Origin of the sequence: Actinopolyspora xinjiangensis, from assembly GCF_900104475.1 — a bacterium.
GTDB lineage: Bacteria > Actinomycetota > Actinomycetes > Mycobacteriales > Pseudonocardiaceae > Actinopolyspora > Actinopolyspora xinjiangensis.
The window spans coordinates 40,917-96,697 of the sequence record NZ_FNJR01000003.1 but is presented as its reverse complement, the minus strand read 5'-3'; the positions used below and the strand labels follow the sequence as shown (position 1 = coordinate 96,697).

The 55,781-nt window shown below is 68.1% G+C and carries 57 protein-coding genes and 1 pseudogene (1 of these 58 only partly in view); 32 read left to right on the top strand and 26 right to left on the bottom strand.

What is annotated here, in order from left to right; all coding sequences use genetic code 11:
* The 5 genes from BLQ75_RS05365 to BLQ75_RS05345 form a co-directional block, all read left to right on the top strand.
* Positions 1 to 773 carry the 3' portion of a 4Fe-4S dicluster domain-containing protein gene (locus BLQ75_RS05365; RefSeq protein WP_092599611.1) on the top strand. It extends 187 nt beyond the left edge of the window, so 773 of the gene's 960 nt are visible here — the last part of the coding sequence; the start codon falls outside the window, past its left edge; its stop codon occupies positions 771 to 773.
* Positions 770 to 1,705, top strand: coding sequence for an NrfD/PsrC family molybdoenzyme membrane anchor subunit (gene nrfD, locus BLQ75_RS05360; RefSeq protein ID WP_244515252.1), 936 nt, complete (start codon positions 770 to 772; stop codon positions 1,703 to 1,705). Before BLQ75_RS05365 ends, nrfD begins: the two co-directional genes overlap by 4 nt.
* A 136-nt stretch (positions 1,706 to 1,841) precedes the next feature.
* On the top strand, positions 1,842 to 2,834 hold the full coding sequence (locus tag BLQ75_RS05355) for a ring-cleaving dioxygenase (RefSeq protein WP_092599608.1): 993 nt from the start codon (positions 1,842 to 1,844) through the stop codon (positions 2,832 to 2,834).
* A 44-nt stretch (positions 2,835 to 2,878) separates the two neighbouring features.
* Entirely contained in the window at positions 2,879 to 3,823 is a 945-nt protein-coding gene (locus BLQ75_RS05350; RefSeq protein WP_092598698.1) for a DUF5996 family protein, read from the top strand.
* Positions 3,824 to 3,878: 55 nt separating this feature from the next.
* Positions 3,879 to 4,325, top strand: a complete 447-nt coding sequence (locus BLQ75_RS05345; RefSeq protein WP_092599605.1) for a VOC family protein — start codon at positions 3,879 to 3,881, stop codon at positions 4,323 to 4,325.
* 514 nt (positions 4,326 to 4,839) lie between these two features.
* Here BLQ75_RS05345 and BLQ75_RS22970 read toward each other — a convergent pair.
* Complete coding sequence (locus tag BLQ75_RS22970; protein WP_139182917.1) at positions 4,840 to 5,136, bottom strand: hypothetical protein; 297 nt, start codon at positions 5,134 to 5,136, stop codon at positions 4,840 to 4,842.
* 33 nt (positions 5,137 to 5,169) lie between these two features.
* Here BLQ75_RS22970 and BLQ75_RS05340 point away from each other — a divergent pair, with 33 nt between their 5' ends.
* Together BLQ75_RS05340 and BLQ75_RS05335 are read left to right on the top strand one after the other, a co-directional pair.
* A complete protein-coding gene (locus tag BLQ75_RS05340; protein WP_092598695.1) occupies positions 5,170 to 6,528 on the top strand; it encodes a MurT ligase domain-containing protein in 1,359 nt (452 codons plus the stop codon).
* Entirely contained in the window at positions 6,525 to 7,241 is a 717-nt protein-coding gene (locus BLQ75_RS05335) for a type 1 glutamine amidotransferase (protein ID WP_170837344.1), read from the top strand. The genes BLQ75_RS05340 and BLQ75_RS05335 overlap by 4 nt, the downstream gene beginning before the upstream one ends.
* Positions 7,242 to 7,316: 75 nt before the next feature.
* Here the strand turns inward: BLQ75_RS05335 and BLQ75_RS05330 are convergent, their stop codons facing one another.
* Positions 7,317 to 8,573, bottom strand: a complete 1,257-nt coding sequence (locus tag BLQ75_RS05330; RefSeq protein ID WP_092598692.1) for a multidrug effflux MFS transporter — start codon at positions 8,571 to 8,573, stop codon at positions 7,317 to 7,319.
* 67 nt (positions 8,574 to 8,640) lie between these two features.
* Between BLQ75_RS05330 and BLQ75_RS05325 the strand changes: the two genes are divergently transcribed.
* From BLQ75_RS05325 to BLQ75_RS05305, 6 genes are all read left to right on the top strand, one after another.
* Positions 8,641 to 9,132, top strand: a complete 492-nt coding sequence (locus tag BLQ75_RS05325) for a MarR family winged helix-turn-helix transcriptional regulator (RefSeq protein WP_211481180.1) — start codon at positions 8,641 to 8,643, stop codon at positions 9,130 to 9,132.
* 179 nt (positions 9,133 to 9,311) lie between these two features.
* A complete protein-coding gene (locus tag BLQ75_RS05320; RefSeq protein ID WP_092599599.1) occupies positions 9,312 to 9,830 on the top strand; it encodes a DUF6789 family protein in 519 nt (172 codons plus the stop codon).
* Positions 9,827 to 10,294 carry a hypothetical protein gene (locus BLQ75_RS23765; protein ID WP_211481179.1) on the top strand — a complete coding sequence of 156 codons (468 nt, stop codon included), beginning with the start codon at positions 9,827 to 9,829 and terminating at the stop codon, positions 10,292 to 10,294. The genes BLQ75_RS05320 and BLQ75_RS23765 overlap by 4 nt, the downstream gene beginning before the upstream one ends.
* A complete protein-coding gene (locus BLQ75_RS05310; protein ID WP_170837343.1) occupies positions 10,291 to 10,743 on the top strand; it encodes a MerR family transcriptional regulator in 453 nt (150 codons plus the stop codon). The genes BLQ75_RS23765 and BLQ75_RS05310 overlap by 4 nt, the downstream gene beginning before the upstream one ends.
* Positions 10,724 to 11,062, top strand: coding sequence for a hypothetical protein (locus tag BLQ75_RS22965; RefSeq protein ID WP_139182916.1), 339 nt, complete (start codon positions 10,724 to 10,726; stop codon positions 11,060 to 11,062). Before BLQ75_RS05310 ends, BLQ75_RS22965 begins: the two co-directional genes overlap by 20 nt.
* Entirely contained in the window at positions 11,059 to 11,391 is a 333-nt protein-coding gene (locus BLQ75_RS05305; RefSeq protein WP_092598686.1) for a YnfA family protein, read from the top strand. The genes BLQ75_RS22965 and BLQ75_RS05305 overlap by 4 nt, the downstream gene beginning before the upstream one ends.
* Before the next feature lie 238 nt (positions 11,392 to 11,629).
* Here BLQ75_RS05305 and murJ read toward each other — a convergent pair whose 3' ends face one another.
* On the bottom strand, positions 11,630 to 13,258 hold the full coding sequence (gene murJ, locus BLQ75_RS05300; protein WP_092598683.1) for a murein biosynthesis integral membrane protein MurJ: 1,629 nt from the start codon (positions 13,256 to 13,258) through the stop codon (positions 11,630 to 11,632).
* A gap of 203 nt (positions 13,259 to 13,461) precedes the next feature.
* On the opposite strand from murJ, the gene BLQ75_RS05295 reads away from it, so the two are divergent.
* On the top strand, positions 13,462 to 13,857 hold the full coding sequence (locus tag BLQ75_RS05295; protein WP_092598679.1) for a hypothetical protein: 396 nt from the start codon (positions 13,462 to 13,464) through the stop codon (positions 13,855 to 13,857).
* A gap of 371 nt (positions 13,858 to 14,228) precedes the next feature.
* On the opposite strand, the gene BLQ75_RS05290 is transcribed toward BLQ75_RS05295, so the two are convergent.
* Entirely contained in the window at positions 14,229 to 15,383 is a 1,155-nt protein-coding gene (locus BLQ75_RS05290; protein ID WP_092598676.1) for an acyl-CoA dehydrogenase, read from the bottom strand.
* A gap of 157 nt (positions 15,384 to 15,540) precedes the next feature.
* Here BLQ75_RS05290 and BLQ75_RS05285 point away from each other — a divergent pair, with 157 nt between their 5' ends.
* Positions 15,541 to 16,290 (top strand): TetR family transcriptional regulator, encoded by a 750-nt coding sequence (locus BLQ75_RS05285; protein ID WP_092598673.1) that lies wholly within the window; start codon positions 15,541 to 15,543, stop codon positions 16,288 to 16,290.
* Positions 16,291 to 16,439: 149 nt separating this feature from the next.
* Here BLQ75_RS05285 and BLQ75_RS05280 read toward each other — a convergent pair whose 3' ends face one another.
* The 3 genes from BLQ75_RS05280 to BLQ75_RS05270 all read right to left on the bottom strand — a co-directional run bounded on the left by BLQ75_RS05280 (position 16,440) and on the right by BLQ75_RS05270 (position 18,126).
* Complete coding sequence (locus BLQ75_RS05280) at positions 16,440 to 17,015, bottom strand: dihydrofolate reductase family protein (RefSeq protein WP_092598670.1); 576 nt, start codon at positions 17,013 to 17,015, stop codon at positions 16,440 to 16,442.
* Between the two features lie 131 nt (positions 17,016 to 17,146).
* Entirely contained in the window at positions 17,147 to 17,611 is a 465-nt protein-coding gene (locus BLQ75_RS05275) for a GNAT family N-acetyltransferase (protein ID WP_092598668.1), read from the bottom strand.
* 158 nt (positions 17,612 to 17,769) lie between these two features.
* Positions 17,770 to 18,126 (bottom strand): GntR family transcriptional regulator, encoded by a 357-nt coding sequence (locus BLQ75_RS05270; protein ID WP_244515251.1) that lies wholly within the window; start codon positions 18,124 to 18,126, stop codon positions 17,770 to 17,772.
* A gap of 48 nt (positions 18,127 to 18,174) precedes the next feature.
* On the opposite strand from BLQ75_RS05270, the gene BLQ75_RS23355 reads away from it, so the two are divergent.
* The 4 genes from BLQ75_RS23355 (at position 18,175) to lplAB (ending at position 22,713) form a co-directional block, all read left to right on the top strand.
* A complete protein-coding gene (locus BLQ75_RS23355; RefSeq protein ID WP_154670709.1) occupies positions 18,175 to 18,327 on the top strand; it encodes a hypothetical protein in 153 nt (50 codons plus the stop codon).
* A 232-nt stretch (positions 18,328 to 18,559) separates the two neighbouring features.
* Positions 18,560 to 19,339, top strand: a complete 780-nt coding sequence (locus BLQ75_RS05265) for an alpha/beta fold hydrolase (RefSeq protein ID WP_092598662.1) — start codon at positions 18,560 to 18,562, stop codon at positions 19,337 to 19,339.
* Positions 19,340 to 19,535: 196 nt separating this feature from the next.
* A complete protein-coding gene (locus BLQ75_RS05260) occupies positions 19,536 to 21,065 on the top strand; it encodes an AMP-binding protein (RefSeq protein WP_092598659.1) in 1,530 nt (509 codons plus the stop codon).
* A gap of 598 nt (positions 21,066 to 21,663) precedes the next feature.
* Positions 21,664 to 22,713, top strand: a complete 1,050-nt coding sequence (gene lplAB / locus BLQ75_RS05255; protein WP_092598656.1) for a lipoate-protein ligase LplAB — start codon at positions 21,664 to 21,666, stop codon at positions 22,711 to 22,713.
* Positions 22,714 to 22,815: 102 nt separating this feature from the next.
* Here the strand turns inward: lplAB and BLQ75_RS05250 are convergent, their stop codons facing one another.
* Both BLQ75_RS05250 and BLQ75_RS05245 read right to left on the bottom strand, forming a co-directional pair.
* Positions 22,816 to 23,037 (bottom strand): DUF5703 family protein, encoded by a 222-nt coding sequence (locus tag BLQ75_RS05250; protein WP_092598653.1) that lies wholly within the window; start codon positions 23,035 to 23,037, stop codon positions 22,816 to 22,818.
* Positions 23,034 to 24,035 carry a YncE family protein gene (locus BLQ75_RS05245; protein ID WP_092598650.1) on the bottom strand — a complete coding sequence of 334 codons (1,002 nt, stop codon included), beginning with the start codon at positions 24,033 to 24,035 and terminating at the stop codon, positions 23,034 to 23,036. Before BLQ75_RS05245 ends, BLQ75_RS05250 begins: the two co-directional genes overlap by 4 nt.
* 325 nt (positions 24,036 to 24,360) lie before the next feature.
* Between BLQ75_RS05245 and BLQ75_RS05240 the strand changes: the two genes are divergently transcribed.
* The gene (locus BLQ75_RS05240; protein WP_092598647.1) at positions 24,361 to 24,957 is read left to right on the top strand and encodes a GNAT family N-acetyltransferase; all 597 of its coding nucleotides are present in this window, start codon (positions 24,361 to 24,363) and stop codon (positions 24,955 to 24,957) included.
* A 191-nt stretch (positions 24,958 to 25,148) separates the two neighbouring features.
* On the opposite strand, the gene BLQ75_RS05235 is transcribed toward BLQ75_RS05240, so the two are convergent.
* Positions 25,149 to 26,111: a DMT family transporter gene (locus BLQ75_RS05235; RefSeq protein ID WP_244515250.1), complete on the bottom strand. Its 963-nt coding sequence runs from the start codon at positions 26,109 to 26,111 to the stop codon at positions 25,149 to 25,151.
* 258 nt (positions 26,112 to 26,369) lie between these two features.
* Positions 26,370 to 27,314: an aldo/keto reductase gene (locus BLQ75_RS05230; protein ID WP_092599590.1), complete on the bottom strand. Its 945-nt coding sequence runs from the start codon at positions 27,312 to 27,314 to the stop codon at positions 26,370 to 26,372.
* Between the two features lie 248 nt (positions 27,315 to 27,562).
* Between BLQ75_RS05230 and BLQ75_RS05225 the strand changes: the two genes are divergently transcribed.
* Genes BLQ75_RS05225 through BLQ75_RS05210 form a run of 4 tightly spaced genes read left to right on the top strand, consistent with a single transcriptional unit; the run spans position 27,563 to position 30,369 of the window.
* Positions 27,563 to 28,435 carry an undecaprenyl-diphosphate phosphatase gene (locus tag BLQ75_RS05225; RefSeq protein WP_092598641.1) on the top strand — a complete coding sequence of 291 codons (873 nt, stop codon included), beginning with the start codon at positions 27,563 to 27,565 and terminating at the stop codon, positions 28,433 to 28,435.
* Between the two features lie 35 nt (positions 28,436 to 28,470).
* A complete protein-coding gene (locus BLQ75_RS05220; protein WP_092598638.1) occupies positions 28,471 to 29,154 on the top strand; it encodes a histidine phosphatase family protein in 684 nt (227 codons plus the stop codon).
* Positions 29,151 to 29,612 (top strand): DUF6314 family protein, encoded by a 462-nt coding sequence (locus BLQ75_RS05215; RefSeq protein WP_092598636.1) that lies wholly within the window; start codon positions 29,151 to 29,153, stop codon positions 29,610 to 29,612. The genes BLQ75_RS05220 and BLQ75_RS05215 overlap by 4 nt, the downstream gene beginning before the upstream one ends.
* 4 nt (positions 29,613 to 29,616) lie before the next feature.
* Positions 29,617 to 30,369: a M24 family metallopeptidase gene (locus BLQ75_RS05210; protein WP_092598634.1), complete on the top strand. Its 753-nt coding sequence runs from the start codon at positions 29,617 to 29,619 to the stop codon at positions 30,367 to 30,369.
* 285 nt (positions 30,370 to 30,654) lie between these two features.
* Here the strand turns inward: BLQ75_RS05210 and BLQ75_RS05205 are convergent, their stop codons facing one another.
* The 3 genes from BLQ75_RS05205 to BLQ75_RS05195 form a co-directional block, all read right to left on the bottom strand.
* Positions 30,655 to 31,326 (bottom strand): recombinase family protein, encoded by a 672-nt coding sequence (locus tag BLQ75_RS05205; RefSeq protein WP_092598631.1) that lies wholly within the window; start codon positions 31,324 to 31,326, stop codon positions 30,655 to 30,657.
* A gap of 208 nt (positions 31,327 to 31,534) precedes the next feature.
* Positions 31,535 to 32,821 (bottom strand): MFS transporter, encoded by a 1,287-nt coding sequence (locus BLQ75_RS05200; RefSeq protein WP_092598628.1) that lies wholly within the window; start codon positions 32,819 to 32,821, stop codon positions 31,535 to 31,537.
* A 158-nt stretch (positions 32,822 to 32,979) separates the two neighbouring features.
* The gene (locus BLQ75_RS05195; protein ID WP_092598625.1) at positions 32,980 to 33,639 is read right to left on the bottom strand and encodes an ArsR/SmtB family transcription factor; all 660 of its coding nucleotides are present in this window, start codon (positions 33,637 to 33,639) and stop codon (positions 32,980 to 32,982) included.
* Between the two features lie 77 nt (positions 33,640 to 33,716).
* Between BLQ75_RS05195 and BLQ75_RS05190 the strand changes: the two genes are divergently transcribed.
* On the top strand, positions 33,717 to 35,078 hold the full coding sequence (locus BLQ75_RS05190) for an MBL fold metallo-hydrolase (RefSeq protein WP_092598622.1): 1,362 nt from the start codon (positions 33,717 to 33,719) through the stop codon (positions 35,076 to 35,078).
* Positions 35,075 to 36,343 carry an MFS transporter gene (locus BLQ75_RS05185; RefSeq protein WP_092598619.1) on the top strand — a complete coding sequence of 423 codons (1,269 nt, stop codon included), beginning with the start codon at positions 35,075 to 35,077 and terminating at the stop codon, positions 36,341 to 36,343. The genes BLQ75_RS05190 and BLQ75_RS05185 overlap by 4 nt, the downstream gene beginning before the upstream one ends.
* A gap of 174 nt (positions 36,344 to 36,517) precedes the next feature.
* On the opposite strand, the gene BLQ75_RS05180 is transcribed toward BLQ75_RS05185, so the two are convergent.
* The 3 genes from BLQ75_RS05180 to BLQ75_RS05170 all read right to left on the bottom strand — a co-directional run bounded on the left by BLQ75_RS05180 (position 36,518) and on the right by BLQ75_RS05170 (position 40,774).
* Entirely contained in the window at positions 36,518 to 39,370 is a 2,853-nt protein-coding gene (locus BLQ75_RS05180) for a Tn3 family transposase (RefSeq protein ID WP_092598616.1), read from the bottom strand.
* Positions 39,371 to 39,874: 504 nt separating this feature from the next.
* Entirely contained in the window at positions 39,875 to 40,198 is a 324-nt protein-coding gene (locus BLQ75_RS05175) for a hypothetical protein (protein ID WP_139182915.1), read from the bottom strand.
* A gap of 36 nt (positions 40,199 to 40,234) precedes the next feature.
* Entirely contained in the window at positions 40,235 to 40,774 is a 540-nt protein-coding gene (locus tag BLQ75_RS05170) for a pyridoxamine 5'-phosphate oxidase family protein (RefSeq protein ID WP_092598610.1), read from the bottom strand.
* A 45-nt stretch (positions 40,775 to 40,819) separates the two neighbouring features.
* Here BLQ75_RS05170 and BLQ75_RS05165 point away from each other — a divergent pair.
* Positions 40,820 to 41,400: pseudogene (locus BLQ75_RS05165) on the top strand (recombinase family protein).
* A 222-nt stretch (positions 41,401 to 41,622) separates the two neighbouring features.
* Entirely contained in the window at positions 41,623 to 42,810 is a 1,188-nt protein-coding gene (locus tag BLQ75_RS05160; RefSeq protein ID WP_092598607.1) for a macrolide family glycosyltransferase, read from the top strand.
* A gap of 297 nt (positions 42,811 to 43,107) precedes the next feature.
* On the opposite strand, the gene BLQ75_RS05155 is transcribed toward BLQ75_RS05160, so the two are convergent.
* Both BLQ75_RS05155 and BLQ75_RS05150 read right to left on the bottom strand, forming a co-directional pair.
* Positions 43,108 to 43,734: a ScbR family autoregulator-binding transcription factor gene (locus tag BLQ75_RS05155; RefSeq protein ID WP_092598604.1), complete on the bottom strand. Its 627-nt coding sequence runs from the start codon at positions 43,732 to 43,734 to the stop codon at positions 43,108 to 43,110.
* A 243-nt stretch (positions 43,735 to 43,977) separates the two neighbouring features.
* Positions 43,978 to 44,547 carry a TetR/AcrR family transcriptional regulator gene (locus BLQ75_RS05150; RefSeq protein ID WP_139182914.1) on the bottom strand — a complete coding sequence of 190 codons (570 nt, stop codon included), beginning with the start codon at positions 44,545 to 44,547 and terminating at the stop codon, positions 43,978 to 43,980.
* Positions 44,548 to 44,769: 222 nt separating this feature from the next.
* Between BLQ75_RS05150 and BLQ75_RS05145 the strand changes: the two genes are divergently transcribed.
* The 4 genes from BLQ75_RS05145 to BLQ75_RS05125 all read left to right on the top strand — a co-directional run bounded on the left by BLQ75_RS05145 (position 44,770) and on the right by BLQ75_RS05125 (position 48,714).
* A complete protein-coding gene (locus tag BLQ75_RS05145; RefSeq protein WP_092598598.1) occupies positions 44,770 to 45,930 on the top strand; it encodes an IS701 family transposase in 1,161 nt (386 codons plus the stop codon).
* A gap of 711 nt (positions 45,931 to 46,641) precedes the next feature.
* Entirely contained in the window at positions 46,642 to 46,926 is a 285-nt protein-coding gene (locus BLQ75_RS05140; protein ID WP_092598595.1) for an LLM class flavin-dependent oxidoreductase, read from the top strand.
* Between the two features lie 3 nt (positions 46,927 to 46,929).
* Complete coding sequence (locus BLQ75_RS05135; RefSeq protein WP_092598592.1) at positions 46,930 to 47,403, top strand: flavin reductase family protein; 474 nt, start codon at positions 46,930 to 46,932, stop codon at positions 47,401 to 47,403.
* 660 nt (positions 47,404 to 48,063) lie between these two features.
* Positions 48,064 to 48,714, top strand: a complete 651-nt coding sequence (locus tag BLQ75_RS05125; protein WP_092598586.1) for a 3,4-dihydroxy-2-butanone-4-phosphate synthase — start codon at positions 48,064 to 48,066, stop codon at positions 48,712 to 48,714.
* Positions 48,715 to 48,773: 59 nt separating this feature from the next.
* Here BLQ75_RS05125 and BLQ75_RS05120 read toward each other — a convergent pair whose 3' ends face one another.
* The 7 genes from BLQ75_RS05120 to BLQ75_RS24660 form a co-directional block, all read right to left on the bottom strand.
* Positions 48,774 to 50,189, bottom strand: coding sequence for a nucleoside recognition domain-containing protein (locus tag BLQ75_RS05120; protein ID WP_092598583.1), 1,416 nt, complete (start codon positions 50,187 to 50,189; stop codon positions 48,774 to 48,776).
* Complete coding sequence (locus BLQ75_RS05115) at positions 50,186 to 51,049, bottom strand: FeoB small GTPase domain-containing protein (protein ID WP_244515248.1); 864 nt, start codon at positions 51,047 to 51,049, stop codon at positions 50,186 to 50,188. Before BLQ75_RS05115 ends, BLQ75_RS05120 begins: the two co-directional genes overlap by 4 nt.
* Before the next feature lie 5 nt (positions 51,050 to 51,054).
* Complete coding sequence (locus BLQ75_RS05110; RefSeq protein WP_092598580.1) at positions 51,055 to 51,291, bottom strand: FeoA family protein; 237 nt, start codon at positions 51,289 to 51,291, stop codon at positions 51,055 to 51,057.
* A 320-nt stretch (positions 51,292 to 51,611) separates the two neighbouring features.
* On the bottom strand, positions 51,612 to 53,180 hold the full coding sequence (locus tag BLQ75_RS05105) for a glycosyltransferase family 39 protein (RefSeq protein WP_244515247.1): 1,569 nt from the start codon (positions 53,178 to 53,180) through the stop codon (positions 51,612 to 51,614).
* 81 nt (positions 53,181 to 53,261) lie between these two features.
* On the bottom strand, positions 53,262 to 53,699 hold the full coding sequence (locus BLQ75_RS05100; protein WP_244515246.1) for a hypothetical protein: 438 nt from the start codon (positions 53,697 to 53,699) through the stop codon (positions 53,262 to 53,264).
* 785 nt (positions 53,700 to 54,484) lie between these two features.
* Positions 54,485 to 55,525: a family 2 encapsulin nanocompartment cargo protein polyprenyl transferase gene (locus tag BLQ75_RS05095; protein ID WP_092598574.1), complete on the bottom strand. Its 1,041-nt coding sequence runs from the start codon at positions 55,523 to 55,525 to the stop codon at positions 54,485 to 54,487.
* 153 nt (positions 55,526 to 55,678) lie between these two features.
* Positions 55,679 to 55,781 (bottom strand): hypothetical protein (locus BLQ75_RS24660; protein ID WP_425286439.1); only part of this gene is annotated, 103 nt, incomplete at its 5' end.

Here is a 55,781-nt window from a genome sequence, read left to right as displayed (position 1 = left end):
AGTGGAACCTCCTCGACGAGGACGGGCTGGATCTGACCGGGATGTCCTACGACAACACCATCGACCTCGGAGCCACCACCTGGCGCCACGTGGCGTTCGTCGAGCAGCGCATCGACCCCTCGACCCGTTCCAGGGTGGATCTCGGCATGCCGGGCGTGGGAGCACCGCAGGAGTCCACGGAGGGCGCGGACGGGGCCGGGGCGACCGAGGTGCGCTGGCTGATGTCCTCCGACGTCTGCAAGCACTGCACGCACGCCGCCTGCCTGGACGTGTGCCCGACGGGAGCGTTGATCCGCACCGAGCACGGCACGGTGGTGGTCCAGGACGAGGTGTGCAACGGGTGCGGCTACTGCGTCCCGGCCTGCCCCTACGGGGTGATCGACATCCATCCCCGGAACGGTGGAGCGTTCAAGTGCACGCTGTGCCAGGACCGGCTCGGCTCGGGACTGGCCCCGGCGTGCGCCACCGCCTGCCCCACCGAGTCCATCCAGTACGGGCCGCTCGACCAGCTGCGGCAGCGGGCCGAACAGCGCCTCGACCAGCTGCACGAGCAGGGGATCACCGAAGCCAGGCTCTACGGGCACGATCCCACCGACGGCGTGGGAGGTGACGGTGCGTTCTTCCTGCTGCTGGACGAGCCCGAGGTCTACGGGCTGCCACCCGATCCGGTGGTCACCACCAGGGACCTGCCCGCGATGGCCGCCTACGCCCTGGCCGCGGCGACGACGGCGGCGGTGACCATCGCCTCCTGCTTCCTGGGAGGTCGCCGTTGACCGCGAACGCGCCGACCGGCGGCCCTTCCGGCGACGCCCCCGAGGGGCGCGAGTCGTTCCGGTCGTACTACGGCAGGCCGATCATCAAGGAACCGACCTGGAAGGTTCCCGACGTGCCCGCCTACCTCTACCTGGGAGGTATGGCGGGGGGGTCGGCGGTGATGGCGGTTCTCGCCCAGCTCCGGGGCCAGCCCCGGTTGTGCCGGGTCGGGCGACTCTGCGCGGCGGGCGGTTCGAGTGCCAGCGTGCTGGCGCTCGTTCACGACCTCGGCCGTCCCCGGCGGTTCCTGAACATGCTGCGCGTGTTCAAACCCACCTCGCCGCTGAGCGTGGGGTCCTGGATACTCGCCCCGTTCTCCGCACTCAGCGGTGCCGTCGCGGTTTCCGAACTCACCGGTTTCGCCCGCCCGATCGCCAACGTGGCGGCCGGGTGCGCCGGGGTGCTGGGGCCGGCGATGACGACCTACACCGCCGTGCTGCTCGCCGACACGGCGGTGCCCGGTTGGCACGAGACGCGCCGTGAGCTCCCCTTCGTGTTCGCCTTCAGCTCGGTGGGGGCGGCCGGAAGCGCGGGGACGATGCTGGCACCACGCGCGGAGGCCGGACCGGCGCGGCGCATGGCCGTGGTGGGCTCGCTCGGCGAGCTCGTGGCGAGCCGGGCGCTGGAACACCGGGCGGGCAGGATCGCCGAGGTCTACCGGACGGGCAGGGCGGGAACCGTGCTACGCGCGGCCAGGGTGCTGGCCGCCGGGTGCGCCGTCGGCGCGTTGTTGGCCCGCCGCAGCGGGAGCGTGGCCGTCCTGGCGGGGCTCTGCGGCACGGCCGCCTCTGCTGCCACCCGCTACGGTGTGTTCGAGGCCGGACGGGAGTCCGCCCGGGATCCCTACTACACGGTGGTGCCGCAGCGGGAGGCCCGGCAGTCGGGGCGGTGACGCGGCGCGGCTTCGGAACCCCCGGCGTGCGCTGCGAGACGGGCGGAGATACCGGAGGATGGGACTGGCAGTCACAGCCACCCCGCCGCTGGAGTCCGACGGCCGCGGCGGGCCTCCAGCGAGGGAGGCGGAAACCATGCCGAGTACGCCCAGCGGATTGCACCACGTGACCGCGATCGCCACGGATCCGCAGCGTAACGTGGACTTCTACCGCACCGCACTGGGGCTGCGCCTGGTCAAGCGAACCGTCAACTTCGACGCCCCGGACACCTACCACCTGTACTTCGGTGGGGAGTCGGGGCAGCCGGGTACGCTGATCACCTTCTTCCCGTGGCCGGGGGCGCCGCGTGGCCGGCGCGGCGCGGGGCAGACCACCACCGTCGCCTTCTCCGTGCCGCAGCACTCGCTGGGATGGTGGCAGCGGCATCTCGACGGTATCGAGGTCAACGTCGGCACCCCCACCACCCGGTCAAGTGAGGAGACCCTGACGGTCGCCGATCCGGACGGGTTGCTGGTCGAGCTGGTCGGCCATCCCGAGGCCGACTCCCGTGCTCCCTGGGAGGACGGTCCCATTCCGCCGGACTACGCCATCAGAGGACTTCACTCCGTCACCGTGACGGAAATAGGGCATGAGCACACCGCCGAACTGTTGACCGAGACCATGGGTTTTCGGCTCGTCGAGGAGTCCGGGGCGCGGTTCCGGTTCGCCACGGGAGACGGCGGTTCCGGGGCCATGGTGGACGTGCTGTGCAGCCCGGAAGCACCACTGGGAATGGTCGCCGCCGGAACGGTCCACCACATCGCATGGCGTGCCCACGACGACGCCGAGCAGGTCGACTGGCGCAACACCCTGCTGGACCAGGGTCTGGACGTCACCCCGGTGCTGGACCGCAGGTACTTCCACTCCATCTATTTCCGCGAGCCCGGTGGGGTGCTGTTCGAGATCGCCACCGACCCCCCGGGTTTCACGGTCGACGAGCCGTTGATGGAGCTGGGAAGGGCGTTGAAGCTGCCCCCTTGGCTGGAGCCGTCCCGCGCCGAGATCGAGCAGGTGCTGCCCACGCTCCGGGTGCCCTCGCCGGACGAGGAGATCACCTTCACGCCGCCTCCGGCGGAACGCACCAGCTGAACGACGAATCGCACCGCGCCGAGGATCCGTTCTCAGGGGAGTCGATGACGGGCACGAACACGCCGACGGACCGGAAGCTGCGATGGCCCGCGCTGCGGGTCGAGGACTGGAGCGACACCAGGGACACGCTGCACATGTGGCTGCAGCTGGTCGGCAAGATCAAACTCGCCTGCGACCCGATGATCAACCACTGGTGGCAGGTACCGCTCTACCTCTCGGCTCGGGGCCTGACCACCGCCGCGATCCCCTACCAGGGGGATCTCTTCGACATCGAGTTCGACTTCCAGGACCACCGGTTGTTGATTCGCTCCAGTGACGGTGGGCGGCGCGAGGTCGTGCTGGAGCCCAAGACGGTCGCCGACTTCTATAGCGAGACGATGGCGGCGCTGGACGAGTTGGGGATACGTCCCTCGGTGAGCAAGACCCCGAACGAGGTGGTGCGCGCCGTCCCGTTCGACACCGACACCGAGCACGCCTCCTACGAGCCGGACAAGGTGTGGCTGTTCTGGCGGCAGTTGCTGTGCGCGCACCGGGTGTTCGGCGACTTCCGATCCCGCTTCATCGGCAAGGTCAGTCCGGTGCACCTGTTCTGGGGAGCCATGGACCTGGCCGTGACCAGGTTCTCCGGACGCGAGGCACCCCGGCATCCCGGTGGTGCTCCCAACTGCGGGGACTGGGTCATGGTCGAGGGCTACTCGCACGAGCTCAGCAGCTGTGGTTTCTGGCCGGGTGGCGGTCGCGAGGGTGCCTTCTACTCCTACGCGTACCCGGAACCACCGGGCTTCGCCGGGTATCCGGTGCTTCCGGAAGCGGCCTACTACGAGCACGGGGAGTTCCTGCTCGCCTACGAACACGTCCGGACCGCGCGTGACCCCGAACGGACGCTGGCTGATTTCCTGCGTACGACCTACGAAGCGGCCGCCGAGCTGGGCGGCTGGGACCGCGCGGCGCTGGAGGACGATCCCGCGCGTCGGGCGTCCCCGCGGTGAGCGCTTTCGCGCGACGACCTAGCTCGACCGAGTTCGCGAAACGAATGAGGTGGTCATGAGCCTGTCGGACTTCCCGGCGCCCGACGAGGGGATACTGCTGAGTTTCTTTCTCACGGTCGGCGACGTGAGCCGTTCCCGCGCTTTCTACCGGGACGTGATCGGCGGTCGAGTCGTCCTGGAGGAGAATCCGTGCACGCTGCGGGTCGCCAACAGCTGGTTGATCATGAATCCCGGCGGAGGTCCCACGCCCGACAAACCCGCGACGACGCTGCGTCCACCGGAGCCGGGGGACCCGGTCTCGTGTTTTCTGAACATACGCGTCGCCGACATCTGGTCGGTCTACCGCGAGTGGAGCGAGAAGGGTGCGGAGTTCCTGACCCCTCCGCTTGACCGCGAGGCCGAGCTGCGCTGTTACCTGCGTGATCCGGACGGATACCTCATCGAGGTCGGTCAGGCGACCGGGATGCTGCGGGGGAGGTTCGCCGATCCACCCCCGAAGTGACCCGCGTCCGGGGTGTGGACTATCTTCGCTTCCTGCGCCGGTCGACGTGGATGTCCCAGACCGTCCACATGATCCCGAGCAGCACGAAACCGGACAGCAGGAACAGCACGATCATTTCCATCGGTACCTCTCGGGGGCGCGGATGCGCTCGTGATGAGCACAGCGGTTCTCCGGTGGTTTCGCTCGGTGACGGTTTCAGCGTGTTGCAGCCCTTCGGCCTCGTCAAGTGGTTACCATTCGGATGATCGGATGCGTTGCCGATCGATTCCTCGTTTCCGTTACCGGGTGTGAGTGTGGTGTTTTCCGTGTACGTCAGCGGTCGCGTGCCAACTCGTCGAATACGAACAAATTTTCGTTGGTTTTTCGTTTTTGGTCACGTGAAGTGACTTCGCGTCGAAGTATCACTCTTTCGTGGAGAAGTGTGGAAGGAAAGCGTCCGGATTCCGGTTCCGAAAGCACCGCGTAACCTGTGGCCAGGGGGTTCGGCGATGATCGAGAAGAATCACGGGGCGGATCAGGTGCGGGCGATCGCCGCTCCGATTCCCGTCAACCGGGTGAGGACGCTGAAGTGTGCTGAACGGACGCGATGAACCATGCTCGCAGAGCAGCTGCCTTTCGCCGTCGCGACAGCACGAATGGTTGTCGTGTTGTCACGGGAATGGGTCGGAATCGCCGCCGTGGCGATCGGAACGACCTTGGCGGGGGTCTCCGCCGTACGCAGGTTCGTCACGCGATCAGTGGCGAACGACCGGGATGACGACGACAGTGAGAGAAAGTCACGAAGTCCGCCGCGCAGGTCGAACCACCGCACCACAGTCCGCCGCGTCGAGGAAAGGACCGGTCGATGACGAACACGACCCGCCGGGATGAACTGACGAGGTCCGGGCAGGAGAGCACCTCGTCCCCACCGGTTCCCGGGCAACGGTGGCGCGTGGTGGCGGCACGCCGCACCGACACGGAACGCCTCCTCTCCCGGCTGCGCACCGGTGTGGCTCTCACGGCGGGAAGGCTGGCCACCACGACCTCGAAACGGTTGCGGCTGGGAAGCGGCGGCATCATCGGTGGCAGGGTGGCCATGGCGCTGCGGCCGGATCTGCTGGACCGGCTGGTGGCGGACAGGCGGATCGTGGTCGTCACCGGAACCAACGGCAAGACCACCACCACGCATATGGTCGCCCAGGCGCTGCGCGCGGGAGGCGACTCGGTCAGCAACGCCACCGGTGCCAACATGCTCGACGGGCACGTCGCGGCGTTGATGTCCGAACCCGACGCGCCGTACGCGGCATTGGAGGTCGACGAGCTGCACCTGGCGCAGCTGACCGACCGGTTCCAGCCCTCGGTGATCCTGCTGCTGAACCTGAGCCGGGACCAGCTCGACCGGGTCGGTGAGATCCGCAGCGTCGAGGCGAGTCTGCGCCGCGCGTTGCGGCAAGCCCCCGCGGCGAAGGTGGTCGCCAACGCCGACGACCCCAACATCGTCTCGGCGGCGATCGACCACCCCCATGTGACCTGGGTTTCCGGCGGATGCCGCTGGAAGCACGACGCGCTCAACTGCCCCAGGTGCGGCGCCTTCCTCGGCGAGCTGGAGGGGGATTGGGAGTGTGCGTGCGGACTGCGAAGACCAGTCGCCGACTGGACGGTCGACTCGAACGGTCTGATCGCCCCGGACGGCGGGGTCGAACGGCTGTCCCTGCCGTTGCCGGGGCAGGTCAACCGGGTCAACGCCACCTTCGCGCTCGCCGCATCCACCGAGCTGGACCTGCCCCGGAGTGAGTCGCTCGAACGCATCCAGCGGTTGCGGGACGCCAGCGGGCGGTACGGACACACCACCATGGCCGGGCGCGAGGTGCGCCTGCTGCTGGCCAAGAACCCCGCCAGCTGGCTCGAGATGCTCGACCTGGTCGCCGAGAACGAGCGCCCGCTGATCTTCGTCGTCAACAGCAGGCAGGCCGACGGTCACGACGTCTCCTGGTTGTGGGACATCGAGTTCGAGCGGCTGGCGGGCCGAACCGTGCTGGTCACCGGCGAACGAGCGCTGGACCTGGCGGTGCGGCTGCGCTACGCCGAGGTGAACTGCGAAACCGCTTCCAGCGTGCAGCAGGCGCTGCACAGTGCCATCATCGAGCACTCGGCCGGACCGGTCGAGATCATCGCAAACTACACCGCTTTCCGGGATCTGTTCGCGAAGAGGCAACAACATTGACTGACGATTCGGCGATCCGCATCGCGCTCGTGGTTCCCGACCTGCTGGGGACCTACGGGGACCGGGGCAATGCGCTGGTGCTGGCGCAACGGCTGCGCTGGCGGGGCCATCGCGCCGAGATCGTCACCGTGCTCTCCTCGGCGGAGACCCTGCCGGACTCCTGCGACATATACCTACTGGGCGGGGGAGAGGACGTCGCCCAGCAGGCGGCGGTGAACTTCCTGGCACGCGGTGACGGGTTGCGGCGCGCCGTGGACGCCGGCGCGGTCGTGCTCGGCGTCTGCGGCGGGCTGCAGGTGCTGGGAACCAGCTTCACCACCGGCGACGGGGTCACCCACCGCGGTCTGGGGCTCATCGACATCTCCACCGAGCCCGGCGAGCGGCGGGCCATCGGGGAACTCAGCACCCGCTCGGAAGAACACGAGCTCGGGCTGCTCACCGGCTTCGAGAACCATCTCGGCAGGAGCAGGGTGGGGCCTGCCGCCCGCCCTCTGGGGCGGGTGCTGCACGGGGTCGGCAACGGAGCCGACGCGACCGAGGGGGCCGTCAGCGGGCGAATCGTGTGCACCTACCTGCACGGTCCGGCCCTGGCGCGCAACCCGCTGCTGGCCGACACGATGCTGTCCTGGGTGGTGGGGGAGCCGTTGAGCGAACTCCCCCCTTTCCCCGAGCTCACCGAGCTGCGCAGCGAACGCGTCAAAGCCGCTGGATGAGGACCCCGTGCCTCCGCCACGGCGGGCGGCGCGGACACGTACCCGCACCGTCGGGTGGAGCCGGGAGGCTGCGGGTCAGCCGACACCGGCGGTCTCGTGTTCGGCGCCCGCGTTCCGCGACACCGGGTCTCCGCTGGTGAGGAGACTGAAGGCGAGCAAGGCCAGCACGATCGAGACGATCATGGTCACCCCCATAGGTGCGGCCGTGTCCTCACCCATGATCCCGACCAGCGGTGAGACCGCGGCGGCGAGGACGAACTGCAGGCAGCCCAGGAACGCCGATCCCGTGCCCGCGTGGCCGCCGGCCTCCGCCAGAGCCAGGACAGTGGTGTTGGACAGGACGAATCCCAGTGATCCCTGGAAACAGGCGAACGACACGAGTACGGGAATCGTGGGCACCCCGCTGAACACGGCCCCCACCAGTACCGCACCGGCCAGTACGGCTGCCGTCAGGCCGGCCGTGATCATGCTGCGGTAGGCGACACGCCCCGCCAGGGCCGAAGCCACACTGCTGGTGATCAGCACGAGCAGCGCGTTGAGGCTGAACACGAGGGTGTAGGCGCTGGTCGACATCCCCATCACATTCTGGATCACGAACGGAGAGGCGGATATGTAGGCGAACAGCCCGGCGAACGAGAAGCAGAACGTGAGCAGGTATCCCGCGTAGCCGCGGTTGGTCAACACCGCGCGAGCTCCGCCGAGCAGCGCGGTCAGTCCGCTTCCGGTGCGAGCGGACGCGGGGAGTGTCTCCCTGACGTGAGTCAGTGTGCCGAGGACCATGACCAGGGTCAGCGCAGCCAGGACCCAGAACACCGGCCGCCATCCGAAGTTGGCGATGATCGTGCCACCGGCCAGGGGAGCGGCCACCGGGGCGATGACGCTGATGATGATCAGTGCTCCTTGGAGCTTGGCGGCGATGGCCCCCTTCGCGGAGTCGGAGATGATGGCCCTGGCGAGTACGACTCCGGCCGCGCCGCTCAGGCCCTGTATGAAGCGGGCCACCATGAGTACTCCGACGTTCGGAGCCAGCGCGCAGCCGATGCTGGCCCCCAGGCATACGAGCGAGCCGACGAGGATCGGTCTCCGTCGTCCCACGGTGTCCGAGAGAGCTCCGATGAACAACTGGCCGAGACCGAGGCCGAGCAGGAAGGCGGTCAGGGTCAGTTGGACACCGGTGGCCGTGGTGCCCAGCTCACCGGCCATGGCCGGAAAGGCCGGGAGGTACATGTCGGTCGCCAGTGGGGCCACGGCGGTGAGCAGTGCCAGGACCACGACCAGGAATCCGCTGAGAGCGCGGGGGGAGCGCGTGGCGCCTCCGGGGGAGTCGGACATCCAGATCCTCTTTCCGGGGAAGTGAGTTCAAATTTACTTATAGATATATATATAGTAGTATATGTGAATGTTGCTTCGGGCGAACCGGGAGGGTGGTACTTCGATGGGACAGCGCGAGTTGGCGGACGTGCTGCGGGACCTGGCCTGGACGATCCACCGGCTGGTCCCCGATGTGGCCGGCATCGAGCCGTTGCCGACCAGCGAGCTCGCCGTGATCAAACATATCCAGGCCTCGCCGAACATCACGGTCACCGAGCTGGCCAGGCAGCTGGGCATGCAGCAGAGCAACGCCAGCGCGGCGGTGCGCAACCTGGTCGAACGCGGGCTCGTCGCCCGCGAGCGCGATCCGGGTGACCGACGCGTGACCAGGCTGACCCCGACCCAGAAGTCGCTGGCGGAGAAGGACTCCATCGACACCGTGTGGTCCGGAACCGTCCAAACGGCGATGACCCGGCTCACACCTGAGCAGAGCGCGGCCCTGGAAGCGGCCTCCGGCGCTCTCGAAGCCCTCGATCAGGCCCTGCACACCGAATACCCCGGGCCGGGAGTGGCGCAGTGATTCCCGGAGCCGTGGTGGTCAGGCAGGACCGGGCCGTGCGTGCCGATGCCCTCGCGCGGTGACCGCGGTCCGACAGCGCGGACATCGGCGTCGCGCTTGCATCCTGTACCTGGGTACGGGCTTACCGTCGACGGCACGAGATCGCCGTGGGGCGACGAGGTGACTGAGAGGTGCTGTCGATGACGGTGGAGTCGGACGGGTCGGTTCGAGCGGATGGTGCCGGGCTCGATCGGGGCCGGTTGGCGGCAGGGGCCGGTTGGGGTGTGGCCGCGACGGTGCTCATGAGCGTGGTGATGCTCGTCGGCACGGCTACGGGGTTGGCGCCGCTGCCGAACCCCGTCCCGTTGGCGCTGGTGGGCCGAACAGTGGGTGCGCTGCCGCAACCGGCGCTGATCGGGCTGGCGGTGCTGGTGCACCTGACCTACGGGGCCGTGGCCGCGACCGTGCTGACCGGGCTGATTCGCCGGGTGTCGGTGGGGTTCGCGGTGGGGTACGGCTTGTCGCTGTGGGCCCTGATGGGGTTGGTGTGGCTGCCCTACCTGGGGTGGGGGCTGTTCGGGACCGCCGTGACGCCACGCATCGCCGTGGCGACGTTGGTGCCGCACCTGGTCTACGGGATCACGTTGGGACTCGCGCTCGACCGGCATCGTGCGCCTCGGCGGAGTAGTAATGGAACCGAAAGGGGGCATCAACGATGACCGACGAGGTCACCGGGTGTGCCTGCTGCGGCCCGCGCGCCGAGGACGAGATTCCGCCGGAGTTCACCGTCGGCGCCGTTCCGAGTGCCTGTCGTGCCGGGTCGGAGACCGCTGGTGTCCCGAGCGACGACTCACCGGCCGAGTGGGCTCCGTGGTCGTGCGAGACGCCGACGGCACGGCAGTCGGCACTAGTGGCCGAGTTCGACGCGCTGTTCACCGGTGCGCTGCGGACCTTCGACAGACCGGAACCGAACCGGCTGCGCCTGGTGCTGGATCCGGCCTGGCAGGACACCGCCCGGCTGCTGGCCGAGCGGGAAGGCCGGTGCTGCTCGGTATTCACCTTCGTCCTCCGACAGCACGGCGACGAGCTGCACCTCGACATCGCGGTCCCCGCGAGTCAGCGACCGGTTCTGGACGCGCTGGCCTGGCACGCGGCGGAAACAGCGACGAAGGGAACCCGATGATTACGACGAGACTGCGCAGCGGGCAGCTCGCCGAAGCCGCGGGGGTGAATCCGCAGACCCTGCGCTACTACGAGCGGCGCGGCCTGCTGGCCGAGCCCGAACGCAGCCTGGGCGGCCATCGGCTCTATCCGCCGGCGGCGGTGACCACGCTGCGGGTGATCAAGGCCGCGCAACGGCTGGGCTTCACCCTCGACGAGGTCGCGGACCTGCTGGAGGCGGGACGACTGCGCCGCACCGGCCGCTCCGACCCGGGACTGCAGCAGCGTGCCCAGGCCAAGTTGACGGAGGTCGAGGCCCGCATCGCCGACCTGCGAGCCATCCGCGCCGCTCTGCTCGAGGCCGTCGAGTCCGGTTGCGACGACCTGGCTTCCTGCGCCACCAGCTCGGAGTGCCCGCTGCCGTTCGACGACCTCGCCGAGGAGGATCGCCATGACCGACCCTGTTGCTGAACGCCCCGCTCGTCGGGGCCGAACACCGGGCAGTTTGGTCGGGCTGGCCGCGGTGGCGTGTTTGGCCTGCTGCCTCCTGCCCACACTCATCGCCGCTGGGCTGCTCGGTGGTGCCCTCGCGACCGGGCTGGTGGCCGGGCTTCCCGCCGTGGCCGCGGCACTGGGGATATCGGCGGTCGTGATCTGGAGAGCACATCGGTCCCGCACGCGGCGGTGCGGTTGTGACCAGCCCCGGGACTCAGCGGTGGGCTGCTCCTGCCGAGGCGGGCGGGCCGACGAACAGCACCCGGATGCCGTACGACTACGGTCACGGCCGTGACGATCCTTCGCTCGATTGCCCTGTTCGTGGTGGCGGCGCTGTGCGAGATCGGTGGTGCCTGGCTGGTCTGGCAAGGTGTGCGCGAGCACCGAGGTTGGCTGTGGGCCGGTCTCGGTGTGCTCGCCCTCGGTGCCTACGGCTTCGTTGCCACACTGCAGCCCGACGCGCACTTCGGGCGGATTCTGGCCGCCTACGGCGGCGTGTTCGTCGCCGGTTCACTGGCCTGGGGTGTGGTGATGGACGGTTACCGCCCGGACCGCTACGACATCATCGGAGCTCTGGTCTGCCTGGCCGGCGTCGCGGTGATCATGTACGCGCCTCGGGGTTGAGCGCACCGCTCGCGCCGGGTCGGTGTCGTGGTGGTCGTGTCCGGTCGCTCCCGGTGCCCTCGTGACGGGGTGGCAACCGTTCTCCCCGGAGAGGTCGAACGCGTCGGGAACCGTCGTTTTTCGCCGGGAGTCCGCTGTGGCGATGCGTTCGAGGGGGGCAACTACCGCCGAGGAGTGTGCCCGCTTGGAATGCCGCACCGCCTCCCCGGCGTGGCAACAGCGGGGGCGGCGATCAGAATCAGCTCAGCAACCCGCGCAGCCGTTGCCGGATCATGCCCATCTCCGGTATCGGCAACAGCAGCATCACCCCGAAGCCGAGCCCGAGCACGAGCGTGCCGTGCACCCCCAGGCTCATCCATGCCGTGGCCACCTCGCCGAAGCCGCTCAAGCGCTCCCGCAGCGCGTACCACGCGGCGAAGGCGCAGCCGCATCCGATCGACGAGGCCAGCAGCGACCAGCCGACCCCGACCAGCGTTCGCCGGGTCTGCATCCGTCCCAAGCGGTGGTACAGCCAGCACTGACCCACCACCGCGCCCACGAAGAAGCTCAGCGACATGGACAGCGCCACGCCCACCACCAGCTGGCGCGGGTCCAACCACACCAGCAGCGTGTAGCACACCGCGGTACGGAACACGACCATGATCACGTTGATCAGCATGGGGGTTCTCGCGTCCTTCATCGCGTAGAACGCCCGCAGCTGCAGCATCGTGATCGCGAACGGCACGATCCCGGCGGAGGCCACTCCCAGTGTGACGCCGAGCCGGTCCGCGGCGCCGACACTGCCCTGGCCGAGCGAGAAGAACGCCACCCCGATGGCGGAGCCAGCCGTGAGCATGAGCGCGCTCACCGGCATGAGCAGGACCGCGCTCAACCGTGATCCCAGTCCGACGTCGCGGACGAAGCTCTCGGTGTCCCCCTGGGCCACCGAACGGCTGATCCGCGGCATGAGCGCCTGCAGCAGCGAAACTCCCAGCACGCCGTAGGGCACCTGCGAGAGCAGCCACGCGTAGTGGAAGGTGGCCACGCTGCCGGGGGTGCCCTGGCCAGCCACTCGGATCGCCACGATCATGCCGATCTGGCTGACCACGGTGTAGAGCACCACCCAGCCCGCCAGCGCCCCGAATTCGGCCAGTCGTCGGTCCCACCCCCAGCGCCAGCGGAACCGGAAACCGGTTCGGCGCAGCGAGAGCACCATCACCGAGCTCTGGGCGGCTATCCCGAGCATCGTGCCGACGCCCAGGACCAACAACTTCGCCTGCCCCATGCGCACCGGATCGGCCGAGATCTCTCCCGGGAGCACCGAGTACACGGCCACGGTGGCGATGATCACCACGTTGTTCATCACCGGTGCCCAGGCCGGTGGCCCGAACACCTGCCGCACGTTCAGGATGGCCATCAGCAGTGCCGACAGGCCGTAGAACACGATCCCGGGAAGCAGCAGGTAGGCGAAGGCCGTGGTCAGTTCACGGTTGGCCCGGGTGTGGGGCCCGAGGTAGAGCTCGGTCAGCAGGGGAGCGGCCAGCACCGCCAACACCGTGGCCGCGAGCAGCAGAACCACGCCCATCGTGATCATCCACTGCGCGTAGGACTCGCCCTCCTCCTCGCTGTTCTGCCGCGCGCTCACCAGCAGCGGGACGGCCACGCTCGTGAGCACCCCTCCCAGCAGCAGCTCGTTGACCACGGTCGGCAGGGTGTTGGCCACGGTGTAGGAGTCGTTGATCATTCCCAGGCCCAGCACCCAGACCAGCAGCATCTTGGCGAACAGCCCGCTGAGCCTGCTGACCATGGTGGCCACGGCCATCGCGCCGCTGGCCCTGCCCAGTGACGGCGTTCGCCCACGCGGTGGACGCTGTCGCTGCTCGACCACGGAGCTCCCCCCGGCTGAAGTGCGGCTGTTCGAGCCTCGCCGAAACCGGCTGGGTAAACGGTAACGAAGCACTGTCCCGGGTGCGGTTTCGAAAACGCTCAACCTCACGATTCGGGTGGAAAACTTCCGGTGCGAGCGTGGCCGTCCGACCGCATACTGGCCCGAACGGGGGATGTCGTTCCAGCGCATTCGGGGGAGGGGTGATGGCGGGTTCTCGGGCTTTCTCGCAGGATCTTCCGGCCGAGGTGCGAGTGTTGGACAGCTGGCGCCGCGGCGGAGTGGACTGCGCGGTGGGGGAACTGCGGGGGCTGTTCTACGGATTCGCGAGGCTGGCGGGGCCCTCCAGTGGTTGGAGCCGCTACCGTCCCGGTCGGGTGAAACGCGGTGGAGGTGACGCGCTGGCGCCGGAGAAGCTGGGGGACTGGGTGGTGCTGGAGTTCGGACCGGCCGAGCGGTTCTGGTCCCAGGAGGTGTGGGCGAGGTTCCTCGGCGGTGGAGGGGAACTGTCCGGGATGGACCAGTGGGGCTGGGCGTGGGGGCTGTGGCGCGTCCACGACAAGATCGACGAGTTCGTCGACGCGCAACTCCGGCGAGGCTAGTCCCTCTGTCTTCCCTCGCTGTGGTAAGCCCTGTTCCGGAGACGGATTCGCGCAACCTCCTCGGCTGCTGCCGCGACAGGTACCGAAGATCGGACCACGCGCTCACCGGATGTGCCTCCGAACAGGCGAACGGGGGCGTCGGCGGTGGGCCGGTCTCCCGGTCGACTCGGGTGACGCGTGGTGCGCGGAGCGGTACGCCCCACCCTCCGCGCACGGAACCCTCCTGCCGGTACAGCGCCCGACAACGGCAGCGGGGCGATCGACGCACGTGGGCGCGCTGCTGACGCGCTGCCCGAGCGGGCCAGGCACGGCGCCGATCGCCGAGCACGGGACGCTGCCGGTCAGCGGCGGCTACCGGACCCCCGGAGCTGTCACTTCAGCAGTGAGCGGGCCATCACCATGCGTTGGATCTGGTTGGTGCCCTCGTAGATCTGGGTGATCTTGGCATCGCGCATCATGCGTTCGACGGGGAAGTCGCGGGTGTAACCCGCCCCGCCGAACAGCTGCACGGCGTTGGTGGTGACCTCCATGGCCACATCCGAGGCGTAGCACTTCGCCGCGGCGGAGATGAAACCGAGATTGCCCTCTTCGCGTTCGGCGCGAGCAGCCGAGACGTAGATCATGTGTCGAGCGGCCTCGATCTTCATCGCCATGTCGGCCAGCATGAACTGCACACCCTGGAAATCGGCGATGGCCTGGCCGAACTGCTTGCGTTCCTTCACGTAGTCCACGGCGGCGTCGAGTGCCCCCTGGGCGATCCCCAGGGCCTGCGCTCCGATCGTGGGGCGGGTGTGGTCGAGGGTGCGCAGCGCGGTCTTGAAACCGGTGCCGGGCTCGCCGATGATCCGATCCCCCGGCACGGTGCAGTCGTTGAAGTGGAGCTCGGTGGTCGGCGACCCCTTGATCCCCAGCTTCTTCTCCTTGCCCCCGACCTCGAAGCCGGGATCGTCGGAGTGGACCACGAAGGCGCTGATGCCGTTCGGGCCCTTGTCCGGATCGGTGACGGCCATTACCGTGTACCAGCTGGACTCCCCACCGTTGGTGATCCAGCACTTGGTCCCGTTGATCACCCAGTCGTCGCCGTCCCGGCGTGCCCGCGTCTTCATCGAGGCCGCGTCCGAACCCGCCTCTCGTTCGGAAAGCGCGTAGGAGGCGGTGCACTCACCGGCCGCGATGGACGGCAGCACCTTGTGCTTGAGCTCCTCGGAGGCCGAGAGCAGGATCGGCATGGTACCGAGCTTGTTCACCGCCGGGATCAGCGAGGAGGAGGCGCATACCCTGGCGACCTCCTCGATGACGATGCAGGTCGCGACCGAGTCGGCGCCCTGTCCGCCGTAGGCCTCGGGGACGTGGACACCGGCGAACCCCGACTTCGACAGCGCGTGGAAGGCTTCCCTCGGGTAGCGTTCCTGCTCGTCGCACTCTGCGGCGTACGGTGCGATCTCCTTCTCCGAGAGCGCCCGGACAGCTTCCCGGAGCGCTTCGTGCTCCTCGGAGAGCTGGTAGGTGTCGAAGCTCGAATCCACGAGGGTCCTCCTGGTACGTGGCACGGCCGTAGCCGAGCTCCTGCGGTGTCTTCGTCGAGCACATCGAAATCGGCATCGAGTGCCGCGATGTGTGGTGTGCACGTGATGCTAACGGCACTAAGTGCCATCGGCAATCGTGGCCTGTTACATTCCCGGCATGACAGAGGCGAGCTCCGGCGATGCCAAGCAGCGCACCGGTCGTACGGCGGACGGGCGGCGTCAGCTGCGCGGCGCGCTCGCCGTCGCGGCGCTGGACCTGTTCGCGGCCAAGGGCTACGAAGCCACCACGGTCGAGGACATCGTGACCGCGGTGGGGGTGGGGCGGCGCACCTTCTTCCGCCACTTCCGTTCCAAGGAAGAAGTGGTGTTCCCCGACCACGACGAGCGCCTCGCCGGTGTCGTCCGGGAGCTCGAACAGGCGGGGGAGTCCGAGTCGCCGATGGCGGTGGTGTGCCGCACCGCCGAGACGGTGCTGGAGATGTACCTGGCCGATCCCGAGGTTTCGCTGAAGCGTTTCGAGCTGACCAGGCAGGTGCCTTCGCTGCGGGATCGCGAGATCGTCAGCATCGACCGCTACCAGCGGGTCTTCGCGCGTTACCTGCGGCAGCGGTTCGCCGAGCTGCCCGGGGCGGAGCTGCGGGCGGCCGTCACCGCCGCCACCGTGGTCGCCACGCACAACCACGTGCTGCGTCGCTGGTTGAAAAGCGGGGGAGGGTTCGACGCGCGCGCCGCGTTGCGGGAAGCGTTGCGCGAGGTCGCGGTCGAAGAGGCGAGTGGAGCTCCTCCGGAGGAGTCGGACGGGACCGAGGAGGTCGTCGTCGGTGTCGTCCGCACGTCGAAGTCGACGCACGATGTACGTGACAGGGTGGAGCGCGCGCTGCGTGAGATCGGGGGAACCTCGGTGTGAGCGGTTCTCCGTCGTGTACGAGTTCTGATCGGTAGGGGTCAATGGTTAAATTTTATCTATTGTTTCAGTATTGAATGAAATAAATAACTGAAGCATCTCACACCCTCACGAAAAAGACATGAACAACACAAAAGACCAGACACCGCGGCTCAGTCGATACCGGGAGGCTCTTCGAGCACGGTGGGGATGTATTCGAGCAGTTGGATCCGGCTGTCGAACGTGCGACTGTCGACCAGGTCGAGAGCGATGTCGGGGTAGCCGTCGAAGACGCGGTCCTTGCCGGTGGCGCCGGTGATGACTGGGAAGACGACCACCCGGAAGCGGTCCACGACACCGGCCGTGAGCAGTGATCGGCACAGGCTGAGACTGCCGATGGTGCGCAGCGGACGCGAGTCGTGCCGCTTCAGCTCCCGCACGGCTTCGGCGGCGTCCCCGTCGACCAGCTCGCTGTTGGGCCATGACAGCGGTGCTTCCAGCGTGGAGGAGAACACCACCTTGGGAATTGTGGTCAGCGCGGCGATGCCGGGATCGTCGGGCAGCTCGGAGGCGAGCTCGGACATCAGTCGGTACGTCCTCGCCCCCATGAGGGCGGTGTGCTCGTGCTCGGCTCCTCCTGCGACCCAGGTGAGGTACTCGGGGCCCGCCATGCCCCAGTAGCCGGGCCAGCCGTCCGCGGCGGCGTGGCCGTCGAGCGAAACGATGAAGTCCACCATCAGTGTCGACATCGGAGCTCCTTCCGCGGTGCTTCGGTGATGGCCGCTGTTCGGGGCGCCGGGAGGCGATTCGTGGTTTCAGTGCTGAACGGAGTCAACCACCAACGACACAACCCCGCACGATTCCCAGCGATGGACAGCGATCACAACTTCCGGGTCATGTAGACACTGTTGGGGCTGGAAACGTAGTTCCCGAACGGTTCGCAGCTCCGGAACCCGGCTGATTCGTAGAGCCGTCGAGCGGATTCGAAAGCCTTCGCCGTCCCGGTCTCCAGGCTGATCCGCGAATAGCCGCTCTCGCTCGCCCAGACGAAGAGCTGGTCCAGCATGGCTCGCCCCACTCCTCGTTTACGGGCGGCTTCGGCGGTGTGCATGGATTTGAGCTCCGCATGGCGCGGTCCGATCCGTTTGAGGGCGCCGATGCCGAGCAGTTCGCCCTCCTCGCGCAGTCCGAAGACGAAGACGTCCTCCGCGTCGAGTCCGTTCTCATCGAGTGCGTAGCATTCTTCAGGAGGACTGTTTTCCCTGGTGAACGTCAGGTGCCGGTCGAGCAGCTCTCTCACTTCCGCGGTGGCGGGATCCTCGGCACGGATCACGAAATCGTGCATGATCCCAGTCTGTCACGCGTGCGCGGTATCATGGACCGTTTCCGCGCGGTCCTCGAAACGGCTGTGGGCTCGCTGTCCACCGTTTCGAACGGGATCGCGTGTGGGTCTCCCTCCTGCCGAGGTCGACACCGACTCTCCTCCGAGGTGGTGGTTCGGGGTCACGACCGGCGGGCGAGCAGCGCTGCCAGCTCTCCTCTGGTGACCCCCATACGGGCCGCTTCGGCCAGCAATTCGTCGGCCAGTCGGTAGAGCCGAGCGAGGTCGGGTTCCGCCAGCACTGTGGCTCCGTGTCCTCTGCGTAGTTCGATCAGCTCCTCGTTCGCCAGTTCGCGATAGGCCCGCAGGACAGTGTTGAGGTTGACCTGGAGTCGCTTGGCCAGCTCGCGTGCGGTGGGAAGACGTTCTCCCGGAGCGAGGGAACCCTCACTGATCGCACGGCGAACCACACCGGTGATCTGTTCGTGCAGCGTGGCACCGAGGTCGGGGTCCAAGTGGAGCTCCATAGCTAGTGACATTAGCACAATTTGTGCTAGTATCGCTAGCACAACTAAGGAGGTGCGTACATGAGCGCCGAGACAGTGATCGCCGTCGTCGCCGCGGGAATCGCGGCACTGCTCACGCCCGTCTACATCCTGCTGTTGACCAAGGGGGTGCGTTCCCTAGGCGACATTCGGGACATGCTCACCCGCCCGCCCGGTGGTCACCGCGAGCGGTAAGGCCGTGTGCTGTCGGTGTGCGAAGAACCAGCGGTGGTGAACTGTGTCGGTGCATGGAAGTCGTGCGGGTACGGTCACCACCGCATCGCCGTGACACCGCATCGTTTGGTTGTGACGGTGTCCTGTTCGGCCGCTGTCCCCGAGAGACCTTTCCTCGCGGCGGGACTGATTCGACAATCGTGGTCAGCGTTGGGAATCAACTCGGAGGCCGGCAGCAGCAAGGAGTGGCGACATGGAGACGACGGTTCTCGAGTCTTTCGACGGTGCCGACATCGCTTATCACGTCTGGACCCCACGGGAACCCGTCGGCGGAGCTCCTCCCGTGTTGCTCCAGCACGGATTCGCCGCGAGCACCGACTCGAACTGGGTGACCCCCGGCGTCGTGGACGCACTGTTGACTGCGGGGCGCCGGGTCATCGGCGTCGATGCCCGGGGGCACGGTGGTTCGCAGAAGAGCGATGACCCGGCGTTCTTCGGCGAACGCAACATGTCCCGCGATCACCGCACGTTGCTCGATCGTCTGGAGCTGACCGAGGTCGATCTCGTCGGATACTCGATGGGCGCGGTCGTCTCGCTCATCACGGCCGGATCGGATCGGCGCGTTCGTCGACTCGTCGTGGGGGGTGTGGGGGAGGCCGTCGTCGACCTTGGAGGGGTGGACACCCGCGTCTTGGGGACCGAGCCGCTCGTGGTGGCGCTCACGAGCGACGATCCGACGTGCCTGAGCGGTCCCGCCGGGCAGTTCCGGCGGTTCGCCGAAGCCACCGGTGCTGATCTCCCCTCGCTGGCCGCGCAGGCCTCGACGGTCCACGCCACGCCGATCCCGCTCGAGGCGATCACCGCGCCGACCTTGCTGATCGCGGGTACCGAGGACTGGTTGGCACGGAATCCGGAACGTCTCGTCGGTGCCCTCCCGCACGCCGAGCTGGCCACACTCGACGGTGATCACCTGGGTGCGGTGCGCGACCCGTCCTTCAGTGCCGTCATCGTGGATTTCCTCAGCGGTAGCTGAGCGGTCCCGGGCGTTTCTCGCCCTGGAATGGTGTCCGCTGGTTCGGCGGAGTCCCCGTCCCGCTCCCGGCGGAGGGCTTCCGCGTCCGAGTGGACGAGGACTTCCACTCACGAACCGTGGAAAGGACCTCGACCCGTCGTATACACTGCTGCGCCACTGCCCGTGAAGGTGTGAGCCGCATCGCCGTGGAGGTCACGTGTTCGTTCCGTTCAGCGTCTCCGATTTCATCGATCGCGCCGTGCAGGTATACGCCGATCGAGTCGGCGTCGTCGACGAGTCGAACCAGCCCGCCCCTTCGCTCGGGGAGCTGACCTATCGCGACTTCGGCGATCTCGCGGCCAGGCAGGCCGCTCACCTCGACGAACTCGGCGTGGGGGTGGGGGAGCGAGTGGCCGTCGTCAGCCACAACAGCGCGCGGCTGCTGACCTCGTTCTTCGGTGTGGCGGGGTCGGGGCGGGTGCTCGTGCCCATCAACTTCCGGCTGCGCCCCGACGAGGTGCGCTACATCGTCGAGCACTCCGGCGCGCGAGCGCTGTACGTCGATCCCGAACTGGAGGGCGAACTCGGTGAGGTAGGGGCGGAGTACCGGTACACGCTCGGTCGTGACGAGGACCTCTACGCCTCCGTGGGTGCCGAGCCGCGTCGTTGGGAGCCGGACGAGAACGCCACCGCCTGCATCAACTACACCTCGGGTACGACCGCCCGCCCGAAAGGTGTTCGGATCACTCACCGCAACATCTGGGTCAACGCGACGACGTTCGGACTGCACGCCGGGTTGACCGACCGCGATGTCTATCTGCACACACTGCCGACTTTTCACGCGAACGGGTGGGGGATGCCGTTCGCCACCACCGGTCTCGGAATCAAGCAGATCGTCCTCCGCAAGATCGACGGCACCGAGATCCTGCGCCGTGTGCGCGATCACGGTGTCACCGTCATGTGCGCCGCTCCCACCGTGGTCGCCGCCGTGCTCGACGCCGCCCGGAACTGGGAGGGGGAAATTCCCGGCCGTGACAGGGTGCGGATCATCGTGGCCGGTGCTCCGCCGCCGTCGCGGACGGTCGCGCGGGTCGAGCAGGAGCTCGGCTGGGAGTTCATCCAGATCTACGGGCTCACCGAAACCTCACCGCTGTTGACCATCAATCGCTCGCGTTCGGAGTGGGACGATCTCTCCAGCGAGGACCGGGCGGCGAAGCTGGTCCGTGCCGGCGCTCCCGCCCTCGGTGTGCGGCTCGCGATCTCGGAGGAGGAGGGCAACGAGGGCGAGGTCCTGGCCCGCTCCAACGTCGTGCTCGACAGCTACTGGGAACAACCCGAGGAGACCGCCGCTGTGCTCAGGGACGGTTGGTTCCACACCGGTGACGGCGGGACCATCGGGGAGGACGGTTACCTCACGATCAGTGACCGAAAGAAAGACGTCATCATCACCGGAGGCGAGAACGTCTCCTCGATCGAGGTGGAGGATGTCCTCTTCTCGCACCCCGCGGTCGCCGAGGTGGCTGTCATCGGAGTGCCCAGCGAGAAGTGGGGTGAGACCATCAAGGCGCTGGTCGTGACCACCCCGGAGGCCGAAACGAGCGAGGAAGAGCTCATCGCCTGGTGCAAGCAGCGGGCGGCCGGGTACAAAGCCCCCACCTCGGTCGAGTTCCGCGACGAGCTCTCGCGTACCGCCACGGGAAAGCTGCAGAAGTTCAAGTTGCGTGCTCCTTACTGGCAGGAGCGGTGATCCGCCTTCGAGGTTTCCTCACCGGGGGGTGAGGTGCCGGAGCACGCGCGGGGTCGGCTGACCCGTTGACGGGGTCCCGTTCTTCTCAGAGCTGGAGTCCGCCATCGTGCTTGTCTGTTTGTGGTTACTGTTGTTTCAGTGTTGAACGAAAACACATCATCACAACACAACCAGCGAAAACGACGAAAGACACATCAATCATAGCCACGAATGAAGTGAGTTTCCTCGCGATCATCCGGTTCCCACATCGTGGTGGTGTCGCTGAAATGGTAGGCGCTCTGCCGCGGTATCCACCGCGCGGCTGTGCGAAGTGCCTGCTCCACGGGGGTCGCTGGGGCCGGGTGTGCCGTTTCGTTCTGTTCGGGATGCACGGACCTGCTCCTTACCGGAAGGGGTGTATCCGACCATGATGCGACCCCGGCGTGTCCCGCGCACTCCGATTCGGGTGTCCCAGGGGTAAACGCCCTCGGAATGAGGAATGTCGTCGGATGACCGTTCCGCATCTCACAATGCCGAGTGGGCCAGGGCGTGTACCGCTGTTGCGCTGCCTAGAGTTGGTTTCCGGTTCGATGATGGCACGGCAGCAGCGAGGTGTGAGGTGCACGGGGAGTACAAGGTTCCGGACGGCAAGCTGGTGGCCGCGGACGTGGAGGTCGCTGACGGACGGTTGAGCCGTGTCCGCGTCAGCGGTGACTTCTTCCTGGAGCCCGACGAGGCCCTGGAGGAGCTCAACAGGTCGCTGGTGGGTGCTGCCGTGAACGCGGACGCCGAGACGTTGACCGGGTTGATCCGGGCAGGGATGGACCCGCGGGCCCGGATGGTGGGGTTCACCCCCGAGTCGGTCGCGGTGGCCGTGCGGCGTGCCGTGACCGGGTCGACGGGCTGGTTGGACCACGAGTGGCGGCTGGTTCGGGAACCGGCCCGATCCCCGCTGATGCACATGGCGTTGGACCAGGTGCTGGCCGAGGAGGTGGCCTGCGGGAACAGGCCTCCCACGCTGCGGTTCTGGGAGTGGGCCGCGCCCTCGGTGATCATCGGCAGTTTCCAGTCGGTGCGCAACGAAGTGGACATGGCCGCGGCCGAGAATTACGGGATCGAGGTGGTCCGTCGCATCACCGGTGGGGGCGCGATGTTCGTCGAACCGGGCAACACCGTGACCTACTCGCTGTACGCGCCGAGCTCGTTGGTGGCGGGGATGTCGTTCGCCGACTCCTACGCCTTCCTCGACGACTGGGTGCTGGAGGTGCTGCGTGAGCTGGGACTGAACGTGTGGTACCAGCCGCTCAACGACATCACCTCAGACGGAGGCAAGATCGGTGGTGCCGCGCAGAAACGTGTCTCGGCCGGGGCGGTGCTGCACCACGTGACGATGTCCTACGACGTGGACGCGGAGAAGCTGGGACAGGTGCTGCGGGTCGGTGGTGTGAAGTTGTCGGACAAGGGAGTCGGCAGTGCGGTCAAGCGGGTCGATCCGCTGCGACGACAGACCGGGCTGGAGCGCGGGGCCGTGATCGATCGTCTCGCCGAGGGTTTCCGTTCTCGCTACGGCTCGGTCGACGACCGGATCACCGACACGGAACAACACCGCGCCGCGGAGTTGGTCGCCGAGAAGTTCGCCACCGAGGAGTGGTTCCATCGGGTTCCCTGAACCCTTCGAACTCGTACTTCGGGACTCAGCGGGGTGGGGCAGCACCAGTGCTGGGTCTGTGAAGAGGCGGCGGGGAAGTGATTCGCCGACGCGTTCCGGTGGTCAGGGGAGTGGATCAGGTAGGCCGGGGGTGGTGCGCCTGCGGCGCAGCCACACCTTGCGGGTGCCGTCGGAGTACAGCAGGACGCGGGAGAGCTCCCAGCCGGCGAACTCCGCGTGGATGCTCAGTCGGGTCGCCGCGCTGAGCCGGGACACCCCGGCTGGTAGGCGCAGCGGTTGGTACTCCCAGTCGGGATCCGCTCCCGCGGGGTCGGTGTCGGTCAATTTCGCACCACCTGTAGGCCGTCTCCGGTTGCCGAGGCGATGTAGACCGTCCCGGTGGCGGGGTTCACCGCCGTCGATTCCGGCTGTCTGACCGTGGGTAGACGGTGGACTTCTCGTGGTTCCCCGCCGACCACGTCGTAGCCGACGAGCTGGTTGCGTGCTGTCAGTGTGACCCAGGCTAGATCGCGCTTGGGTGCGAACGCGAGTCCGTAGGGGGAGCCGGTGACGGGGTAGCGCTGCTTCATGATCAGCGGTTCGGTGGCGAAGGCCATGATCTCCTCGCCGCGGGTGTCGATGGCCAGCACGCGTCCGAAGTCATCGGCAACCGCGTTGGTGGCGCCCTCGCCCGCGCGCAGCGCGGGTTGCTTGTCGCCGGAACTGATCTCGATGGGGGTCAGTGAGGTGGTGAGCCGGTCGAGGACGACGACTGTGGAGCCGCGCCGCACGAGGTCATCGGCTCCCGGGAAACCGTCGACGCGTTGTTGGATCCGTCCGTCGCGCAGGATGGCGACGTCGTCTTCGCCGGGGCGGCTGACGAAGAGTCGGTCGCCGACGTCGAGGACGTCGGCGGGGCTGCCGGGCACCTCGGTGCGCTGGCTGATCCGCGCGTTGCGGGGGTCGATGCGTACGACAGTGTCGGATTGGGGCAGCGCCGCCAGCAGTGTGTCGCCGTCTGGGGTGGGGTGTAGTGAACTCGCTGGTGCGGGGAGTTCGACGGTGCGGGGAGTTCGACGGGGATCTCGGGTGTCGAACAGGTCGATCCGGGGTTGGTCGGCGGCGGCCAGGGCGAGGGTGTGCTGTTCGGGCAGAAGGGCGATGTGCCGGGCGGCCGGGGCCGGTACGACCGTGCCCGCCGGTTCGGTTCGTGGTTCGGGGGCGGGGGCCGGTGTGGCCGAGGTGAGTTGGTCGGTGACCTGCAGGGGGCGAGAGCCGCTGCCGTCGGAGCAGGCGGTCAGCAGTGCGGCCGCGGCCAGGAACACGGTGATCAGGCGGCGCAACGGCGACCTCCCCTGGTGGGCACGGCGGAACGGTTCCGTTCCAGGATCCCGCACAGGGGTTCGGGGCATATGACAGGGTCGTTGCCTCGGTGCGGTGCGCGGTCGAGATCCTGCACCGGGAGGGTGCGTCGGCTTCGCTCCGCCGTGAGTAACTGATTCGATCCGGGGTGGGGATGATCGGGGGTGCTGGAACTCGTGGCGTTGGGAAGGCGTTGGCAGGAATGTGGATCACGGTCGGTGCTCGCTTCTGCTTGGTCACCAGCACAGCCGTGGTGCGGTTTCGTCGTGTTCTGCCCGGTTCGACGCCTACTTCGAGGAGCGGTTTTTGAGTTCGGTGTCGCCGGTGCGTCCGGCTACGCGTGCCGATGTGGGAGCGGCCGTGCGCACGCTCGGGCGTGCCTTCGCCGACTACCCGTGGACGCGCCACACCATCGCCGCCGATGGTCACCAGCGTCGTCTGGAGGCGTTCCAGGAGTTGTTCGTGGCCCGCATCGGTCTGGAGCACGGCCGAGGGTGGGTCACCGATGACTGCGCGGCGGTCTCGGTGTGGACCACTCCCGACAGTACCGAGGTCGGTTCCGTCTTCGCCGAGCTGGCTCCGAGGTTCGCCGAGCTGGCCGGTGACCGTGCACCGTTCGCCGAGGAGGCCGAGCGGGTGGTGTCCCCGTACCGGCCGCAGGAGCCGGTGTGGTTTCTCGGCACGGTCGGCGTCGACCCCGAGCGTCAGGGCAACGGCCTGGGCAGCGCGGTGATCCGGCCCGGTCTGGCGGAAGCCGACCGCGTCGGCGCGGCTGCCTTCCTGGAGACCTCCCTTGAGGGCAATGTGCGGTTCTACCAGCGCCTGGGCTTCGTGGTCACCGCTGACGTTCGACTGCCCAGCGGTGGTCCGCGCACGTGGTTTATGACCCGGCCTCCCCACTAGCCGGCGTCTCCGTTGGGAAGATGTTCCGGTGGTCGTGTTGTTCAGGTGCGCTCTGGTGAGCGTGGTTGCCCGATGTGGTGTCTCTCGGTCAGTTGGCTCTGATCGTCGACGTCGCGGGCAGCCGCTGGGGGGGGCGGGCCGCGACCGCCTCGGCGGTCTGTTCCGTCACGAACGGTCGTCGAAGGTGCGCGTCATGAGGAGCCGAGCAGTCTCCTGAACAGGCCGGTGAGCTGATGCCGTGACGAGTTGGGCACGGATGCCGCGTAGGCGCTGGCCAGTATCAGGGCGCATCCGAGTAGTTGTAGCGGGCTCGGTCGCTCACCGAGGACGAGCGCGGCCAGGGCGAGGGCGCCGACCGGGGTGAGCAGGAGCAGGGTGGCGCTGGTCGTGCTGTTCAGGTGCGGGCTCGCCAACCCGATCAGGAGCCAGCCGCAGACCTGGCTTCCCGCCGCGGTCAGGCCCAGCCATCCCAGCGCCGACCAACCGGGGGTCACTGTGATGTCTGACCACAGCGTCCCCAGCACCAGCGCGACGATGGCGGCAGAGGCCAGCACGCCGTAGTAGGACTGAACAGCCCATCCGGCCCGCCCGTTGCGACGCAGCAGGAACAGGAACCCCGAGTAGCACAGTGCGGCGAGGATCGCGTGGATCGTTCCCCGCACCGGGGCGCTGCCGGCAGCGCCGGTGTCGAACACACCACCGGTGAGCACGATGCCCGCCGCCATGAGCGGCGCTGTTCTCAGGAAGGCGTTCGGGAGAGGTTCACGGTCGATGAGCAGGGCCAGCGCAGGAACGAGGAGCACCTGCGCGTTGACCAGCACCGCTGTCAGCCCGGCACCGACTTCGAAGACCGCCCGCGTCCACAGCAGCGCGTCCCCGGCGAACAGCGCTCCGGCGCCGGCTGCGACGGCACCGCCCCGCCAGGGCAGTCGGCCTTCGCGGCGCCGTTCGCGGTGACTCAGCGGCCACACCAGCGGCAGTGCGAGCAGACACCGGAAAAACGTGGCGGTGCTCGGCGAGGTGCCGGACAGGGCGACGAACACACCCGAGGTGGCGACGCCGAGCGCGCCCAGCACCATCGTCGACCGGGGCCGTGTATGAGCCAGGTGCGACACGACTGCCGAACGTCGTCGCGGTTCCGAGGCGCTGCCCACGCGGGGACGCTACAACCGGATGCGCGGGCCGGGCACATGATTATTTCGGTAGTCGTACCGGCCGGGTATTCAGAGCAGAGACGCGACCGGTGGGGGTCTGGTGGGATGGGCAGCCGTGGGTTGGGTGGAACCGCGGCGGGCTGTGGCGGCTTCCAGGGGGTGCGGCTGGTGCCACCGTGCCGGTCACCAGTGCGCTCGGCACGACGGTCCCCGCTCACTCGCCCGAAGCCGTCCGGCTCGACTTCACGCCGTGTGGGGTCAGGCGGTGTGGGGTTGGGCGCGGGGGTCGCTGACGTCGTCGAGTGCCGCTTGGATGGCGGGGGGAAGGACGATGTCCTCGCAGTTGAGGCAGGTTTTGAGTTGCTCGTGGGTGCGGGTCCCCAGGACGGGGGCACCCACACCGGGGCGGTCGCGGACCCAGGCCAGGGCGACGGCGGCGGGGGAGGTTCCGAGCCCGTCGGCGGCGGTGCTGACGGCGTGGGCGATGCGTCCGGCGCGGTTGGTGCGGTGGTGGTCGACGTAGACCGCCAGGTTCGGGTCCGCGCCCCGGGAGTCGGGTGGGGTCTCGTCGAGGTATTTGCCGGTGAGCACGCCTCGCCCCAGGGGGGCTTGGGCGAGCACGGCCAGGTGGTGGTGTTCGGCGGCGGGCAGGAATCGGGCTTCCGGGTCGCGTCGCAGCAGTGAGTATTCGGTTTGCGCGCTGGCCAGCGGCAGGTGGCTGGGCAGTGTTCGGCGCAGGCCCGCGAGGGTGGCCAGCTGCCAGCTGTGCTGGTGGGTCAGCCCGATGTAGCGGACTTTGCCGCTGCTGACGGCGTCGTGGAGGGTGGCGAGGGTTTCCTCCGGCGGAGTGCCGGGGTCCCAGCCGCGCAGTTGCCACAGGTCGATGTGTTGCGTGCGCAGGCGGCGCAGTGAGCCGTGCAGCGAGTCGAGCAGGGCCGTTCGGGAGGTGGCGTGGGTTTCGGTTTGGGTGGCGATGACGAGTCGTTCGTGCGGGACGGTGGTTTCCAACAGTTCGCCGAGGATGGTTTCGCCGCGGCCCTGCTGGTAGGTGGGTGAGGTTTCGACGAGGGTTCCGCCGGCGTCGTGGAATGTGGCGAGTTGGGCGGCCGCCTGTTCGGCGTCGGTGCTGTAGCCCCAATTCATGGTGCCCAGGGCGAGCTGGGACACGCGTAGACCGGTGTTGCCGAGCTGTCGCTGTCTCACGGTGGTCCAGCGTATTCGCGGCACGGTTGTTTCGCTTCGTGTTGGTTTCAGCGCAATTCGTTCGTGTGGTGGTGCGCGTCACGCTTCCGTTGTGCTCGGGGGTCGGTTTCGGTGGTTTCGTCACGACTGGTGGTGTTCGGGGTGTGGTTCGGTGACCTGGGGTTCGTTCGCCGTGGGGCCGCCCCCTCAGGTGTTGGGGGCATGCTGCAAGATCTTCGATCGGGAGGGGTGGCAGATACGGCGCTCCGATGTGTGGAGCGCGAAATTCGACTGTGCTGGAGTGGGTTTCGTTGACATGGTTGCAGGCCGTGGTGCTTGCGGTGGTCCAAGGACTGACCGAATTCCTGCCCGTCTCCTCGTCGGGGCATTTGCGGATCGTGTCGCAGCTGTTTTTCAGTGCCGACGCCGGGGCTTCGTTCACGGCGGTCACCCAGATCGGCACGGAGCTGGCCGTGGTGATCTATTTCTTCGGCGACATCGCACGGCTGGTCGCGACGTGGTTTCGTGGGATGGTCAGCGCCGAGATTCGGCGGACGCGGGATTACCGGCTGGCGTGGTACGTCATCGTCGGCAGCATTCCCATCGGGATTCTGGGGTTCTTTTTCCAGGACCTCATTCGTGGGGCGTTGCGGAGTCTGTGGATCACCGCCACGACGTTGATCGTGTTCGGCCTGCTGTTGGGGTTGGCCGAGCGGTACGGGCCGCAGCTGCGTAGGCAGGCGCAGCTGCGGTTGAGTGACGGTGTGCTCATGGGGTTGGCTCAGTCGTTGGCGCTGGTCCCGGGCGTTTCCCGGTCCGGCGGAACGATCACGGCGGGACTGTCGTTGGGGTTGGACAGGCCGACGGCGGTTCGGTTCTCCTTCCTGCTGGCGATTCCGGCGGTGTTCGCGGCCGGGCTGCTCGAACTGGGCCACGTGTTCGACCCGGGCGGGCCAGGGCTGCAGCCCAGCGGGCCACAGATGCTGGTGGCCACGATCCTGGCCGGGGTGGTCGGCTACATCTGTATCGCCTGGCTGCTGCGGTACGTGGAAAAGCACAGTGTCTACCTGTTCGTGTGGTGGCGCGTGATCGTCGGCTTGGCGGTGTACGTGTTGCTGACGTTCGGGGTACTGCAGGCCTGAACCGCCGTGACGCGACCGGCACGTATGCTGGCGCCGTGGCGACGGTGATTTTGCTGCGACATGCTCGTTCGGCGGCCAACGGTGCCGGGACGCTCGCCGGTCGCACGTCCGGGATCGGGTTGGACGACCGTGGGCAGGCGCAGGCCGCCGGGTTGGTGGACCGGCTCGCGCAGGTCCCGCTGCGGGCGTTGGTCGCCTCCCCGCTGCGGCGGTGTGTCGACACGCTGTCCGGCCTGGCCGGGCAGCGTGATCTCCCTGTGGAGACCGAGCAGGACCTGACCGAGGTCGACTACGGTGACTGGACCGGGCGCTCGTTGCGGGAGCTGGCCGAGGAACCGCGGTGGCGGGTGGTGCAGCAGCACCCTTCCGCCGCGGTGTTTCCCGGTGGGGAAGGGCTGGCCGGAGTGCAGGCCCGGGCGGTGGCCGCGGTGCGTGCTCACGACGCGCGGGTCTCGGCCGAGCACGGCGACGAGGCGGTGTGGCTGGTCTGCACCCACGGAGACGTGATCAAAGGGATCCTGGCCGACGCGCTGGGGCTGCATCTGGACGGTTTCCAGCGGATCGTGGTCGATCCCTGCTCGTTCAGCGTGGTGCGCTACACCGAGACGAGACCGTTCGTGCTGCGGATCAACGACACCGGCGCCGACCTGTCCGGGTTGTTGCCCTCGGAGAAGAGCTCCTCCGGGGACGCGGTGGTCGGGGGGTCGACGGGCGGTTGAGCGGTTCGGGGCGCTATCCCGTGCTCGACCTGGAGGATTTCCTTGCGGGGCCGTGGTCGCTACGCCGCGAGATTCTGTCCACCGAGCACGAACGGCTGGGGGAGTTCACCGGGACCGCGTGGTTCACACCGGCCGGTGAGGTGCTGACCTACCAGGAGCGGGGCACGCTGCGGCTCGGCGGCTACCAGGGGGAGGCCTTTCGCCGACTGCGCTACCGTGTGACCGGTTCGGGCCAGGCCGAGGTGTACTTCGACTACGGTGACTTCTTCCACGGGTTGGACCTGCGCGAGGGGCGCTGCGAGACCAACCACCCGTGTCGGGACGATCTGTACCGGGGCGAGTTCGACGTGCTCGACGTCGACACGTGGTGGCAGTGCTGGCGGGTTTCCGGGCCGACGAAGAACCACCTGCTGCGCACCGAGTTCCGTCGTGGCGACCGCGGCGAGCAGGGGGTGTGAGTGAGTGCGTCACCGGGTCGAACTCCGCGACGGTGACGAGATCGAACTGCTGCGCGCCGCGGGGCGCGCGGTGGCCACCACGCTGGAGGTGGTCAGCGCGCGGGTACGGCCCGGGGTGTCTCCCGCCGAGCTGGAGCGGTGGGCGGTGTCCTCGCTGGGTGAGCACGGCGCGGCACCCGCGGTGCCGGTGAGTGGTGGTGGGCGACGCGCCCTGTCGGTTTCGCGTGACGACGTGGTCTGCGGCGGCGCTCCCACGGGTGGGTGGTTGCGTGACGGGCAGCTGTTGACCGTGGAGTGCGCGGGCAGTGTCGCCGGGTGGTGTGCCTGGTCGGCCGTGGGTGTGGTGGTGGGCACGATGTCGGAGTCGGACCTGCGGCTGACGGACACGGCCGCCGAGGCGCTGCGCTGCGGTGTCGGTGCGGTGATCGCGGGAGATCGGTTGGGCGAGGTCGGTCATGCGATCGGGGTGGTCGTCCGTGGCGCCGGCTGCGGGATGCCCACCTCGTGCGGTTACGGCATCGGCCGTGCGTTGCGGGAAGGCCCCGTGATTCCCGGACCGGGGCACCGGGACGCGGGAGTCACGGCGCGGGAGGGGTTGGTGCTCACGGTCGCGGCCGGGGTCTGCGCGGGGCAGGACGGTGGACTGCGATGCGGTGAGGACGGTCCGGTGGTGACCGGCGACGAGAGCCGCGCGTGCGTGTTCGGCCACACCGTGGCGGTGACCCGCTCGGGCACCCGGGTGCTGACGTCACCCTGACCTCCGATGCGTCCCGTTCGGCGGGGTGCGGCGGAACCTCGGGTGGGGGACGGGCGGTGTCAGTTCTTCGGAGCGCGTCGGAGTATCCCCGAAGGATGAACCGCGGACCGTCCACAGGGGTGAGCATCCCACCGCCCTGAGCCGGGAAGCCGGGAAGGAACGTGTCATGAGCCGCCATTCGTTTCGGCCCGGGTGATCGGTATTCGCGCATGGGGCGGGAGTTGGATCAGGACGAGCTGGTCGAGCACTGGGGCGTTTCGGTAGCAGGCGCGCAGAAAACAACGCTTAGCTCGTAAGGGCTGCTTGCGGATCAGATCTGGATTCGACCGAGTGGTTGGGGCTGAGTTCGGGGACGTATTTGTAGATCGTGGAGCGGGAGACGCCGAGTAGGCGGGCGATGGAGGCCACGGTGGTGTTGGGTTCGGCGAGTAGGGCGCGGGCGTGGCGGATCTGTTCGTCGGTCATGGCCGGTGGTCGGCCGAGTCGGACGCCGCCTGCGCGGGCTGCGGCGAGGCCTTCGCGGGTGCCGTCGGCGATGAGTTCGCGGATGAATTCGGCTAGGGCGGCGAAGACATGGAATACGAGTCTGCCGCCGGGGGTGGTGGTGTCGAGGTTCTCGTGCAGTGAGGTGAACCCGATGCCGCGTTGACGTAGCCCGCTGACCAGGGACAGTAGGTCGGCGAGGCTGCGGCCGAGCCGGGAGAGTTCGAGCACGACGAGGGTGTCGCCGTCGCGGAGGTAGTCCAGGCAGGCGGCCAGCTCGGGGCGTTCGGCGTTTTTGCCGGACAGCTTTTCCTCGAAGACGCGGATGCATCCGGCGTCGGTGAGGGCGTCGACCTGGCGGCGCAGGCTCTGCTCGGTGGTGGACACGCGGGCGTAGCCGACGCGGGCGCCGCCGCCGATGGCCTCAAGCGGGTCGCCGTCGAGGATGAGGTCGGCCGGGGCGTCGTTGGTCATCCGGTGTGCCTTTCGTGATCACGGGTGTCGTGACTGTACGACAAACGGTCCTGGTCGGGTTGTTGGACACTCGGTCCTTGCAACACGTTTTTCCGACACTTGCGGGACGGTTCGGGCGGTGTGGACTGCTGGCGTGGTGATCGTGTTGGGAAACGATCGGTTTTCAACACGTGCCAGACCGGGTGGTGACCAGAGTGGTGCTGGTTGCTCAACGGTCAGCTGGTGTGGGCGCCGGCTGGTCGTGCGGGCGCACCCTGTTACCGGCACGTGTGGCGATCACGAGGACCGGCAGCAGGGCCACCGCGATGATGCCTCCGACCAGGGAGAGCAGGGTGTAGCTTCCGGTGGCCACGATCATGCCGGAGGCCAGGCCACCGCCGGCTCCGGCGACGGCGATGGTGACGTCGACCAGGCCTTGGGTCTTGGCGCGGGTGGCCAGCGATGTGTTGTCGGTGATGATCGCTGTGCCGCTGACCAGTCCGAGGCTCCATCCCAGGCCCAGCAGTCCGAGCGCGATCGCCAGCAGCGCGACCGACTGCGGTGGGGCGAAGGCGGCCACCAGTCCCGCCGCCATCAGGGTGAGTCCGGAGGCGCCGGCGATGGGTATCCGGCCGTAGCGGTCGACGAGGAAGCCGCTCAGTGGGGACGGCAGGTACATCGAGGCGATGTGCACGGCGATGACGGCTCCGGCCGCGCCGACGGAGTGGCCGTGGTGCTGCATGTGGATCGGGGTCATCGTCATGATCGCGACCATGACGAGTTGGGCCACGACCATCACCGCCGCGCCGAGCAGCACAAGCCGCCTGTTGTCGCCCGAGGAGCTCGGGGTTGCGGGGCTGTGCCCGGGTCGGGGTGTATCCGGCTCGGCCAGGGTGCGCGCGGTGAGCAGGGGGTCGGGGCGCAGCAGCGTCCACAGCACGACTGCGGCGGCGCCGTAGGCGATGGCGGCCAGCAGGAAGGGCCCGGCCAGCGGTGGGATGTTCCAGGACCGGGCCAGCGTGCCCAGCGGGGTGACCAGGTTGGGGCCGACGACGGCGCCGAGGGTGGTGGCCACGAGCACGGTGCTCAGAGCGCGAGCACGGTGGCCGGGTGTGGCCAGGTCGGCGCCGGAGTAGCGGGCTTGCAGGTTGGTGGCGGTGCCGGCCCCGTAGATGACCAGGGCGGTGAAAAGCAGTGTGACGTTGTCGATGGTGGCGGCGACCACGACACCGAGAGCCCCGAGCGCCCCGGCGGCGTAGCCGGCCGCGAGGCCCGTGCGGCGTCCACGGCGTTGGGAGGTGCGTCCGATCAGGGCGGCCGCGACGGCTGAGCCGGCGGTGAACAGGGTGCTGGGCAGGCCGGACAGGCCCGTGGTGTCGAGCATGTCCTCGGCTAGCAGGGCGCCGACGGTGATGCCGGCGGCCAGTCCCGCCCCGCTGAGGATCTGAGCGGCAACGAGGACGGTGAGGATGCGTCGTTGGGTAGGGTGCAGTGCGGCCGCGGTCGCGGGGGTCATCCTGGTCCCTTCAGGGCAAGTGGTGGATCAGGCAGCGGTGATGGGCAGGTCGTCGCGGCAATTCCGCGTTGAGTCGACCGAAGTTTGTGCTCGGCGGCGTTGCCGTTGGCAGGCGGTCGTCAGCGGGCGCGCTGCGGCTGCGGGTCGGGTGGTGCTTGTCAGGTGGTGGTTACGGGCAGGTCGGCGAGCCGCCATTCGAGCATCCCGTCGTCCAGGCGGTGGGCGGTGCGTCCGTGGGCGGTCAGCAAGCGCACCGCGTCGTGGGCGAGCACGCAGTAGCGGCCGCGGCAGTAGGCGACGACGTTCTGGTCGGCTGGGATGGTGTCGAGCTTGCCGGCCAGTTCCTCCAGCGGGATCGAGACCGCGCCGGGGATGTGTCCGGCCTCGTATTCCTCGCGCGGGCGCACGTCGAGCACGACCACGTCATCGTCTTGGGCGCGTTGGAGCAGTTCGTCGCGGCTGACGTGCTCGGCATCGTCGGGGCCGAGGTAGGCGGTGCTGGCCGTGGCTACGTCGGGTAGGTGGGCGCTGGCCACGTTGCGTACCAGTGCGTATAGCGCGGCGACGTCGGTGCCGGCCAGCCGATAGTAGATCTTGGTGCCCTCCCGGTGGGTGGTGACCAGGTTCGCTTGCTTGAGGGTCTGCAAGTGCGCCGAGGCGGTGGTGGTGCCCAGCTGGGCCGTGCGGGCCAGCGACTCCACGGTGCGCTCGCCCTGGGCGAGCAGATCGAGCAGTTCGAGCCTCTTGCCGTTGCCCAGTGCCTTGCCGACGCGGGCGAACTGGTCGAACAGCGCTGCCTTGGCATGGTGATCAGCCATCGTTCCTCCAATCTTCCGTGGAATAGTGTATAACGGAGGCTGCATGAGGAAAAGCCGCTCCGACGGGAGGTGCTGCGATGACCACGGTGGATCTGGTTCCGCTGGTCGATGAGGGTCTGGGCAACTCGGCCTACCTGGTCGATCTGGGTGATGGACGCGCGTTGGTCGTGGATGTCAGCCTGGATCTACGAGGCGCGTGGCAGGCCGCCCGGCGACGTGGCCTGACGCTGGCGTTTGCCGCGGATACGCACCTGCACGCCGACTTCGTCTCCGGTATGCGCCAGCTGGCGGCCACCGAAGGCACCCAGGTACTCGCCTCGGCGGCCGGGCACCGGGAGTTCGCCCACACCGGATTGCACGACGGTGACGAGGTCGACCTCGGCGGGCTGCGGCTGCGGGCGCTGGCCACACCCGGGCACACGCACGAGCACCTGGCCTTCCTACTTCTCGACGGCGACCGACCGCAGGGCGTGTTCACCGGTGGATCGCTGATCGTCGGTGCGGCGGCGCGCACCGACTTGGTCTCTCCGGACGAGACCGAGTCGCTGGCACGGCAGCAGCATGCCTCGCTGCAACGCCTGGCGGCTCTGCCCGACGAGGTCGCGGTCTGGCCCACCCACGGCGCCGGATCGTTCTGCTCGGCCCCGCCCGGTGCGCAGCGCACCAGCACCATCGGCACGGAAAAGGCCAGCAACCCGCTGCTGCGGGCCCGGGACGAGGACGCCTTCGTGACGGGGCTGCTGGATTCGCTGGGCAGTTTCCCGCCGTACTTCCTGCGGTTGGCCGAGTACAACCGGCGTGGGCCTGCCATGCTTGAGGCCGACCCTGCCCTGCCGTCACTGGACGGGGCGCGGGTGCGGTCGCTGCAAGCCGAGGGCGCGCAGGTGGTCGACGTGCGCCCGGTGCGCCAGTTCGCCACCGGCCACGTCCCCGGGGCGCTGTCCATTCCGCTGCGGCCGGCGTTCGCCTCCTGGCTGGGCTGGCTGACCTCGCCCGAGCACCCCCTGGTGATCGTCCGCTCGGAGGAGCAGGACCCGGCCGAGATCGCCTGGCAAGCCGCCAAGATCGGCCGCATCGACCTCACCGGCGAACTGGACGGCGGCATGCCCGCCTGGACCTCCGACGGGCAGCCTACCAGCAGTACCCGCCTGCTCGGCGCCGACGAGATCACCCACCAGCGTGTCCTGGACGTACGCCAGGACGCTGAGTACGCCGAGGGGCACGTCGCCGGGGCCACCCACGTCGAACTCGGCGCCCTCGCCGACCGTGCCGACGCACTGCCACACGCCCCGACGGTGGTGATGTGCGGGCACGGCGAGCGTGCGATGGGCGCGGCCAGCCTGCTCGAACAGGCCGGGCACCGCGACCTCGCCGTCCTCGAAGGCAGCCCACAGGACTGGGCCACAACCACTGGACGTTCCCTGGAGGAAGGGGAATGAGCACCACCACTCTGCGGTTGGGTCTGCGCGCCAACCTGGCCCAGTTCAGCCTGCTCGTTGTTGTCAACGCCCTGGTCGGCGGCATGGTCGGCCAGGAACAGACCGTGCTGCCGCTGCTGGCCGAGCAGGAGTTTCACCTGACCGGCTACACGTTCCTGCTGAGCTACGTGCTCGTGTTCGGGCTCAGCAAGGCAGCCACCAACTACTTCGCCGGCACCTGGTCGGATCGCTTCGGCCGCAGACCCGTGTTGATCGCCGGCTGGCTGATCGCCATTCCCGTGCCGGCGATGCTGATCTTCGCGCCCAACTGGAGCTGGATCGTGGCGGCCAACCTCTTGCTCGGCATCAACCAGGGGCTGACCTGGTCAACCACTGTGATCATGAAAGTCGACCTCGTCGGGCCCCGCCAACGTGGACTGGCGATGGGCTTCAACGAAGCCGCCGGATACGGCGCGGTCGCGGTCACCTCGGCGCTGGCCGGCTATCTCGCCGAGCACTTCGGGCTGCGCCCCATACCGTTCCTGCTCGGCGCGGCCTACGTCGTGCTCGGCCTCGTCCTGTCGACGCTGGCGGTCCGCGAAACCCGCGAGCACGCCCGCCTCGAAGCCGCCCGCCCCACCCACGGTTCCGACGACGGCCCCACCGAGCTGACCAACCGGCACGTCTTCACCCGCACCACCCTCACCGAACCGGCTTTGTCCTCGGCCAGCCAGGCCGGCCTGGTCAACAACCTCAACTTCGGCTTGTCCTGGGGCCTGTTCCCGCTGCTGTTCGCCAGCACCGGACTGCCCGTCGGCCAGGTCGGCCTGTTGGTCGCGCTCTATCCCGCGGTCTGGGGAGCGGGCCAACTCGCCACCGGAGCGCTGTCCGACCGGTGGGGGCGCAAACACCTCATCACCGTCGGCATGCTCACCCAGGCCGCGGCCCTGGCGCTCATCGCCGTCGCCGGCACCTTCCCCATGTGGGCGCTGGCCACCGTGCTGCTCGGTGCCGGCACAGCGATGGTCTACCCCACGCTGCTGGCCGCCATCGGCGACGTTGCCCACCCCAGCTGGCGCGCGCGCTCCGTCGGCGTCTACCGCCTCTGGCGCGACAGCGGCTACGCCGCCGGCGCCGTCCTCGGCGGCATCGTCGCCGACCTCATCGACCTGCGCGCCGCCGTCTGGGCCGCCGCCGCCCTCAGCCTCGCCTCCGGCATCAGCCTCGCCCTGCGCATGTACGAAACCCACCCCCGCACCCAACGCACCACCGAGAGCACAACCTGACAAAGCCCCGAGCATCGGCCGCCCAACGGCTGTCGAGTATTCAACGTTGCCTACCGTCTCGAATCCTCAAACCCCTCTCCGCCGAACAGGATTCACCAACGGCATGCCGCCAGCCCATCGACGCCGGACCGCCGGATCACGGGCCTGTTCCCGCATCACCCAGACCGTGCCGCGTTAGCCCTCTGCCTCGAGCGTGCGCAACGGTCGGTAGGCGGTGTTCCAGGTGATGATCGCGTTGGTCACCAGCGACAGGCACAGGGCTTGTTCGGTCTGCTGCTCCTGGTGCCGGCGCCGCATGGTGCCGTCGTGGGCGAAGAACAGGTCCCGGCGCAGCGAGTGCAGGCTCTCGCCCTTGTTGAGTTGGCGGGTGATCCGCCGTCGGTAGGCCTCGTCGGCCAGATACCGCAGCGCGTAGATCGTGCGCTGCAGCTTGCCGTACTCGACCAGGGCCTGGGCCAGGGCGGAGCGCCGCGAGGAGGCATGCAGTTTGGATACCACCAGCGAGGCGGTGGCGTGGCCGTACTTCAGCGAGGCGGCCAGCCGCAGCATCTCGTCCCATTGGCTGCGGATCAGCGCGGTATCGATGGTGCCGGTCAACAGGGTGCCCGCGTGCGGGAACCCGCCCACAACCTGCTTGCGCGTGCCGAGGCGGTGCAACGTGATCCCACCGAGGTCACGGATCCTGGGTGACAAGGTGAAGCCGGTCAAGGCGAACAGCGCGAACACCGTCAGCGTTTGCCCAGCGGTGTCGGTGGCGTGCTCGGTGATCGGTAGATCGGTGGCATTGCCCAGGATCTCGTCGAGCACGTAGACGGCTTCGCGGTCGGTGACCGGAATGACCTTTGTGCCGAAAGTGGAGTGCTGATCGGAGACGTGGGTGTAGGTGGCCACCCCCTCGTTGACGAAGTAGCGGCTCATCGCCCGCGCGGTCAGCGACTTGCCCCGCATCGGGAACCGCTGCCCATCGGAGGACGACATCGTGCCTGCGCCCCACACCGACGCCAGTGGCAGCCGGTGGTGATGGTTGACGATCGCCGCGTTCGCCGCCCGCAGCGTGTCCTCGCGCAGGTACCACTCGGTGGTCCACCGCAGCGTCTCCTCCGAGATCCCCGATGCCTCCGACATGGCGGTCACGCCGAAGTTGCATGCCTGAGCCAAGATCGCCGCGTACAGGTTGCGGCGCAGCTGCGGCTGGCGATGGGTCTTGCCGCCGGCGTGGGTGAGCTGCTCCGACCAGTCCGCCCACCGGTCGACCTCGATGAGCAGCTCGGTCAACTGCGGCCGGGGCAACAGCGCGAGCAGCTGGCCGCGCAGCCGCTCGACCTCGTCCGGCACCGCCTCGGCACTCAGCCGGTTGACCACGAGCTCACCCCGCTCGGTCAGGCGCACCGGCCCGTCCCCGGCGGCCAGCAGCGGCTCGAGCTCGCCGAGCGCGGCATGCAGCTGCTCGCCCGCGTTCTCGAGCGCCTCATCGACCTCCTGCGGGGCGCCGACCAGAGCGCAGTACTCGCCCCGCAACGCCTCCCACCGGCGCGCGGGCAGCAGGAACGTGGTCGGGTCGGCGAACCGCCGCGAGCCCGGCACCCACACATCCCCGGACCGCAGCGCATCCCGCAAGCCCAACAGGGTGGCAAGCTCCCAGTAATGCCGGTACGCGGTCGTGTTGCCGCTGGTGGCGGCCTGATCGAGGTAGCCACGCCACCGACTCGGCACGAACTCGGTCGGCGCCCCCTCGGGCACCTTCCGGCCGCCGCGCGCATACAGCTCGGCCAACACCTCGACCGCCTCGAGCAGCGGCCGAGCATCCACGGCGGCCTCGAAGGACACAGCGCGGATGACGTGCGGGACGAACTCGCGCAGGTAGGTGAAACTGGACTCCACCATCGCCAGATGCCCATGATCGCGCGGCAGCCGGTCGGCGGGGTCACGCCGGGCGGTGCGCAGCCGTTCCAGCCCGATCCCGCGCCGCAACCGGGGCCCGACCTCGGCATCAGGCACGTCCACATCGGTGGCCACCGCAAGGATTTCCTCCAGCAGATTCAGCCGGTCCTCGGACTCTCGAGCCCGCTGGGCCAGCAGATCGTCCAGCTTGCGCTTCGCGCGGTTCTCCACTCCGGACAACGCCTGGTCGAACATGCCGATGACCTCGTCGAGCACCTCGACGGCGCACTCGGCGACCGTGGCCAGCAGCACCGGATACCTCTTGTCGCCATCCCGACGAGCCAGGGCCTGATTCGTGCTGCGGCGGCCGATCCCGGCCAGCCGGCGACGCCGCGCCTCGGGCAGCATCGACAAGTCCAGGGTGTGCGCGTCCAACCCACGCAAAAACCGCAGCTTGTCCAGCTCGGCCCGGATCGCCATCGGCGACGCGGTCGTCGCCCCGCGATGCAGCCACGCCAACCGCGAGATCCGCAGATCCCCACCAGCGACCAGCAGCGCGTCGAGTTCCTCCCGCCGCTGCGCCCCCAGCAGCGGCTCCAGCAGCAGGAACGTCTCGGCCGTGGCGCGTTCCCGTGCGGTGGCGACCGCGCGCATCAGCGGCACCACACCAGGCCGGATGATCCGAGCACCGGCGCAGTACTCGCACACCAAGCGGAACAGCACGCTCGGCGCGTCATGCTCCATCGCCCGCGCGGCCAGGAACTCCTCGAGGTCTTTCCACTCGGCGTCCCTGGCCAACCGCCACCCCAGCCGCTCGGTCACCAGCCGCAGATGCTCGGTGCGGGTCTGCTCCCGCGCCCCATACCCGGCGAGCTCGACCAGGCCAACGCCGAGCTGCACAGCCAGCCGATTCACCGCCGCCCGCGGTGCAGCCGGCACCTCGTCAGGCACGAAACCCAACCAGGGAAGCGTGCACAACTGCACCGCCAAACCCAGCCGATTGCCCTGCCCCCGAGCCGACCGCTCCAACCACGCCCGATCATCCGAGCCCAACGTGAAGTACCGGATCAGCTCATCCCGGCCCAACTCGGCAGGCCACGACCGCAGCCGCTCGATCTCCTCATCGGAGAAGAACCTCGTCGACATCCACCGCTCCGCCCGTAGTGATCAACGAACGGAGCACATCCTCACCGTCACCGAACACCGCCCCGTCAGCGGCTCATTCGGCCGCCACCCACAGATCGTCAGCGATCTCAGCCCTGTGGCCAGTAGGAACAGGGCCAACCGTTGTTTTCTGCGCGCCTGCTACCGAAACGCCACTGGTGCTCCGACGACATCACCCTTCGACCCGAGGTCACCTCTTGACCGTCTCGGGGTCTGAGAGGATCCTCCGCTGAGCCATCGGCTCGTAGACGTCAGGTCGGGACCGGGTTGTCGGCAGAGAATGGAGAGGGTTCCTTTAGTCCGACAGCGTCGATCGTGATTCGGGGCCAGCTGTAGCCGCGTGGTTGGTGCCGAGTTCAGGGGCGTATGTGTCGATGGTGGAGCGGGGCAGGACTACCGGGAAACATGACGACGGTCCCGTCGAACGGGCGGGACCGACAGAGGTGGGCGTGCCGGGCTAGCACGAGGTCACGGTCACGTTTCGCTTTACTGCATTCTCACGGCGGGGTGGTACGCGATTCCCGCGATAACTCCACCGGCTAGGAAGATCAGGTAGCTGAGCACGCCTCGCCCTCCGAACTCGTCTTCGCATTCCTGCGGCATCGAGTCGGAGAACCGCGTGCCGCCCGGGGCGTCGTTCGGGAACCACGGCGGGCCGCAGTCGACTGTGGAGGTCTCGCCGGTGAGGTCGCTCGCGGCGGTGACGCCGACCGAATTCAACATCCCCATCGACCGCACCGAAGTCCTCCAAACAACGAGGATGAGACAGACCTGCTCAACGGCGCCGAGTTTCGTAACAACGACCGCCAAGATCCGGGCGGATGTATGGCCCCGCGCGAGCTCTCTTCAGACTGACGGTTGTTGAGCGAGCAGTCCGACGGGGTCGGCGCTGTAGGCGACCATCCAGCTGGGGTCGATGCGATACCACACGTTCTCGTCCCAGAACGGATCGTCGCCATCGCCGTCGTAGTGGTTGACGAGGTAGTCGCGGACGGTCGGCCAAGTCGGGTCGCTGCTCGTCCTCTCGGGGTTCAGCGGAACGGCGTGTCCGTGTGTGAAAATGCCGAGCTGCTCACCGCGCATGAAGGTCGCGCTGATGCCGGGCCGCGCCGCGAGATGACGGGCTTTAGCTGCCTGGCGATGGGTGCCGACGATCCAACGGCCGTGCAGGAAGTGCCCGTCGGCGCCGCTGATGCGTGGCTCACCACGCCGGGTAGCCGTGGCGATAGCCAGGGTGCACATGCCTTGGCAGACTCGGACGACCTGCTCGGCATCCAAGGTGCTTTCACCTGGCCGGATGATCGATTTGAGGTGGCTGCTGGAGTCAGCCCAAGACGTGTCGAGCAGGACTTGAAGACTGCGGAGCTCGTCGGGAGTTTCGAACATGCGGCTAGGTAATCAGCTCCCCCCGACAAAAGCGCCTGTTCGCCGATGCGGGACGTAGGCTCGCGCGCCACGAGCGGCACGATCCTCGACTACACCCGCTGCTCCACCGACGAGCAAGACCTCACCACCCAACAACAGCGCCCGACCGAGCTCGGCGTCGCCGACGGGCGGATCTACCTCGACCACGGACGACCGGCACCACCCGCGCCCGCCCCGGTCTCGATCAAGCCTCCGCCGCCGTCCGCCAGGGCGACACCCTCGTCGTGCCGAAGCTCGACCGGCTCGCCCGCTCCGCCCCCCCGGACACTCGCGCCATCGACGACACGCTGGCCCAACGCGGCATCAAGCTCTCCCTCGGCGGACAGGTCTACAACCCCGCCGACCCCATGGGCGCAATGCTGGTCAACATCCCGGCCACCTTCGCCGAATTCGAAATCGACCTGCTACACGCCAGAACGAAGGAAGGCATGGCCGTAGCCAAGGCCAACGGCAAACAGCCCGAACAGCAACACGAGCTCGTGCGCATGCACGGCACCCGCGAGCACACCATCACCGACCCCGCCGAAGTCTTCACCGTCTCCCACATCACCGTATACCGACCCCTCGAGCGCGATGGCGGCTCATGACACGTTCCTTACCGGAACCCCAATTCGGCCGATTCCGGCGTGGGGAGCTCGCCCGATCGAGCGAGTGCCGTTCTCGCCCGTTTTGGTGTATTCGCACCGCACAGGGATGTTGATGATGTCACGTTTGGGTGGTTGTGCGAGCGTGGGCGGCGGTGTCGCGGAATAATCGAACGGCGGAAACCGGCACTCGTGCCATTTTTCCCGACCTCGTTGTGAGGATGTATGTCCCGCCATTTCGCGTTCGTCGCGCCACCGTTCGACGGGCACGTGAACCCGACCCTTCCACTGGTGGAGGAACTGTGCCGCCGTGGTCACCGGGTCAGCTACGCCACCGGACGTCGCAGACTGGACACCGCGGAGGCCAGCGGCGCGCGGGGAGTCGACACACTCGTGGAGCCTTCCCTACCGTCGACGCAGTCGTTCGACGAGATCACCGTCGAAACACTGGCCCGGATGATGCACATGATGCTCGACCACGCCCGGGACAGCCTTCCGGTGTTGCGGCGGCACTTCACCGAGGATCCGCCGGAAGCCGTGTGCTACGACATGATGAGCCTGGGTGGTCCGATGCTCGCCGAGATGCTGGGAGTACCGGCTGTGGCGCTGTTTCCCAGCTTCGCCGCCAACGAGCGTTTCTCGCTGATGCGCCACTTCCTGCCGGACGACTTCGACCCGAACCACCCGGCCCTGCGGGAAGCCGCCACCAGGCGCCGTGAGCTGGCCGGCCAGTTCGGAGTGTCGGCTCCGGATTCGATGCTGTCGGCCACCCCGGCCGAACTGAACCTGGTGTTCGTGCCGTACCAGTTCCAGCCCGCGGCAGAGACCTTCGACGAACGTTTCCGCTTCCTCGGGCCCTCGATGGGAAGCCGAGGGCGGGGCGAATCCTTCACACCGCCCGACGACCAGGCACCCCTGCTGTTCATCTCGCTGGGCACCACGTTCAACGACCGCCCCGATTTCTACCGCAGGTGTCTGCGCGCCTTCGGAGACAGCGGATGGCAGGTGGCGATGTCGGTCGGTGACCGGATCGATCCGGAAGAGCTGGGCCCCCTGCCCACCAACTTCGACGTGCGCCCCCGGTTTCCGCAGATCGAGGTGCTGCGGCACGCCGACGTGTTCCTGTCACACGCGGGAATGAACTCCACGATGGAGTCGCTGTACCACGCGGTGCCGCTGGTGACCTGCCCGCAGATGGCCGAGCAGCGCGCCAACGCCGGGCAAGCCGAGAAGCTGGGGCTGGCCCGGAGGCTGCCCGAGGGGGCCGATGCCGCCACGCTGCGCAAGACGGTCGACGACGTCGCCGGGGACGAGCGGATGCGTGCCACGGTGGCCGCCACCGCCGCGGGGATACGCGGCGGTGGCGGTGCGGTGGCCGGGGTCGACGCCCTGGAAGCGCACCTGGCACGGTGAGTTCCCGCGCGCCGCGGGCGGGACTCGTCGTACTCGCCGCTTCCGCCTTCCCGACGAGGGCGGAAGCGCACGACAGTGGACGCGCGGCCTCGTGTCCGCCGGACAAGGGCGTGGTCGAGGTCTCGGCAAGCGGGCCGGGAGTGAAGTGGCCCGCCTGGACGATGTCAGCCGTGACGTGTTGTCGCTGGAGCGGCGGGTCGGGTGACGCCGGTTGACGAGCACCGACGTCACAACACCGGCGCCCTCCCGTTCGGCGAGGAGGCACCGTCCTCGGCCGGTACGCGCTCGGTGGCGGCTTCACAGTTCCTGTTCGGCAGTGCGCGGTCCCAGTCTCAGTTGGGAGATCACCCCGGGGGTGGCCACGCCGGGCAGCAGGTAGCGCCACAGGTTGGTGATGCGTTCGGGAAGGTCGGTGTGTCCCGTGGTGATCTGGGACAGTAGCTGGGTACCTGTGTAAGCCCCGACGAGTACGCGCGCGAATTCGTCCACTTCGATACCGGAAAGCAGCTCTCCCCGTTCGCTGGCGGCGACGAGTTGCTCCCGCAGTCGCTCGATCCACAGCACGTAGGCCGCGTCGTCGGCGACGCCGAAGGCGCCCTGCTCCACGGCCAGTCGGACCCCGGCGCGCAGTAAGACGTTGTGCTGTAGCTGGTGAGCCATGTCGATGGTGATGTCGATGAGTTTCTGCAGCCCGTCCTCACCGTGAGGCAGGGGCATGTCCGCGGCCTGTTCGGACATGACCGCCTTGGCCAACTCCTCCTTCGACGAGAAGTGGAAGTAGATCGCGCCCATCGTCACCCCGGCACGGCTGACGATCTTGCTGAGGCTGGCCTCGGCGAAGTTGTACTCGTTGAACACCTCCGCGGCCGCGCGGATGATCCGGGAACGTGTGTGCAGGGCGCGTTCCTGCTTCGGCTGGGGCACCGGTCTCACCTAAGGTCGCTCACGAAAAAAGTGCGCTCGCTATGTTACGAGGTCCGTGGTCGCCTCGCTTCCAGGTGTTCTCGCGCTACCGGGGATCGACGACCGACCGGCCGGAACGGTCGCACTTCGGGCCGTCGACGGCGACCATCGGTGCCGGTTCTGCCACCGCCGGGCCACGGCGCTGGTCACCGCGCAGCGAGCCCGAGACCACTCGGAAGGTGAATCAGTCAGTACCTGTCGTGCTCAGCTCACGTTCGCGGCAGGAGCACGGGTTCCTTGCAGCACCGCGTTCCATATCCGTGCGAGGGTGTCGGCCTCATCGCCTCCCGGCCGGGAGCGCAGGATCACGGCGGCTCCGTACAGCAGGTGCGTGGTGAGCTGGACGACGGTTTCCGGTTCGATCGCGGAGTTCAGCTCTTGTCGCTGTCGTGCTCGTTCCAGTATCCGGCCCACGGTCGCTTCCCAGAGCACACCCCACCCCCCGTCCGGGCCGCCCCGTTCGTTCTCGAGTCGGGCCGCCGCGCGGACCATGGGGCTGCGGGAAAGCAGTTCCACCAGATCGCGGGTCAACCGCGCCACCGCTGCCAGCGGGTCGGTGTCGGGCTCGGCCGCGTGGTCCACCACCTGCCGTGCTTCGGCGTTGCCGACTTCGATGACAGCGGTGGCCAGCGCGTTCTTCGTGGGGAAGTGAAAGGTGAGAGCCCCCATGGAAACTCCCGCCGACCGGCTCACCTCCTGCAACGAGGCACCCGCATACCCCTGGTGCCCGAACTCCCGGGCTGCCGAGTGCAGCAGGTGACCACGAGTCAGCATGGCACGTTCCTGCCTCACTTCACCGTCACCGTCCTCAGATCAACGTTTTCGCCACTCCTGCCTCTCGGACGTTAAACACCAACGAGGCGTCGCGTCGCGGTGGTGACTTGATCACTGACGTCTTTGGCACGTCGGTCCGGCGTCCCGAAGGGAGGGTAGCAAAAAAAAGAGAGTGTTCTCTATTCTTTTGGTGGCCGAACCCTCACCGCTGGAGACAACACCATGAACGAGTATCGATGGAGCGTCCCGTCAGAGGACGAACAGCACCACGAAGTCGGCGAACTGGCGCAGTGGCTGTTCCAGGAGTTTCCGCGTGTCGATCAGCGCCGCTGGGCAGAGGCTTACCTGCGGGGGCTGCTCACGACTCCCGGCAAGAAGTCGGTGCGCCGTATGGGCGAGACCGTGTCTACTTCGGAGACCGCTTGGCAGTCGCTGCACCAGGTCGTCAACGCGAGTACGTGGCGCTGGGAACCGGTGCGCGAGCACCTCGCCGACTGGTGGTTGCGACGGCGCTCAGCGCGAGCTCTGGTCCTGGCTCCGGTGAGTATCCCCAAGCGTGGGCGGCAGTCGGTCGGTGTTCATCGACGTTTCGACCCCTCCAACGGCCGAACCCTGGGATGCCAGTGGGCGATGAGCCTGTACCTGTCCACCGGTGAAGATGCTGTCCCCGTGGACTGGCGAATACAACTGCCCGACCGCTGGAGCGAGGACGTGCGACTGCGCGAGCGCGCGTGCGTACCGAGCACGGCGGGATCGCGTTCCCCGCACGAGATGGCGTTGGATCTGCTCGCGTCCCAACAGCGGCGGATCAGTTCCACCCTGCCGGTGCTGGCCGAGGCGACCACCACCGAAGTGCGGTCGTTCGTCACCGGCTTGGCCGCCTGTGGCAGGTACTTCGCGTTGTCCGTACCCTCCCGCACGCCGCTGACAGTCAGCCGGTGGCCGCTGGCCTATCGCGCTCGGGCCAAGCAGGAGGCGGAAACGGTCAGCGCCCGGCGACTGGTGACTGTGGCCACCGAACCACTTTCCAGCGGTTCCGCGACGTGGCCGCGGATCGTGCCCGCCGATGTTCGGGTTCCCGGCTGCCGTCCCGAGCTGCGACTGGTTTCCTCCTCGCCCCCCGGAGGCGGGCCACAACGCCTCTGGTTGACCAATATGGACCACCCCCGGTTGGCCGCAACGGCCGAGTTCGACACGGTGCGCGACACCGTGGACCGCTGTGTCGAGGTGATGCGCGAGTGTGGGCTCCACGATTTCGAGGGGCGTTCCTTCCCAGGGTGGCATCGTCACATGAGCCTGGTCTCGGCCGCCGCCACGCACCGCGTGCTGCGGGAGGGGAGTTTTCCGGTCGAGCCGACCGGGGTCGCGAGGAAGGCCTCCTGAGCCTGTCCGCTCGTCCCGCGACAGGTGATCAGCGCCGGTCGGGATGGTGGTCCGCCGTCGTGGGGCAGCGAGGCTCGAACGCGGCCGGAGGGCAGCGGGCTCGCGATCGTGGAACGGTTCGGGCCGCGCCGAGAAAGGGTTCGCGGTGCTCAGTCGAGGACCGTGTCTTCCACGTCCTCGGTCACGGTGCCGGACGCGGAGGAGACAGGCCACCCGTCGAGGTGGTACTGACCGACGATGCCGGGGAGGCGATGGTCAGCGGCTTCATGCGGACCCACAATGTCAAGCTGGTTCCTCAAGAGGTTGAGCGAGGGAGAGGCCGCTCCGCCCGGCGGGGAGGAGTTCGCTCCTGACGCCGACGGACTGACCTACCCACCGACCCCTTTCCGGCGCGTGGGCCCCATCGCGGACTCACGAACCGGCCCGCGCGGACCTTCGGGGCTGCGGACCATGCCCCTTCCCGCTCTCCTGGCCGGTGGGCGGTGGAGGGAGCACCAACCTGGCGAAGTCGTCGGCGGTGATCGTCACCTTCTTAGAAAAAAAGCGATTGCTCTTTATTCTTACAGCGGTCGATACACGGAAGCTCGACCGGATTCGGAAGTCGGCGCGTGACTACGTCACGACGTCCGCACCCCCGACCCCCTTGTCCGGAAGGGTCCGCGCCGGATGGCACACCACCTGCACAGCACGCGAGAAACAAGGTAGTTCATCATGAGCCCACGAACAGCACTCCTGACCGGAGCCGCGGGCGGAATCCTGCGGAAGGTGACCTACGGCCTCGCCGAAGAGGGGCACACCCCCATCCTGTTCGACCAGACGCTGGAGTGGGGACTGAGCGGTGCTTCGGAAACCATGATCGCCGCCGCTTCGCGACGCACGAACCAGCTCAAGCTGGCTCACGGTGTCGTTCCCCTCTCCGGACATCATCCCTTTCACGTCGCCGCCCGCGTCACCACCGCCGTACCTTTCATCGTCCCACGGTTTGGAGTGGAGTAACTCATGCTCGAACAACGCTACTTTCGCGACATCCTCGGCCAGTTCACCACCGGTGTCGTGCTCGTCACCACACAGACCCCGCGGGGATTCACCGGCATGGCCTTCAACTCCTTCACCTCGGTGTCGCTGAATCCGCCGCTGGTAGCTCTGTGCGCCGCGCACACCTCGTCCACCTGGCCGAACATCCGCGAGGCCGGCCGGTTCGCGGTCTCGATCCTCGGCGCGGGGCAGGAGCAACTGTGCCACACCTTCAGCACCCACGGAGCCGAACGGTTCACCGGTCACGACTGGGAACGCACCCACGACGGCCACCCCGTTCCAGCGGACGCGCTCGGCTGGTTGGACTGTCGTATCGAAACGATCTACCAGGCGGGTGACCACGAGCTGGTCGTCGCCGAGGCCGTCGAAGGAGCTGTCACCGACAACGGAGACCCTCTGGTGTTCCACGGCGGTCGAATCACGGCGCTGCCGGCCTGATCCGTTTTCCCGCTGAGCCAGCTCCGCAGCGTTCGAGAAGGAACCTCTCAATGTCGGTGACCAACGTTCCCACCCTCGAGCCCGCACCGAACTCCCCGTCGCGACAGGGGGCGACGGAGGAACACCTGAGTTTCGTGCGCACCGCCCCGCGGCGCCTCGTCGATCGCGACGCGGTCGCTGAGATCCTGATCACGGACTGGAAACGACCGCGTCTTCCGCTTCGGTGCCCAGTGGCCCCGGGAGCACCTTTTCCGCACCCCGATCGCCGACTGCTGGCACGAAGTGACTTCCACGCTCTGTGCGCCGTGACCGTTCTCAGCCGGATCGGCGCGCGCATCGGCTGTGTGGTGTTTTGCGCATCGCTGTTCTCGTTCTCGGTGCGAGCCCCGGCCGGGGCAGAGCGCTCACCCCCGTGAGCACCGTCGTCTTCCCGCTCATCGACCGGCCCGCCGAAGCGTGGGTGGGATCGGATGCGTCACCGGCAGGTGCTTGATCCTCAGTCGAGCTGATCCGGTCCGTTCCCCGGACTGATAGTCGTTCCATCACCGGGCGCGCGGGCGGCACCGAAGGTGATCGACGTGCCCGCTCGCCGAGCTGGTCCCGACCACGTGTCGCGCGCTGTCCGGACTTTCACGAAAACATCAACTTCGAGGACCAACCATGTCGACATCGTATGCGATAGGGAATTCGGAAACCGTTGTGCTGGAAGCTCTCGTAGCTCTGGTGGCGGGACGCCCGGTCGTCGTGGATACGGCGGGTGACGGCGGGCATCTCGTGCTGGCCGGCAGCAAGGCCAGCGGTAGCCAGCTCGGCTGGATGATCCGGCACACCAGTGGTTTCGTGCTGGCGGCCACCACGGCGGAACGTCTCGATGCCCTGCGCATCCCGCCCATGTTCGGCTACCACAGCACAACAGCCACCTCGTTCGCCGTCTCGGTGGACGCCAGCGAAGGCACCACGACCGGTATCAGCGGTCACGACAGGGCGCTGACGATGCGCACGCTGGCCTCCCCCGAGGGACATCCGCGCGATCTGATCCGCCCGGGACACGTCGTCCCGGTGCGCACCGCCGAGCACGGGGTTCTCGAACGGGCCGAGGCGGCCGAAGCGGGCGTGGACCTCGTACGGCTGGCGGGACTGTCCCCCGTGGCCGCGGTCTGCGCCATGCTCGACGAGCGCGGCGGGCTGCTGGATTCACACGAGTCCAGGCGGTTCGCCGCCGACCACGAGGTGCCTGTGCTGAGCATCGCCGACGTGATGGCCCATCGCTTCCACCACGAGCTCTTTCCCGCTCGCACCGCGCCGCGGTGAGGCGCCGGAACCGGCGGAGGGTCGAGGAGCGGCCGCGCGCCGGGCTCACCGTGCCGAGATCATGCCCATCCGGCCAGACGTGCGACGGTGGCGGTCGTACCGGTGACCAGAAAACCCAGCGCGATCGGCAGCAAGGTGGCCACCGCGGTCCACTTCAGGCTTCTCGTCTCGCTCCAGATGGTGAGGATGGTGGTACTGCAGGGATTGTGCAGCAGGCTGAACAGCATCAGGTTCACCGCGGTCAGCAGCGTCCACCCCCCGGCCTGCACCAGCACCGTGTGGGTCTGGGCGGTGCCGAGTTCGAGCATCACGCCCTGCTGGGCGCCGAACAGGTTGGGCCCCAGGGTCAGCGTCAGCATCAGGATGGTGGGGATGATGATCTCGTTGGCGGGGATGGCCACCAGGTAGGCCAGCAGGATGACGCCGTTGAGGCCGAGCAGCCACCCCAGCGGATCGAGCGCGTTGACCAGGTGGGCGGCGATGCTCGCGTCGGCGACGGTGACGTTGCTGATGGTCCAGACGAGCGCCCCCGCCGGTGCCGCCATGACCACCGCGCGGCGCAGCACCTTCAGAGTGCGGTCGATGAGGCTGGTGTAGAGGGTGCGCCACACCTTCGGGGGGCGGTAGGGGGGAAGTTCCAGGGAGTAGGTCGAACTGTGCCCACGCAGCACGGTTCTCGACAGCCCCCAGGAAACCAGCAGGGTGACCAGCACGCCCAGGAAGGCCACGGTGACCACGCTGGCCGCGGCGACCACTCCCGCCAGCGCGGGCGGGGCGAGTGCGCCGATGAAGATCGTTCCCATCAGGATGAGGGTCGGCCAGCGTCCGTTGCAGATGCTGAAGTTGTTGGTGACGATGGCGATCAGCCGTTCCCTGCGGCTGTCGATGATTCTGGTGGCCGTCACGCCAGCCGCGTTGCAGCCGTAGCCCATCATCATCGACAGGGACTGTTTGCCGTGGGCACCGGCTTTGGCGAACAGCCGGTCGAGGTTGAACGCCACCCTGGGGAGATAGCCGAAGTCCTCCAGCAGTGTGAACAGTGGAAAGAAGATGGCCATGGGGGGCAGCATCACCGCCACCACCCAGGCGGTCGACAGGTACACCCCGTCCAGCAACAAGCCGGTCACCCACTGGGGGGCGTGCAGCGGGGCCACCAGTGCGTGGAGTTGACCGTGACCGTAGTCGACCAGCAGACGTGACAGCAGGCCCGATGGTCCGGCCGCGCCGGAGATGGTGAACCAGAACACCGCGAAGAACAGCAGGCCCATCACCGCGAATCCCCACACGCGGTGGGTCAACGCCCCGTCGAGCAGCCGGTCGAGGGTAGGTCTGCCGCCTTCGCCGTGTTCGGTGACGCTGGTCTCGGCGATGCGGGCGGCGTCGTTGTGCAACGACTCGACGATGCCGTCGCGGAACCCGTCGGGCAGCTGGCCTCGCAGCCGGGTGGCTTCGTCGATGATCGAGGGCTGGTTCACGAGTGGGTCTTTCCCGAACGGTCGGTAAAGGATTCCGTGCTTGCGGCCGGAGCCGCGAGTCGGCCCAGCGTGCCGTCGGTGACGGCACGCTCGATGCCGGGGTCGCCTTCCAGCAGTCGCAGCGCGATCCACCGGGTGTTGGTCAGCTCCGGATATTCCCGCTGGATACGGTGGGCCAGCTCGCTCACGGCTCGTTCGGTGCGGACGTCGCCGTGGTGGACGGGACGCGCGCGAGTGGCGATCGTCCCAAGCGCGACCCGTTCGACCGTTTCCAGCAGGTCCGGCACTCCCTGACGGCTGCGTGCGGCCATGGGCACCACCGGCACGCCCAGTTCGCGGGCGAGGTGACGCTCGTCGACGGACAGCCCGTGTCGGCGGGCCTCGTCGACGAGATTGAGGGCCAGTACCACCCGGTCGGTGATCTGCAGGATCTGCAGCACGAGGTTGAGGTTGCGCTGCAGGCGTGTGGCGTCGACGACGACCACGGTCACGTCGGGACGACCGAACACCAGGAAGTCGCGGGCGACGTCCTCGTCCTCACTGGTGGACAGCAACGAGTACGTGCCGGGGAGATCGACGAGTTTGTAGCGTCGGTCACGGTAGCCGAATCCGCCCTCGGCACCGATGACGGTCTTGCCGGGCCAGTTGCCGACGTGCTGGCGCAACCCGGTCAGCGCGTTGAACACCGTGCTCTTGCCGGTGTTGGGGTTGCCGGCCAGGGCCACCACGTGGTCGTGGCCGGAGACGTCGACGCCGAGGGAGAGCAGCTGGGAGGCGTGGTTGAGCGCGCACGTGCCGCAGACCGGGTCAGTGGGGGGTGCCGGGTTCACGCTCGGGGTCGGCAGTTCGGTGTGGGGCACTGTGCTCACCCCTGTCCGACGGTGATATGGATACCGCGGGCCTGGTGCCGACGAAGCGCGATCACGCTGCCTCGCACCAGGTATGCGGTGGGATCGCCGAGCGGGCTGACACGGTCGACGCGGATCGGGGTGCCCGGCAGCACCCCGAGGTCCATGAGGCGCCGCCGTTCGGCGCCGTCGACGTCCAGCGCTGTCACCGTGGCCGTCTGGCCGTTCCGGAGCCGGTCCAACGTCGTGGTCATGTTCGTCCCCCTGCCGAAACACCTGCTACGTCACACACAACCTGAATTTTAGGCGAGCCGAAAACTCTTGTTAAGGCGGAACGCAACACAATGGTTTCCCTGGAGAAAACAGCTGGTCGCCGAAGGGGGGACGTGCCGCGAGAAGGGAATGCGGGCCGACCGGCTCGTGAGGGTCGCGTTCGGTTAGCCGTTTCCTCCGGCGTGGTCCACGTCCCGCGGCTCGCCGTCACGGGGTGGGAACCGGCACGGTGGGGGCTGAGCCGCCACGACCACGAAGGGTGATCGACGAGTCTGGTGGTGCCTCGCGTTGGGGCAGCGACTCACCACAGGCTCATGTGGTGCATCCGGGGCCACAACCGCGACCACGGCAGTTTGGGATCCTCCAGCACCCAGATGCGCATGCCGTCGTAGTAGGTGGGAAGGGCCGGGTCCGTCTCGATCTCATCCACAGCACGGACCCTGCCGAACAGCTCCCGCAGCCGCTCGCGCTCTCCGCCCAGGTACACCACGCGCCGCACCGTGTCGTCGGGGCGGCTGAGGTACCAGAACCCTCGGCTGGTGCTGTGGACCTCGGGAATCCCGTGACGAGGCCCGAAGTGGTGCAGCGCCCCCGCCGACCAGTAGTCGCGAGTGACCACAGCGGTCTCGGTGCCGTCACGCGGCAGCTCACGGTAGACCCGCGCGACCTGCTCGGTGATGCTGGGCCACGCCAGGCTGGCCCGGCCCACCACGTTGTGCGGGTTGATCCGTGGGGCGGGGGTCAGCGGCAGGGTGCCCACGGCCGGGGGCAGACCAGTGAACAGACAACACGCGATCACCACCGCCGCGGCCACCCAGCGAGGCCAACGGTGCCGGTACTTGCCGAGAGCCGTCCAGCACAGTTGGGCCACCACGGCGCCCGCGCCGAGCAGCACGGCGTATAACCCGGCCGTGTAGTACGAACGACCACTCACGACCACGAACAGGACCGCGATCACCACCGCCGCGGCTCCCAGGAAACGGTGGGGACGCAGCGCGGGTGTCACCAGCAGCCCGCACAACCCGATCAGCACCAGTACGGTGCCGACGGGACCGAGCTGGTGGGACGAGGCGTTCAGAAACGCCCGGACCCCGCCGGTGGTCTCGCCGTCGACGACCCGCGCCATCGCCAGTTGGGGCCAACCGTTCCGTGCCTGCCACCACAGTCCCGGAGCCGCGGAGAGCACCGCCAGCAGCCCGCCGAGCCACAACCCGGGGCGCAGGACCAAGCGACGTGGGCCGAACAGCATCGCCATCGGCACCGCCACGAGCCACAGCACGGGAATGAGCAGTTTGAACTGGACGGCCACGGCGGTGACCAGTCCCGCGGCGAGCAGGGAACCGTTGGCCGGCTGCCCCTGGTGTTCCCGACGTGCCGCTCGCAGCAGCAGCCACACCACGCAGGCCCACAGTGTCTGGTCGAACGAGTAGGTCACCAGCAGGTGCGCCGAAGCGATCAGGTGCGGGGCCAGGGCAGCCACCCCGGCCGCGCACACTTGTGTCACCCGGTTCGCCCCGAGTTCGCGGGCACTCAACGCGGTGAGAACGAGGTAGCCGACCGCGGCCAGCAGTGACGGTGCGCGCAGCCCGACCAGCGAGTCGGGAAACAGGCTCTGCATGGCCCGGGCCAGCAGCGGAACCCCCGGCGGCTGGTCGGCATAGCCGAAGGCGGGGTGGTGGCCCGCGGCCAGGAAGTACAGCTCGTCGCCGAAGTAGCCGTAGCGCCCCGTGGTCAGCACGCACACCAGGGCGAAAACGAGGGCGACCACCCCGACGGAGACCGTCGCGAACGGCCATCGCTCACGCGGGGAGGATTCGGATGTGGAGGAGGTGACGGATCTGCCGGCCGTGACCGGTGGTGCTGTCGACAATTCGCTCCCCTGGCGACCGAGGGACGAGGCGACAGTCGGTCCCCGTCCCGATGATGCCCGATCTTCGGCTGTGGGACGGCGTCAGCGCTTCTTCGGTGCCGGATCCTTGCGAAGCAGGTCCGGCCCGAGGATACGCCGCACCACGCGACGGGCGAGACTGCGTCGTTTCTTCGGCGGCGTGGCCTCGGAATCGCTTGCCGCGTCCTGGGACTGCGTGGCCGTCTCGCGGGGCGGCGGTGATTGTGGTTCCCCCACGGGAGTGGCGGCCACGGTCGGAGTATCGTCCGGCGGATGGGGCTCGGGCGATACCGGCTCCACCGGTTCGGCGGTCAACCGTTTGGCGAACTCCGGGGTCTGTTCACGGATCGCCGGGATGAACGGCTGGGTGACTTCGAGCCGTTCCGCCCAGGGAGCCGGGGCTGGCGGCTGCTCCGGGAAAACGAGTTCGCCCTCGATTCGGGTGGTCAGTGGCCCGGCGTCGCCTGCGGCGTCCCTGTGCGGTTGTTCGGTTGGCACCATGGGCTGGAACCAGGTCCGAGTACGGTCGTCTTGAAGTGTCATCCGTCTTGACTCGTGATATGGAGCAACGGTCAGTAACACCGGCGAGTGATTCCATCCGGTGTGACAGACCCTACCGGTAACGCTGCGATAAAGCATCACCCGTCTGTGCTGGACAGCGATACGAGAGGATCACAGTGACGCCACGTCTTTCGATGTCCCCGCTCTGAGCTGGTGTTGCGCGGGGCGCGAGGGGGCGGTGTGGCACTGGTTACCTTGTTTTCGCGACGGCTACGACCGGGCGTGCTTCGTGACCGTGTGACAACTGTCCGTCCCGTTCGACTCGGAGTGAACCTCCTGGGAAGCCGCTGCTCGGCTCGGCACGGGGCATGGCGATCGCGAGACACCCCCAGTGGCCCCACGACCGCCACGGCGAGCCTATATCGGTTCAGAGCGACCGAGCAACGAAATCCATCACCGAAACAGGCGATTAACAGCCGTTCGCGGGACACGGCACCGACGCCGGCTTCCCCGGGCGGTGTTCGTCCAACTCGTCCGGCCGCGGTGACCGGTGGGGGCGTAGCGGATGCCGTCGCGGACTCGGCACACGCGGACGTCCTGGAGTGGCGACGCCCCGTGGGCGAGGTGCCGAGCACGGTGCGGCGTGGAGCCTGCCTTCCGATTCCTCTCCTCGTATCCGCGGCAGAGCCGCTGAGCACTACGGCCTCACCGCGACCCGGCGAAAGAGGTCCGGCAGCGGTGTCGGTGTGCCGAGGCCGGGGTTCTCGGGCCGACGGGGCTCGTGGTCAACGGTCGCGCCGGGTAGACATTCGGGCCAGTTCCGTCAGCTCGGAAGCCGATCGGGGCTCGGTGTCGGCGACGGCCAGTTCGGCCAGTGCCAGCGACAGCAGTCGGTCGGCCTCATCTGTGCTGAACTGCTTGCCCCCGGCCAACTCGACGAGCTCGGCGACCCGTGCCAGTTCCCGGGGGGAGAGGGGGTGTTCGCGGTAGTACAACGCGCGCAGCTGTTCGGTGACGGGGCCGGTGGTGTTCAGTGCTGCCAGCACCGGCAGGGTCTTCTTCCTGGCCCGCAGATCGGAGTAAACGGGTTTGCCGGTGGTGTGTGGATCCCCCCAGATGCCGAGCAGGTCGTCGACGTGCTGAAACGCCAGCCCGAGGTACTCGCCGAAGGCACGTAGCCTGTCGATCCGCGTGCTCGTTCCACCACCGAAGAAGGCACCGAGCGCACAGGCGCGGCCCAGCAGGGCCCCGGTCTTGGCGGCGGCCATGCTCTCGCACTCCGCCAGCGTGACGTCGTGGCGTCGTTCGAAGTCCATGTCCGTGCTCTGCCCCTGGATCAAGGTGTGCACGGTTTGGTTGAGGCCGCGGGTCGCCGCCGCGGCCTCGGGGTGCTCGCTGGAGACGAGCACGTCGTCGGCGGCGGCCAGCAGCGCGTCACCGGCGAGGATGGCTTCCCCCGTTCCGAACACGGTCCATGCGGTGCGGCGGTGCCGTCGTGTTTCGTCGCCGTCGATGACGTCGTCGTGCAGCAGTGAGAAGTTGTGGACCAGTTCCACGGCCACCGCCGCCGGTACGGCGGAGTCGGCCGATCCGCCCATCGCCTCGGCCGCGAGCAGTGTCAGTGCCGAACGCAGCGTCTTGCCGCTCCGACCATCAGTGGGGTTGCCGTGCTCGTCGCACCAGCCCAGGTGGTAGGTGGCCACGGTGCGTGCGGCCCGGGGGAGCCGGTCGACGGTGGTTCGCAGGGCGGGCAACACCAGTTCGCGGGCGGAGTCGAGTATCTCGGTGCCGGAGCGGATGTTGCCGGTGTCTTCGACAGTGGCCACAGGGTCGTCCCTTCCGTGTCGTACTGGCGGGTGTTGGTCGGCGAAACGGGTGGTGGCAGCGGGCCGTTCGAACCCCCGGTCGCCGAACGAGGCGGAGCGTCACCGGCCTGTGGACAATTCCCGCCCCTGGTGGTCGGGCTCTCGAGTGGGGCTTCAGCGTGCGATCTCGACGTGTTCGAGGACGCCGAGCGCGTCGGGGACGAGTACGGCCGCGGAGTAGTAGGCGCTGACGAGGTAGGAGATGATGGCCCGCTCG

Bases quoted from the DNA above. Each gene is read 5' to 3' on its own strand.
- BLQ75_RS05355 (WP_092599608.1), top strand. From the start codon at position 1,842: ATGCCGAGTACGCCCAGCGGATTGCACCACGTGACCGCGATCGCCACG.
- BLQ75_RS05350 (WP_092598698.1), top strand. From the start codon at position 2,879: ATGACGGGCACGAACACGCCGACGGACCGGAAGCTGCGATGGCCCGCG.
- BLQ75_RS05345 (WP_092599605.1), top strand. From the start codon at position 3,879: ATGAGCCTGTCGGACTTCCCGGCGCCCGACGAGGGGATACTGCTGAGT.
- BLQ75_RS05340 (WP_092598695.1), top strand. From the start codon at position 5,170: ATGACGAACACGACCCGCCGGGATGAACTGACGAGGTCCGGGCAGGAG.
- BLQ75_RS05330 (WP_092598692.1), bottom strand. From the start codon at position 8,573: ATGTCCGACTCCCCCGGAGGCGCCACGCGCTCCCCCCGCGCTCTCAGC.
- BLQ75_RS05325 (WP_211481180.1), top strand. From the start codon at position 8,641: ATGTTGCTTCGGGCGAACCGGGAGGGTGGTACTTCGATGGGACAGCGC.
- BLQ75_RS05320 (WP_092599599.1), top strand. From the start codon at position 9,312: ATGACGGTGGAGTCGGACGGGTCGGTTCGAGCGGATGGTGCCGGGCTC.
- BLQ75_RS23765 (WP_211481179.1), top strand. From the start codon at position 9,827: ATGACCGACGAGGTCACCGGGTGTGCCTGCTGCGGCCCGCGCGCCGAG.
- BLQ75_RS05310 (WP_170837343.1), top strand. From the start codon at position 10,291: ATGATTACGACGAGACTGCGCAGCGGGCAGCTCGCCGAAGCCGCGGGG.
- BLQ75_RS22965 (WP_139182916.1), top strand. From the start codon at position 10,724: ATGACCGACCCTGTTGCTGAACGCCCCGCTCGTCGGGGCCGAACACCG.
- BLQ75_RS05295 (WP_092598679.1), top strand. From the start codon at position 13,462: ATGGCGGGTTCTCGGGCTTTCTCGCAGGATCTTCCGGCCGAGGTGCGA.
- BLQ75_RS05285 (WP_092598673.1), top strand. From the start codon at position 15,541: ATGACAGAGGCGAGCTCCGGCGATGCCAAGCAGCGCACCGGTCGTACG.
- BLQ75_RS05280 (WP_092598670.1), bottom strand. From the start codon at position 17,015: ATGTCGACACTGATGGTGGACTTCATCGTTTCGCTCGACGGCCACGCC.
- BLQ75_RS05275 (WP_092598668.1), bottom strand. From the start codon at position 17,611: ATGCACGATTTCGTGATCCGTGCCGAGGATCCCGCCACCGCGGAAGTG.
- BLQ75_RS05270 (WP_244515251.1), bottom strand. From the start codon at position 18,126: ATGTCACTAGCTATGGAGCTCCACTTGGACCCCGACCTCGGTGCCACG.
- BLQ75_RS23355 (WP_154670709.1), top strand. From the start codon at position 18,175: ATGAGCGCCGAGACAGTGATCGCCGTCGTCGCCGCGGGAATCGCGGCA.
- BLQ75_RS05265 (WP_092598662.1), top strand. From the start codon at position 18,560: ATGGAGACGACGGTTCTCGAGTCTTTCGACGGTGCCGACATCGCTTAT.
- BLQ75_RS05225 (WP_092598641.1), top strand. From the start codon at position 27,563: ATGTGTGGAGCGCGAAATTCGACTGTGCTGGAGTGGGTTTCGTTGACA.
- BLQ75_RS05205 (WP_092598631.1), bottom strand. From the start codon at position 31,326: ATGACCAACGACGCCCCGGCCGACCTCATCCTCGACGGCGACCCGCTT.
- BLQ75_RS05200 (WP_092598628.1), bottom strand. From the start codon at position 32,821: ATGACCCCCGCGACCGCGGCCGCACTGCACCCTACCCAACGACGCATC.
- BLQ75_RS05195 (WP_092598625.1), bottom strand. From the start codon at position 33,639: ATGGCTGATCACCATGCCAAGGCAGCGCTGTTCGACCAGTTCGCCCGC.
- BLQ75_RS05190 (WP_092598622.1), top strand. From the start codon at position 33,717: ATGACCACGGTGGATCTGGTTCCGCTGGTCGATGAGGGTCTGGGCAAC.
- BLQ75_RS05185 (WP_092598619.1), top strand. From the start codon at position 35,075: ATGAGCACCACCACTCTGCGGTTGGGTCTGCGCGCCAACCTGGCCCAG.
- BLQ75_RS05180 (WP_092598616.1), bottom strand. From the start codon at position 39,370: ATGTCGACGAGGTTCTTCTCCGATGAGGAGATCGAGCGGCTGCGGTCG.
- BLQ75_RS05170 (WP_092598610.1), bottom strand. From the start codon at position 40,774: ATGTTCGAAACTCCCGACGAGCTCCGCAGTCTTCAAGTCCTGCTCGAC.
- BLQ75_RS05160 (WP_092598607.1), top strand. From the start codon at position 41,623: ATGTCCCGCCATTTCGCGTTCGTCGCGCCACCGTTCGACGGGCACGTG.
- BLQ75_RS05150 (WP_139182914.1), bottom strand. From the start codon at position 44,547: ATGCTGACTCGTGGTCACCTGCTGCACTCGGCAGCCCGGGAGTTCGGG.
- BLQ75_RS05145 (WP_092598598.1), top strand. From the start codon at position 44,770: ATGAACGAGTATCGATGGAGCGTCCCGTCAGAGGACGAACAGCACCAC.
- BLQ75_RS05140 (WP_092598595.1), top strand. From the start codon at position 46,642: ATGAGCCCACGAACAGCACTCCTGACCGGAGCCGCGGGCGGAATCCTG.
- BLQ75_RS05135 (WP_092598592.1), top strand. From the start codon at position 46,930: ATGCTCGAACAACGCTACTTTCGCGACATCCTCGGCCAGTTCACCACC.
- BLQ75_RS05125 (WP_092598586.1), top strand. From the start codon at position 48,064: ATGTCGACATCGTATGCGATAGGGAATTCGGAAACCGTTGTGCTGGAA.
- BLQ75_RS05110 (WP_092598580.1), bottom strand. From the start codon at position 51,291: ATGACCACGACGTTGGACCGGCTCCGGAACGGCCAGACGGCCACGGTG.
- BLQ75_RS05100 (WP_244515246.1), bottom strand. From the start codon at position 53,699: ATGGTGCCAACCGAACAACCGCACAGGGACGCCGCAGGCGACGCCGGG.